General features: G+C 46.3%; 44 protein-coding genes (1 of these 44 running past the window's edge). 13 read left to right on the top strand and 31 right to left on the bottom strand.

Annotated elements, in window-relative coordinates; genetic code table 11:
* The 13 genes from JT717_RS18105 to JT717_RS18045 form a co-directional block, all read right to left on the bottom strand.
* Nucleotides 1-334, bottom strand: partial view of a glycosyltransferase family 4 protein gene (locus JT717_RS18105; RefSeq protein ID WP_205512158.1) — the beginning only. Its footprint begins 758 nt before the window's first position; the window shows 334 of its 1,092 coding nt (coding positions 1-334); its start codon is at nt 332-334; its stop codon lies off the left edge, out of view.
* Nucleotides 334-1,566: a glycosyltransferase family 4 protein gene (locus JT717_RS18100; protein WP_205512156.1), complete on the bottom strand. Its 1,233-nt coding sequence runs from the start codon at nt 1,564-1,566 to the stop codon at nt 334-336. Before JT717_RS18100 ends, JT717_RS18105 begins: the two co-directional genes overlap by 1 nt.
* A gap of 261 nt (nt 1,567-1,827) precedes the next feature.
* On the bottom strand, nt 1,828-2,352 hold the full coding sequence (locus JT717_RS18095) for a serine O-acetyltransferase (protein ID WP_205512154.1): 525 nt from the start codon (nt 2,350-2,352) through the stop codon (nt 1,828-1,830).
* A gap of 30 nt (nt 2,353-2,382) precedes the next feature.
* Complete coding sequence (locus JT717_RS18090) at nt 2,383-3,549, bottom strand: glycosyltransferase family 4 protein (protein WP_205512152.1); 1,167 nt, start codon at nt 3,547-3,549, stop codon at nt 2,383-2,385.
* A 6-nt stretch (nt 3,550-3,555) separates the two neighbouring features.
* Entirely contained in the window at nt 3,556-5,022 is a 1,467-nt protein-coding gene (locus JT717_RS18085) for a lipopolysaccharide biosynthesis protein (RefSeq protein ID WP_205512150.1), read from the bottom strand.
* Nucleotides 4,982-6,307 carry an O-antigen ligase family protein gene (locus JT717_RS18080; protein ID WP_205512148.1) on the bottom strand — a complete coding sequence of 442 codons (1,326 nt, stop codon included), beginning with the start codon at nt 6,305-6,307 and terminating at the stop codon, nt 4,982-4,984. The genes JT717_RS18085 and JT717_RS18080 overlap by 41 nt, the downstream gene beginning before the upstream one ends.
* A 61-nt stretch (nt 6,308-6,368) precedes the next feature.
* Nucleotides 6,369-7,466 carry a GDP-mannose 4,6-dehydratase gene (gene gmd / locus JT717_RS18075; protein WP_205512146.1) on the bottom strand — a complete coding sequence of 366 codons (1,098 nt, stop codon included), beginning with the start codon at nt 7,464-7,466 and terminating at the stop codon, nt 6,369-6,371.
* A 35-nt stretch (nt 7,467-7,501) separates the two neighbouring features.
* Nucleotides 7,502-8,458 carry a GDP-L-fucose synthase gene (gene fcl, locus JT717_RS18070; protein WP_205512144.1) on the bottom strand — a complete coding sequence of 319 codons (957 nt, stop codon included), beginning with the start codon at nt 8,456-8,458 and terminating at the stop codon, nt 7,502-7,504.
* Nucleotides 8,442-8,990, bottom strand: a complete 549-nt coding sequence (locus tag JT717_RS18065) for a UpxY family transcription antiterminator (RefSeq protein WP_205512142.1) — start codon at nt 8,988-8,990, stop codon at nt 8,442-8,444. Before JT717_RS18065 ends, fcl begins: the two co-directional genes overlap by 17 nt.
* 203 nt (nt 8,991-9,193) lie before the next feature.
* Nucleotides 9,194-11,620 carry a GumC family protein gene (locus JT717_RS18060; RefSeq protein ID WP_205512141.1) on the bottom strand — a complete coding sequence of 809 codons (2,427 nt, stop codon included), beginning with the start codon at nt 11,618-11,620 and terminating at the stop codon, nt 9,194-9,196.
* 10 nt (nt 11,621-11,630) lie between these two features.
* Entirely contained in the window at nt 11,631-12,449 is an 819-nt protein-coding gene (locus tag JT717_RS18055; RefSeq protein WP_205512139.1) for a polysaccharide biosynthesis/export family protein, read from the bottom strand.
* A gap of 250 nt (nt 12,450-12,699) precedes the next feature.
* Nucleotides 12,700-13,836: a mannose-1-phosphate guanylyltransferase gene (locus JT717_RS18050; protein WP_205512137.1), complete on the bottom strand. Its 1,137-nt coding sequence runs from the start codon at nt 13,834-13,836 to the stop codon at nt 12,700-12,702.
* 544 nt (nt 13,837-14,380) lie between these two features.
* A complete protein-coding gene (locus JT717_RS18045; RefSeq protein WP_205512135.1) occupies nt 14,381-15,109 on the bottom strand; it encodes a hypothetical protein in 729 nt (242 codons plus the stop codon).
* 127 nt (nt 15,110-15,236) lie between these two features.
* Here JT717_RS18045 and JT717_RS18040 point away from each other — a divergent pair, with 127 nt between their 5' ends.
* From JT717_RS18040 to JT717_RS18030, 3 genes are all read left to right on the top strand, one after another.
* Complete coding sequence (locus JT717_RS18040; protein ID WP_205512133.1) at nt 15,237-15,767, top strand: DinB family protein; 531 nt, start codon at nt 15,237-15,239, stop codon at nt 15,765-15,767.
* 245 nt (nt 15,768-16,012) lie between these two features.
* Nucleotides 16,013-16,660 (top strand): (4Fe-4S)-binding protein, encoded by a 648-nt coding sequence (locus tag JT717_RS18035; protein WP_205512131.1) that lies wholly within the window; start codon nt 16,013-16,015, stop codon nt 16,658-16,660.
* A 479-nt stretch (nt 16,661-17,139) separates the two neighbouring features.
* A complete protein-coding gene (locus JT717_RS18030; RefSeq protein WP_240348220.1) occupies nt 17,140-19,065 on the top strand; it encodes an FG-GAP-like repeat-containing protein in 1,926 nt (641 codons plus the stop codon).
* 231 nt (nt 19,066-19,296) lie between these two features.
* Here JT717_RS18030 and JT717_RS18025 read toward each other — a convergent pair whose 3' ends face one another.
* From JT717_RS18025 to JT717_RS17975, 11 genes are all read right to left on the bottom strand, one after another.
* Nucleotides 19,297-20,784, bottom strand: coding sequence for an FGGY family carbohydrate kinase (locus tag JT717_RS18025; protein WP_205512130.1), 1,488 nt, complete (start codon nt 20,782-20,784; stop codon nt 19,297-19,299).
* Between the two features lie 134 nt (nt 20,785-20,918).
* Complete coding sequence (locus tag JT717_RS18020; RefSeq protein WP_205512128.1) at nt 20,919-21,896, bottom strand: ABC transporter permease; 978 nt, start codon at nt 21,894-21,896, stop codon at nt 20,919-20,921.
* On the bottom strand, nt 21,896-23,410 hold the full coding sequence (locus tag JT717_RS18015; protein ID WP_205512126.1) for a sugar ABC transporter ATP-binding protein: 1,515 nt from the start codon (nt 23,408-23,410) through the stop codon (nt 21,896-21,898). The genes JT717_RS18020 and JT717_RS18015 overlap by 1 nt, the downstream gene beginning before the upstream one ends.
* Nucleotides 23,411-24,046, bottom strand: coding sequence for a DUF2291 domain-containing protein (locus tag JT717_RS18010; RefSeq protein ID WP_205512124.1), 636 nt, complete (start codon nt 24,044-24,046; stop codon nt 23,411-23,413).
* 3 nt (nt 24,047-24,049) lie between these two features.
* Nucleotides 24,050-25,003: a D-ribose ABC transporter substrate-binding protein gene (locus JT717_RS18005; protein WP_205512122.1), complete on the bottom strand. Its 954-nt coding sequence runs from the start codon at nt 25,001-25,003 to the stop codon at nt 24,050-24,052.
* Nucleotides 25,004-25,177: 174 nt separating this feature from the next.
* A complete protein-coding gene (locus JT717_RS18000) occupies nt 25,178-26,140 on the bottom strand; it encodes a transketolase family protein (RefSeq protein ID WP_205512120.1) in 963 nt (320 codons plus the stop codon).
* 151 nt (nt 26,141-26,291) lie between these two features.
* Nucleotides 26,292-27,122 (bottom strand): transketolase, encoded by an 831-nt coding sequence (locus tag JT717_RS17995; protein WP_205512118.1) that lies wholly within the window; start codon nt 27,120-27,122, stop codon nt 26,292-26,294.
* Between the two features lie 102 nt (nt 27,123-27,224).
* The gene (locus tag JT717_RS17990) at nt 27,225-28,637 is read right to left on the bottom strand and encodes an L-fucose/L-arabinose isomerase family protein (protein ID WP_205512116.1); all 1,413 of its coding nucleotides are present in this window, start codon (nt 28,635-28,637) and stop codon (nt 27,225-27,227) included.
* A 78-nt stretch (nt 28,638-28,715) separates the two neighbouring features.
* Nucleotides 28,716-29,483: a DeoR/GlpR family DNA-binding transcription regulator gene (locus JT717_RS17985; RefSeq protein WP_205512114.1), complete on the bottom strand. Its 768-nt coding sequence runs from the start codon at nt 29,481-29,483 to the stop codon at nt 28,716-28,718.
* A 680-nt stretch (nt 29,484-30,163) separates the two neighbouring features.
* Entirely contained in the window at nt 30,164-32,548 is a 2,385-nt protein-coding gene (locus JT717_RS17980) for a glycoside hydrolase family 3 C-terminal domain-containing protein (protein WP_205512112.1), read from the bottom strand.
* Between the two features lie 108 nt (nt 32,549-32,656).
* Nucleotides 32,657-33,235 (bottom strand): Crp/Fnr family transcriptional regulator, encoded by a 579-nt coding sequence (locus JT717_RS17975; RefSeq protein ID WP_205512110.1) that lies wholly within the window; start codon nt 33,233-33,235, stop codon nt 32,657-32,659.
* Nucleotides 33,236-33,322: 87 nt separating this feature from the next.
* Here JT717_RS17975 and JT717_RS17970 point away from each other — a divergent pair, with 87 nt between their 5' ends.
* On the top strand, nt 33,323-34,015 hold the full coding sequence (locus JT717_RS17970) for an HAD family hydrolase (protein WP_205512108.1): 693 nt from the start codon (nt 33,323-33,325) through the stop codon (nt 34,013-34,015).
* 2 nt (nt 34,016-34,017) lie between these two features.
* Nucleotides 34,018-34,647 carry a chloramphenicol acetyltransferase gene (locus JT717_RS17965; RefSeq protein ID WP_205512106.1) on the top strand — a complete coding sequence of 210 codons (630 nt, stop codon included), beginning with the start codon at nt 34,018-34,020 and terminating at the stop codon, nt 34,645-34,647.
* Between the two features lie 6 nt (nt 34,648-34,653).
* On the opposite strand, the gene JT717_RS17960 is transcribed toward JT717_RS17965, so the two are convergent.
* The gene (locus JT717_RS17960) at nt 34,654-35,325 is read right to left on the bottom strand and encodes a TetR/AcrR family transcriptional regulator (RefSeq protein WP_205512104.1); all 672 of its coding nucleotides are present in this window, start codon (nt 35,323-35,325) and stop codon (nt 34,654-34,656) included.
* A gap of 164 nt (nt 35,326-35,489) precedes the next feature.
* On the opposite strand from JT717_RS17960, the gene JT717_RS17955 reads away from it, so the two are divergent.
* Nucleotides 35,490-36,113, top strand: coding sequence for a carbonic anhydrase family protein (locus JT717_RS17955; RefSeq protein ID WP_205512102.1), 624 nt, complete (start codon nt 35,490-35,492; stop codon nt 36,111-36,113).
* Nucleotides 36,114-36,314: 201 nt separating this feature from the next.
* Nucleotides 36,315-36,779 carry a YbhB/YbcL family Raf kinase inhibitor-like protein gene (locus tag JT717_RS17950; RefSeq protein ID WP_205512100.1) on the top strand — a complete coding sequence of 155 codons (465 nt, stop codon included), beginning with the start codon at nt 36,315-36,317 and terminating at the stop codon, nt 36,777-36,779.
* A 159-nt stretch (nt 36,780-36,938) separates the two neighbouring features.
* On the opposite strand, the gene JT717_RS17945 is transcribed toward JT717_RS17950, so the two are convergent.
* The 5 genes from JT717_RS17945 to JT717_RS17925 form a co-directional block, all read right to left on the bottom strand.
* Complete coding sequence (locus JT717_RS17945; RefSeq protein ID WP_240348217.1) at nt 36,939-38,900, bottom strand: RagB/SusD family nutrient uptake outer membrane protein; 1,962 nt, start codon at nt 38,898-38,900, stop codon at nt 36,939-36,941.
* A 66-nt stretch (nt 38,901-38,966) separates the two neighbouring features.
* Entirely contained in the window at nt 38,967-42,251 is a 3,285-nt protein-coding gene (locus tag JT717_RS17940) for a SusC/RagA family TonB-linked outer membrane protein (protein WP_205512095.1), read from the bottom strand.
* 113 nt (nt 42,252-42,364) lie between these two features.
* Nucleotides 42,365-44,335 carry a glycoside hydrolase family 43 protein gene (locus JT717_RS17935; RefSeq protein ID WP_205512093.1) on the bottom strand — a complete coding sequence of 657 codons (1,971 nt, stop codon included), beginning with the start codon at nt 44,333-44,335 and terminating at the stop codon, nt 42,365-42,367.
* A gap of 32 nt (nt 44,336-44,367) precedes the next feature.
* The gene (locus tag JT717_RS17930) at nt 44,368-45,873 is read right to left on the bottom strand and encodes a family 43 glycosylhydrolase (RefSeq protein WP_205512091.1); all 1,506 of its coding nucleotides are present in this window, start codon (nt 45,871-45,873) and stop codon (nt 44,368-44,370) included.
* Nucleotides 45,874-45,902: 29 nt separating this feature from the next.
* A complete protein-coding gene (locus tag JT717_RS17925) occupies nt 45,903-47,384 on the bottom strand; it encodes a family 43 glycosylhydrolase (RefSeq protein WP_240348215.1) in 1,482 nt (493 codons plus the stop codon).
* Between the two features lie 139 nt (nt 47,385-47,523).
* Here JT717_RS17925 and JT717_RS17920 point away from each other — a divergent pair, with 139 nt between their 5' ends.
* Together JT717_RS17920 and JT717_RS17915 are read left to right on the top strand one after the other, a co-directional pair.
* Entirely contained in the window at nt 47,524-50,703 is a 3,180-nt protein-coding gene (locus JT717_RS17920; protein ID WP_205512086.1) for a sensor histidine kinase, read from the top strand.
* Nucleotide 50,704: 1 nt separating this feature from the next.
* On the top strand, nt 50,705-51,469 hold the full coding sequence (locus JT717_RS17915; RefSeq protein ID WP_205512085.1) for a response regulator transcription factor: 765 nt from the start codon (nt 50,705-50,707) through the stop codon (nt 51,467-51,469).
* A 15-nt stretch (nt 51,470-51,484) separates the two neighbouring features.
* Here the strand turns inward: JT717_RS17915 and JT717_RS28850 are convergent, their stop codons facing one another.
* Complete coding sequence (locus JT717_RS28850) at nt 51,485-53,281, bottom strand: TlpA family protein disulfide reductase (protein ID WP_205512083.1); 1,797 nt, start codon at nt 53,279-53,281, stop codon at nt 51,485-51,487.
* A 227-nt stretch (nt 53,282-53,508) separates the two neighbouring features.
* Here JT717_RS28850 and JT717_RS17905 point away from each other — a divergent pair, with 227 nt between their 5' ends.
* The 4 genes from JT717_RS17905 to JT717_RS17890 all read left to right on the top strand — a co-directional run bounded on the left by JT717_RS17905 (nt 53,509) and on the right by JT717_RS17890 (nt 57,118).
* Nucleotides 53,509-54,639 carry a sensor histidine kinase gene (locus tag JT717_RS17905; protein WP_205512081.1) on the top strand — a complete coding sequence of 377 codons (1,131 nt, stop codon included), beginning with the start codon at nt 53,509-53,511 and terminating at the stop codon, nt 54,637-54,639.
* Nucleotides 54,636-55,322, top strand: coding sequence for a LytR/AlgR family response regulator transcription factor (locus JT717_RS17900; RefSeq protein WP_205512079.1), 687 nt, complete (start codon nt 54,636-54,638; stop codon nt 55,320-55,322). The genes JT717_RS17905 and JT717_RS17900 overlap by 4 nt, the downstream gene beginning before the upstream one ends.
* Nucleotides 55,323-55,739: 417 nt before the next feature.
* Nucleotides 55,740-56,105 carry a nuclear transport factor 2 family protein gene (locus JT717_RS17895; RefSeq protein WP_205512078.1) on the top strand — a complete coding sequence of 122 codons (366 nt, stop codon included), beginning with the start codon at nt 55,740-55,742 and terminating at the stop codon, nt 56,103-56,105.
* A gap of 608 nt (nt 56,106-56,713) precedes the next feature.
* Entirely contained in the window at nt 56,714-57,118 is a 405-nt protein-coding gene (locus JT717_RS17890) for a VOC family protein (protein WP_205512076.1), read from the top strand.
* The last annotated feature ends 553 nt before the right edge of the window (nt 57,119-57,671 follow it).

Here is a 57,671-nt window from a genome sequence, read left to right as displayed (position 1 = left end):
TATCCGATCCATGCGTTTTGATCACGATCTTTACCTTGCGGAAATAGAATAATTTAATGATCAGTACTGTAATGAAATCCCGGGTGGTACCCACCGGTTCGAAGCGGGAATTCAGGTATAAGATATCCGGGGAAAAGGCATACAGCTCTTTTACGATATTGAATGCCTTTACAACAACGCCCCATAATTTATTCAGTTTGCCGGCGGATGAATCATTGCGGCCATACGAAACCGGTTTACAGGTATACCCCAGATCGGTAAACCCGTCGATCTCGTCACGCGATAAAAGAACATGGTGTTTAGGTGGCACGCCCACCAAAATCCGATGAGCCATTAATTGTAGAATTGAGAGGTTATTAAATTCACTTTACGTTCCCAGGTATTTCCCTTCGCATAGTTGTATGCATTCCGGGAAAATTGTTTTCTTAGTTCAGGATTCTTGTACATGGTGGTGACTGCCTCGGCAATATCAAGCGCTGTTTTCTCTTTTGTGGTGGGCTTGATCTTAATGCCACACTCATTGCTAACCGCCAACGCAGAACCATGGATATCGAGCGTGATCACCGGCAGGCCAAAGGCCATCGCTTCATTTAACTGGGCCGGACAGGAATCACGCAGTGAACAGAAAATAAACACATCAGCCTGTTCATAGTGATGCACCACTTCATGAAAGGGTATTTGCCCGAGGATGCGCAGGCGTTTCGGATCAAGACCGTATTGATCTATCCAGCTTTGCAAAAAAGGATAGAGTTCGCCACCACCAACAATGGTGAAGGTGTAATCAACTTCTTCAGGCACCAGGGATAACGCATGCAGAATGAGGTTCAGGCCCTTTCTTGGTAACATGCGGCCAACCCATAATAAATTCAGGGTTTTGCCGGGTGCACGTTCAATGTATTGGATATTCTGCATCGATAAAGGGATGGCGTTATCGAGCACGAGGTGCACATTGTTGCGGGGCGTTTTTCTGAGCTTCTGAACAATGTCGGCCGTATCCTGGTTGGTTACCAGAATATGGTCAGAACGCGACACCGTATTTTTCAGGTTTGCACTGAACCTGATGCTCAGGTTCGAGATCAGGCTGCGGATCCTTTCGATCTTCCAGGCCGGTCCGAAATATTCTTTAAAGGCAGGCAGTGCTTCCTGTCCGCCGCCTACCGGCCCAAAAATGATGCGGGTATCTTTTAACTTCCATAAAAATGTGCCCTGCTGAAAGCTGCCGAAGGTTACGTGATGCGCTACATCGAAATGTTTTTCCTTATGCATTTGCATGGCAATGCGGGCTGCTTTCTTACGCCACAAATAATAATGCAGGTAAATGGTCTTGGAAGAAGTGTTCAACAACATTTTGTCGAGATTGTAGGCCAGCTCCACACAAACAATGTGCAGGTTGGGTAAAGCGAGGCGGCGAAGTTCTTTCTCCGTTGCCTCCTTGTCTTCTACATTTGTCAGGCACCATACTTCATATCCCTGCAGGGCGAGGTTAAGCGCCCAGCTCCATCCGTTACCAGGCTCACTTCCTTTAATAGGTGAGCAGGCATACGCACTTAATAAAACTTTCTTCATGAGATTTAGCTGTTTGTTGGCCAGAAAGAATCGGTTGGCAATTGGCAAGGAGTTCGAGCTTTGATGATTCCGATTGTTAGCTGCTGATCTTTTTACCTGTTGTTTCCTGTCTGTTGCTTCTTGCTTATTGTCTACTATTTATTGCCTATTGTCCATTGCCTATTGCCTATTGGTTATTGTTGCCTATTGCCAATTGCTTATTGCCTATTGCCAATTGCTTATTGTTTATTGCCTATTGTCTATTGCTTATTCCCAATTGGTTCAAGCCACTTCCACCGCCTGGAGGCGGGTTTTAATGGGTGCAGCGGGATTGCCCACCACTACTGCATTGGCAGGCATGCTTTTGGTCACTACCGAACCGCAACCAATGGTCACATGATCGCCAATGGTGATATCGCCAATGATACAGGTATTACTTCCTACTTCCACATAATCACCGATCACCGGTGAGCCGGTCAGCACCCCGTTTGGCCTTTGTTTATTACCGATAGTGGTACAGTGGCGAAGCGTGCAGTTATTACCGATCACTACCTGGCTGTTCAGCACCAGGCCCTGGCCATGATAAATGCGCAGGCCGCGGCCAATGCGGGCATTCCAGGGAATTTCAATACAAAAGATCCATTCAACCAGGATCTTGTAAAAAACCCGGTAGGGAAAACCGAGATAATAATAAATTTTACGGGTAGTGCAGAAGTTGGCGATCCTGAACAAGAGCATGATCACGCGCCCTTTTGCACTGTCGTTATTGGCAGCCCAGTCCTGGGTAATAAATGAAAAGAAATTCATAACAGTGTATGGTTATTGTGAGTGGGAAGATCAGGAAGCATACGCACGAAGCAATATTTCGGTATTCCTGTTCCACAGATCTTCCACCTTATTGCTATTGATATTTTCCGCCAGGGTTTTATAATGATCATTTCGCAATGCAAAACGTATACCTTCCGCAAGCTTCACCGGATCATTGGGCGGAACCAGCAATCCGTTCACATTGTGATCTATAAACTCGGGGAAAGAGCCCACATTGGTGGCGATCACCGGCGTATTCAACCCAAAGGCCGTCATCAATACCCCGCTTTGTGTGGCGTCTTTGTACGGGCATACGATGAACTTGGCCTCCTGGATCAAATGCGCCAGCTCATCATTGGGAATATGTTTCTCCATCAGCGTAATATTATGCGTATACGCATTGATGGTGCTTTCGTCGAGGTCAAAACCGGGGTGCCGTTTGCCGGCTATGATGAGTTTTTCATTGGGAAATTCCCTGAACACATCCGGCATGGCAGCTAACAGATCATCGATGCCTTTGTAAGAGGACAAACGGCCAAAGAATAAAATATGCTTTTTTGCTGCCTCCTCCTTTTTCACCACCTTCTTCAGATAGCCGTAGGGGCTCATCTGCAACACTTCCGTTTGTTTATTATGTTTTTTATAATGCTCTTCAAACTGCTTTCTTGCAAAGCGCGAATAGAACAGGTATTTCTTTTTTACCGGCATATTGAAGAAAAAAGTTCGGGGCAGGCTCACCTTCCAGCTGTCTTCGCCGGTATGTGGTACGGGGTCATGAATGGTGATGCAAACATTTTTAAAAGCTTTCAGGAAGAACAACATCCCGATCGCCCGTAAACTGAAGGTCTCAAAATGAATGATATCCGGTTTGAACTGCCGCACGAATTTCCATACATTGAAAGATACCTGTAAGGTGCTATAGGAAAATCCGGTGCGGTGCGGGTGGATCACGAAATGCACACTCGCCGTTCCATCAAAATAAGTTTTCAGGTTCTCATAACTTTGTTTGGTCAGGATCTCTTCCGGTTTCACCATGGTTTTCCCTTCGGGAAAGCGATCGATCTCCAGGATCGTCATATTCTTGCCATGCGGCGTCAGCTCGATCAACACATGTAACTGCACATGCTTTTTCAATACATTGACCAATTCAATAGACACGTCCAAAAAGGCAACCTGCATGTAATACACAACTGTCATGGTAAACTATTTTCTGGTTTGGGATTGACTGAGCGCCGGGAACTGGAAACTGGCGATCGGCAGCTTTATAAAGGCCAGCGCCAGCAATAGCCAGTAGCTGGTGAATAAGGCTACGGGCGGAACTTTGTACGATAACAAAATATATGTACCCACCAGTAATGCGGTCAGCAAATAAAACTTCAATACATGCCCGATAGTTACCATTCCCTTCCGGATCAACAGGGCATCCTGGCAAATATGAAATATCAGGAAAGAGAAAAATATAGCAAGGTTAACCGTAGTAAGGTTTTTAACGAACATAAAACCAACCAGGCAAAAGACCACGTTCAGGATCAGGCTCACCACATTGAACCACATATCGGCTCTTTCCATATTCATTGCCACCAGCACATTGGCCTGCAGCAGGGCGGTAGGAAAGATCAAAATGGTCAGGAACATTTCCTTGGTGTATGTGCCGGTTTCCATATAGGTGCTTCCAAAAGCCCAGGGAATTAACGTATCGGCGAAAGAGTAAATAAATGTATAAGTGAACAGCCCGAACAGTAAATAATAGTTGAACACTTTGCCGAAGTAATTCCTGAAATCAGCAACAGACCCTGTTTTAAATTGTTGCACCAGCGCCGGGAATACCGACATGGATACGATCAACGGCAGGATCTGCGCAATGGCAAATACCCGGAAGGAGATCTCAAAATGGGCTACATCTGTCAAAGGCAGTGTTTTGGAAATAATAATGTTGGAAATGCGCCAGTAGGCGATGGATACACTGCCAATGATGATAAATGGCCAGTTGGCAAAGACGATCTTTTTCACTTCGCTCCAGGCCAGCGGATAGTTCCACAAGGTTCGCATGTTCATGGTGCGCGAGGAACCAAAGGCCAGGAAGAAATTTAAGGTAATGAACCGTACGCCGATCAGCAGTATGGCCATGGTCATGATCGAAAACGGAAAAATAAACAGCAAGCAACCGATCGCGAATTTGAGTATGGAATCGATGATCAAAATGATGAATGTCTTATTCTGGTTGAACTCTGCCACGTTCAGGGCCTTGATGGCGTAAATGATATTATCGAAAATGATGTTCACCCCCAGCAATACGATCAGGTATTGCAAAGTGGCTTCCTGGTACAGGAGAAATGCAACCCCGATACTGCAGAGATAAAAGAAAACACCGCTGTATAATTGGATCTTGATGAAGCGGCTTACCAGCTGTTGTTTATCGGTGATATCAACCAGTTCACGCGTAAACCACTGCCCCAGCCCCAGGGTTGAAAAAGCAGCCAGGAACTGGTAAATGGTATTCGCAATTAAGAAGAAGGCAAATTCACCTGTGGTGTATTTACGCGCTATGATCACAAAAAATAAACTGAGCAAAACGCTTTGCAGGCCATTGGCTGCAATGCCCCAGAAACTGTTCTTTATTAACCGCGACTTAAACAGGCTCACCGTATGCTGCATCAGGTTGTTCTTCATCAACAATTTTTGAGCGATTTGATAAATAGATCAGGAGTGTACAAAGGCTTACCAGCACGATTAGGTTCCTTCTATCGGTAATGGAATACAGCGATACAAAGGATACCAGCCAGCTGATGATCGGTGCTATAAATAACAATACAATCCCATTGGCCTGTTTTTTCACCCAGGCCCGCACAGCACCTACTGCTGCACCCAGGATCAGGGCAAACACCACCAGGAAACCCGGGGCGCCAAATTCAGTGAGGATCTTTAAATAACCATTTTCAGGCTGATCCAAAAAAACGATCTCATCTTCCAGGATCAGGTATTGGTCCTGAGAGAATTTAGACACATAATCTTTGTAATTGCCAATACCGATGCCCAGGAAAGGATGGGCTTTGTAAATGTCGTAGGCTTCCTGCCAGATGCTGGCCCTGAAGTCAAAGGAATTATTGAAATCATCTTTCCGGTTGAACATGATCAGGGACTGTGAAAAGAAGGCGATCACCAGACCACCGGCCAGGCAACCCGCAATAATATATTTTTTGTATTGTACACCGGCAAATAACAGGAGGAACAAAACGCCGGCGCTCAATCCCAGGAAGGCCGACCGCCCCCCGGTCAAGAACATGGCTACCGCCACTGACAGGAACAGCAACAGGTTCTTGATATTCGGCCGCTGGATGTTCCGGTAATTTATCAGGAACAAAAAGCTCAGCATGGCCAGGAACTGTGCATACTTCTGTGAATCGTGGAAATAACTCGGATAACGAATCCCGTTGCTGTCGAGCGTATTCTGATTCAACTCGGCATAAAAGCGGAATTCAAGCCCCACCACCAGCTGTACGGCCAGGAAAGCCATCGATACCAAACACGCTATCTGTAAACCCTTCACCATTTTGGCGAGGAACCGGTTGTTCTGCATACATTCCACCATCAGGAGGCGGGCATAGATGAACACCGGAAACACCGATAAGATGGTGAGTAGTGAATTGGTAATGAACGATGAGGTAAGGCTGCCCAGCAATAACAGGAAGATCAGGGTACAGAAACCACCGAAATAATATTGGTTCGGTTTATAAACGCTCAGGAAATCCTTGTAGCGCCAGAAAAGCATCACATAAGAGCAGGCATCGAACAAGGATAAACTACCAAATTGCCAGGGCGTAACCTTCAGATCAATAACAGGCATGGCGTACAACATGAATAACAGGTATGTACGCCGGGGATGCCTGCTTGACAGTAATAATACAATGAATATTACAAGAGCTGCGGCGGTTAAAACCACCATCAGTGATTTCATATGTTATATTTTGACTGGTCAACCATGCCACGGTCGTGAACCGTGGCACGGTTTGCCCTTATCAGCTGATCAAATGTTCAAATTGTACTTTACCGGCCTTTTCAAATTCTTTTACATCGCTTTCTACCATTTCCTTCACCAGCATCGGCAGATCGTATTTCGGTTCCCATGCCAGTTTTGTTTTTGCTTTCGTAGCATCGCCAATCAGTAATTCAACTTCCGTAGGCCGGAAATATTCCGGGTCAACAGATACCACCTGCTTCCCGATCTCTACCTGGTAATTTTCGTTGTTGCAGGCGGCCACATACCCTTTCTCATTCACGCCTTCGCCGCGGAATTCGATCACCATGCCCACTTCGGCAAATGCCATTCTCACAAACTCGCGCACTTCGGTAGTAATGCCGGTGGCAATTACAAAATCCTCCGGTGTATCCTGTTGCAGGATCTTCCACATGGCTTCCACATAATCCTTGGCATGGCCCCAGTCGCGCCGTGCATTGAGGTTACCCAGGTATAAACAATCCTGTAAGCCGAGGGCAATAGCCGCTACTGCACGGGTGATCTTGCGGGTCACGAAGGTTTCACCACGCAACGGGCTTTCATGGTTGAATAAAATGCCATTGCAGGCGTACATGCCATAGGCTTCGCGGTAGTTGACCGTGATCCAGTAGGCGTATAATTTGGCTACTGCATAGGGACTGCGTGGATAGAATGGCGTGGTTTCTTTCTGCGGTACTTCCTGCACCAGGCCATAGAGTTCAGAAGTAGAGGCCTGGTAGATGCGGGTCTTTTTCTCCAGACCCAGGATGCGGATCGCTTCCAGCAGGCGCAGGGTTCCAATGCCATCGGCATTGGCTGTATATTCAGGCGTGTCAAAGCTCACTTTAACATGGCTCATGGCCGCCAGGTTATAAATTTCATCGGGTTGTGTTTCCTGGATGATGCGAATAAGATTGGTGCTGTCGGTCATATCGCCATAGTGAAGACGAAAACGTACGTCTTTTTCATGTGGATCCTGGTACAGGTGGTCGATCCGATCGGTATTGATAAGCGATGAACGCCTTTTGATACCATGTACCATGTATCCTTTCTCTAATAATAATTCTGCCAGGTAAGCGCCGTCCTGGCCGTTAACGCCTGTTATAAGTGCTGTTTTCATGTTTTGTTTTTTTGAGAGTGGTGAATCGTGATCGATCAGTTGTGGATGCTTTCTTCGAACTGCTGTTTTTGTGTAGATACATAATCTTCATACACCTGCTGCAAGCCTTCCTGTAATGATATCTTATGCCGCCAGCCTAACGCATGCAGTTTGCTTACGTCGAGGATCTTGCGGGGGGTACCATCGGGCCGGGTTGCATCCAGTACGATGCGGCCTTCGAAGCCCACCATTTTTTTGATCATTTCAGCCAGCTGTATAATGCTGATATCTTCACCCACTCCCACGTTTATCGTGCTTCTGTCGTTATAATTTTTCATGAGGAATACACAGGCATCGGCCAGGTCATCGGCATGCATAAACTCCCGTAATGGCGCGCCGGTGCCCCAGATCACTACCTGTGCTTCGTTCCGTTCTTTGGCTTCATGGAATTTCCTGATCAGGGCGGGCAGCACATGACTGCTCTGCAGATCGTAATTGTCGTTGAACCCATACAGGTTGGTCGGCATGGCGGAAATGAAATTGCAGCCATGCTGGTCGCGGTAAGCTTCACATAATTTGATCCCGGCGATCTTTGCGATCGCATAGGGCTCATTGGTCTTTTCGAGATGCCCCGACAATAAGTATTCTTCCTTCAATGGCTGGGGGGCCATTTTTGGATAAATGCAGGAAGAACCGAGGAACAGCAATTTCTTCACATTGGCTGCATACGCCTGGTGAATGATATTGCACTCGATCATCAGGTTATCGTAAAGAAAATCGGCCCGCCAGGTATTATTGGCAACAATGCCGCCTACTTTGGCAGCCGCCAGGAATACATAATCCGGCTGTTCTGTTTCGAAGAACTCAGCCACAGCTTCCTGGCTGCGCAGATCGAGCTCTGCCGAACTGCGGGTAATGATGTTGGTGTAACCGGCTGCAGTCAACTTTCTGACAATGGCGCTGCCCACCATTCCACGGTGGCCCGCTACATAGATCTTATCTGAAAAGTGCATTATAGATATAGTTATTGGTGTAAGAACTGGTGATAGGTATTATCTCGACATTTGTTTTTTCTACTTCGGCTACCATCGCGTAACCGAGGGAAGGGAGCTGCACTTTCACGGTTTTACTTCTCACTTCTATCACATCACCTTCCTGCGCCATTAATGGACCGCTTGAAATTTTAACCCGGTCGTTCATATTAACATGGATCTTTTCTAGTTGAATATTATGGTATTCGTCGAGGAATTGTCTTACCGCTTCGATCTCTTCATCGCGGATAACAGCAGGTTGCCCCAGCCAATACACAAAATTCAAAATACCATCGGTTTGCTTTATGGCCAGATGCTCCTGAGGCGTCGCATGCACAAAAACATAGGATGTAAATAAAGGCTCTAAAACAAGTTTCTTCCTGTCGGCCCACTGACGAACCACTTTGTTCAAGGGACAATAATTCTCAATGTGCTTTCTCGTCAGCAGATCGGCTACCTTCTTTTCCCAGCGCGGCCGCGTGTACACGGCATACCATTTCTTATTCGTATCCATATGCTTCATTTAAGTTTGTATTAAAAACAGGCTCCGCCCAACTCAGTTACAGACCCTGTAACTGGCAATTGATCTTCAATATGTACTTGGTTTTGGGAGGTGGTCGTCCGCTTTCCAGTCACTACCGGGAGCGGCCGGCCACCTAACTTCAGGAGCGGTTTCAGCGTAAGCCCTCCGCAAGGCGGGGGACTTGTTTATCCGATCTATACCGGTTTAAAAGATGTCTTTTTCTTTCTCTTCTCTTTATAGGCATACCCATCGCCATACCCGTATCCGTAGCCGTAATGGTGTTTACCAAATCCGCGCGGACGGATACCATTAAATACAATGCCCATATTCTTCAGGATATTCACTTTGCTGTTCTTATCGATCTGCTCTACCAGCACTTTCGGTGTATGCCGGTGCCTGATCACATATAATGTGGCATCGCAGAAAGGCGATATAATGTAGCCATCGGTTACCGGACCAACCGGCGCCGTATCGATGATGATATAATCAAAGATGCCATCCAGGTAATTCAGCAGCTCTGGCAGGCGGCTGCTCATTAAGAGTTCTGTGGGACTGCCAGACAATGGGCCTGCAGGCACAAAGAACAAGTTCTCGTTTATTTCAGTGCGTTTGATGATCTCTTCGGGTTCGCGCGTTCCCAGCAAATAACTGGAGATGCCGACCTCTGATTTTATATTCAGGTATTCGCTGATCGCCGGGCTGTGCAGGTCCATTTCCAGCAACACGACTTTCTTACCGGTCATGGCCATGCTCAACGCAAGGTTGGTAGCAATGAAACTTTTGCCTTCTCCCGAGATCCCGGAGGTAACCATCACCTTTTTATGCGTGGTATTGATACCCAGGTAATTCAGCGCCACGCGCAGTTTGCGGAACTGCTCTGCTACGAAGGTGCGGCTGTTGGCGCCACCGATCACGATCGGATTCTTGGTCTTATCCTGTGAAATTTCTGCGATCACCGGATGTGCGGTCAGCCGCTCGATATCCTGGCGATACATTATTTTCTTATTGAACAATTCCCGCAGCGTTATCCAAACAATACCCAAAGCCAGGGCTACGATCACCGCTATGGCATACACGATCGGCTTTTTCGGACTAACCGGCGCTACGGTCGTAGAGGCTTTGTCAACCACGCGGCTGTCAGATACATTGGCCGCATAGGAAAGCGCCGTCTCTTCTTTCTTTTGCAACAGGAAAGCATAAATGCTTTGCATGGTGCTTTGCTGACGGCTTATCTCTATAAGGTCGCGTTCCTTTTTGGGAATGGTTTGTAATACGGATGTATAAGAGCTATTGGTGTTGGCCAGGTTTGCTTTGCTGGCTTCCAGGCTCTGCCGCTGGTTCTGGATGTTTTCCAGGATACCCGGTTTTATCCGGTTGATCTGGTCGCCCACAGAGGCCAGCAAAGGGTTGTTCTCGGCCGTAGTGGCTTTCTTCTTTTCATATTCCAGTTCCAGCTCATATAATTTATCGAGCAGGTTCGATAATACGGGGTCAGTTACGCCCAGTGTTGAAGGCGCGATGCTGCTCTTATTATCTTTTTGCTTTACATAATTCTCTACCTGGTTCAGCACAGCGATCTTCATCTCGATCTCGCTCAGCTTCTGGTCATTGGCGCTTACATTCTCCAGGAACAATTTGCCTTGCTCGCTCACGTTCACTGCTTCCTGCTGCGATTTGTATCTTTCGATCCTGTTCTCTATACTGCTCAGGTCGCGGGCTACGTGGTTCAGCCTGTCTTCCACGAAACGCAGGGTATTGGCTGCCAGGGTATTTTTATCCTTCAGCATGGCAATATTGTAAGCCGACAGCAAAGTATTCAGGATATCTTCTCCACGTTCGGGCACTTCGTCACGAATGGAGAGATTCAGGATAGAAGACAATTTACTGGCCGATGCGATCACCAGTCGGTTTTGGATATCAGCAATTGCCTTTTTCGGTTTTTCTAGGGAAAAATAAAACTGTCCGCCAGGCACATACGCTGTATCCTGTAAGCGCGTATTCGGCTCGAACTGCAGTGTACCATAGGGCGTAGCTACCCATTCGTTAATGGGGAAGCTATCCACGCCAATGATCACTTTCTTTTCATTTTTGACATAGGTAAAAGGTACTTTCTTTACTTCCCGCAAGCTGTCAGGACTTTGTGCTTTCACCGTGATGGGCGAAGTAGTATAAGCCGGCAGCCCGCCGGGGGAAATACCTTTTTTGGTGAACCAGTTCGAGATGGCGTTAGCGGATAACCATTTGTTGCTTTCCATCCAGGTATTGATCTTCCGTTCTTCATACACCGGAGCATACAACTGAAGGTTGTTTACCACTTCCTTGATCAGGGTACGGGATTGCAACACCTCCATTTCATTCTCCAATATCTTTTTTGTAGATATCAGGTTCAGGGATTCAAGGCCTTTGGAATCTTCTACGCCTTTTTTCTCGTCTTTGATCAATAACCGTGCTGTGGATTCGTATTTGGGAATGGCATACCGCATATACACGGTGGCCGCCCCTACTGCGAGCAACAACAGCAATACAAACCACGGCCAATTCGAAGCATAACGGTTCCATAATTGGCTAAAACTGGTTTCCTTACTCTCCACTTCCAGTCCGTTTTTGTGTGTTACCTGCATAAAATATATTTTATCTAGTTAAACGATCGACTACTATTACACCCAGTGATAAAGCGCTAAACACAATTGGTAACCATAGCTGGGCCCGCCCTGTGCTGGCTACTTTTGATTTATTTGGTTCCACATACACTACGTCATTTGACTTTAAATAGAAGTATGGGGAATTAAAGAGCTCAGTTGAATTAAGATTTAAGCGGTGAGTAACCTTCTGGCCATCTTCATCACGGATCACCAGCACATTATCGCGTTTGGCGTAAATAGTGAGGTCGCCCGCCAGTCCAATGGCTTCCAGTAACGAGATCCTTTCGCTGGGAACTGTTACTACGGTGGGATGAGCCACTTCACCTAATACGGTCACTTTAAAGTTTAGAAAACGAACTGTTACGATGGGATCTACCAACAGTTTTTTATCCAGCAATGTTTTGGTGAGATGATCTTTCAATTCATCTTTTGTTAGTCCGGCCGCTTTTACCTGTCCTAAAAAAGGGAATTGAATATTGCCGTTGCCATCGACCAGGAAACCGGTGGCAGTAGTAGTTGTTGACGTTGATGTAGCCGCACCACCCGGCGCATTATTGTTATTGGCCTGATTGAATACAGCCGATGCTTCGGGATTCAAACTGCTCACTGAAATACTTAACAGGTCATTATTTTGTATAACCAGTTTTGGAACAGTTGGCGCTGCAAAAGAGCCGTTTTTCTGATCGGAAAAATAAACTGCCTTTTTAGTATTCACACAGGATACGCTTGCCAGCAGTATTAACACAACACAAAAGTATCGCAGGGCCTGCCATAAACGTGGCAGTGCCGTAATCATCCTATAACCCATATTTGAATTTTAAATGTGCTTGATAAGCTATTATTTGTTTACGCTTCGCTACGGGATCACAGATCCTGTCAAATCAGGTACAACCAGGGTAAGGTGGTGTTTTTAATAAGCAAGCAATAGGACATTCAGGATTTTGGGGGTCTTATATCAAAAAGCTTGCACATTTATCTTATTCGTATTATTTATTTTATGTGCCGGCTCTTTTATATTTTTCTTTAGGAATGATTTTCAGCTTACAAGCAAAGTCTATTTAATAAACACGTTCAACACCTGTAGGGGTCGGTTTTAATTTGTTATTAACAGAATACAGATACCGTTCACCCTTTGTCTTTTTTACTTCACTTACATAATTTTTGATGTCCTGTTCTTTTTCTTTCTGACAGATCAACAGTACATCTGAAGTGTCTACCACAATGTAATTCTGCAGCCCCTGTAATACCACCAGCTTCTCATCGGAAGCATGTACCACGCATTGTGTTGTATCAATTACCATTACACTGCTTCCGGCCACTGCGTTATCGCGTACATCTTTTCCCATATTCTCCCAGGCGCTGTTCCATGTTCCAAGATCGCTCCACCTGAAACTGGCGGGAATTATATAAACGTTCGTGGCTTTTTCCATGATCCCCACATCAACTGACACATTTTCGCATACAGCGTATATATCGGTGATCATTAATCTCTCAAAACTTGTTCCAAGCCAGCTTTCTTTTTCTTTAAACAATTGATACAGATCGGTAAGATATTTTTCAATTGAACTAACGATTGATCTGGCCTTCCACACAAAAATTCCCGAGTTCCACAGGTATTCCCCACTGCTAAGAAACTGGGCAGCGCGCTCTGCATCTGGTTTCTCGGTGAATGTGATCACTTTATGAACGCCGTCGCTATTTGCGCTTTTGTCGAACTGGATATAGCCATACCCCGTATTGGGATAAGAAGGTGTGATGCCCAAAGTAAGCAATGCATCGTGTTTGTCCACGAACCGGAGGGCCCGGGTACAAACCTGCTCAAACTCCTGCTGATCGAGGATAAGATGATCAGCCGGTGCAACGATTATGGATGCATTGGAATCTTTTTGCAGGATCTTGAAAGAAGCATATGCTATGCAGGGCCCTGTATTCTTTCGCTCAGGCTCCGTTAAAATGTTCTCTTTCGGCAGCAATGGCAATTGCTTTTCTACAATGCCTGCATAATCTGTAGAAGTAACTACATAAATATTTTCAACGGGCGCCAGTTTATCGAAACGCTTGAAGGTTTGCTGGATCAGCGTTTCCCCGGTTCCCAAGATATCCAGGAATTGCTTCGGATAATCCGTTCTGCTTACCGGCCAAAATCGTGAACCAATACCGCCAGCCATAATTACCACATAAGTTGATCGTTGCATACGTTTTATTTTGTTTCAGCAAAAAGATGCACTAACAAACAGATACTGCTTGTGCTGTTAGTAGCAATCGTTGATTAATTAAATTGGAAATAGACTAAATACTCTCTGAAGCAACTCATGTCTCGCACCCACGTGTATTAGATTTAGTACTCAATCCCCAGTATGGCTATTATAATTGTAAAAGGGACATTATCATTTAAAAGGAACCCGATTGCCTTATGCAAAAGCAGGGCCTTAAATAAAAAAGACGAGATGGAATTCCACAATTCCACATGCCTCAAAAAATGTTATCGGTTCATACATACAGGGATGAATGCAGAACCAGATTGAATTTGACGCGAATTACCGGTGGATAAAAAGAAGTTATCAACATTTTTGCTAATACGCATTTAGCAAAAATTCATGCAGTTTACTGACTAAAATCAGGAATATTGGGTAATAAAATACTCAAATCAGCAGTTTATTTTCGATCAGCCGATCAAAAACAAGGTGGGGTTTTGGAAATAACCGATATTATTAACTAATGTTATGTTACGGTTAATCCTTACTCAAACATGCCGATGGCGATGGCATTCTGCATCATTTTTCCATTCACGAACTTCATCAGCATGAACATAATGATCGTCTTGCCGGTTTGCAGGCGGCCGATATCAAAGGTGATGGTGGTTGCGGTTAAATTCCGGGCATCATCATTCAGCACATCGCCATAATCTTCAAAAGTGTAGTGATAACCTTTCCAGGGCGTTTTAAATGGATTGTTACTATCCTCAGCACCGGATTTATTGCTGAAATCAAGTTCCTTTCCATTATATAGGGGTTCATTCAATACCAGGTTGTAGGTAAGCGAATCCAATGCACTCAGGCGGCCGGTGCCCTTGAAAGTGAGGGAGTTCCTTTTACGTTTGATCACCAGGGTCTCATCACCGGTTTTTACCAGCTCAGGCGTTGGCTTGGCTTCCCCGCCCAGCATATATTCATCAAACTCTTGTTTGGTCAATCCAAATTTCTCATAAAGGATCGTGGAGTCGGTAACGAAGGCCAGTGAATCGCGTACCCAGGCTGCGTTTTTTTGCATGGCCTGTCTTACTTTATTCGAGAGTTCGGTCTGCCGCGGCGTTATGGTGTTTTTAATGCTCATAACGTCTACTTTGTGTTCACCCGTTTTGAGCCAGGATTTGATATCTTCTCCGAATTCGGCTGCTTCGGCAGACTGGCAAAAGCTTTTACCGGCGAATGCCGCCAGGGCCAAAAGAAGGAATGCAATGGTTTTCATAGATAACAGATTAATGTATCAGCCTCCAAGATAATCCAGATTTTTTGAATATAAAAGCCCGCCGCCCTGCTGACATACTGTTGTCACTACCCCTGCTTTTCTTTGTAATACAATTAAAAACAAACTTATGGCTACCAACAACATCGCTACAGCATCAACAACCCCTGTCGCTTATTTAATGAAGAACTATGCGAATTATAACCTCTGGGCAAACAGCGCACTGATCAGCTGGTTAAAAACAAAACCGGCGGCAAGCCTGGAGCAGGAAGTGCCTTCCAGTTTTCCCAGCATCCGGCTTACGCTGCAACACATCTGGCAAACGGAACATTACTGGCTTTCCATTATTAGAAAAGAACCGCAGGAGAGCTTTGATGCGTTTACAGGTACGGTGCAGGATGTATTTAATGCCCTGCTGAAAACATCGGGCGAACTGGCTGCTTATATCAACACCATGACCGATACAATGATCCAGGACCGCACCCTGATCGTGAGCCCCTGGTTTCAGAGCGACTTCCCGAATTTTGAATACATCATGCATGCTGCCAATCACAGCACCTATCACCGCGGACAGGTAATTACCATTGGCCGTAACCTCGGCTTTACCGATGCACCGATGACTGACTATAATTTGTATAATGTGGATGGGAAGGATTTTTAAGGGTTGCCGGTTGCCAGTTGCCGGTTGCCGGTCTACCAGTTACCAATTTCCGGTCTCCGGTTTCCAGTCACCAGTTGCCGCGTAACTGTTCCAGATTTCAGGTTCCAGATTTCAGGGGTTGCATTTTTGTATTTCATGCACTGGCAGCCTGCAGCTCCGTAGCAGCCTTGGTGAGTCTATTTGCCTATTGTTTAAAACAATTGCCTATTGATTACATTTGTTGCTGAAACACGAAAAGCAACCAAATGGAATACAAATTACAAAAGCCGGTGCACGGTACTATTGGCACAGAAAAGTACACTTGTGTTATTGAATGGCGAAATGGACAATTCATAGCTGATGAGCCGGTAAAACAGGGCGGAAAAGACGCTGGTCCCGATCCGTTTACATTATTATTATCTTCCCTGGCCAGCTGTACCCTCATCACGCTGCGCATGTATATCGACAGAAAAGGCTGGAATATTCCCAAGATCAAAGTGAACGCCAACCTGTTCCAGACAAAAGATGGAGACAACCTCACTACCTATATCGACCGCGATATTTCATTTCCTGCGGGGGTAACGCCGGAACAGAAAGACAGGCTGCTGGAAATCGCGCAGCAATGCCCCGTATCAAAACTGCTCGAAGGCAATATCAAAGTGAGAAGTTATGTCTATCATGAAGAAGATGTTGACAAGAAATTGAAATATACCAATGACGAGATAACCGTCGTGTGGAAACCGGAGCTCTGCAAACATTCCGGCCGCTGCGTTACGCAATTACCAAAAGTGTTCAACTTAAAAACAAAACCCTGGGTAACCATGACAGGCGCCGATACCGAAACCATTAAAGCGCAGGTTGATAAATGTCCAACGGGGGCGCTAAGCTGGTACGCACAACCGCCGGTCTCTTAGTTATTCAGTTATTCAGTTATTCAGTTATTCAGTTATTCAGTTATTCAGTTATTCAGTTATTCAGTTATTCAGTTATTCAGTTATTCAGTTATTCAGTTATTCGGCCTCGCGACTGTATTTAACTTAATAACTTAGGAACTAAAGAACTCAGCAACTCAATAACTGAATAACTGATCTCCGCTACGACAAAAAACCTCCCCACCACCAGCCCCCGCAGATTAAATAATGTTTAATTGATTGTTTCCGGAACTTTATTTATCTTAAATAACTAAAGCATTTAGGTTTATTAAACTTAAATTACACGTACTTTGATACAGTAACCCGTGCATGATCCTATTTGCATATAGCCGGCAAACACCAGGTTCGAACCGCCTTTTTAATTCCACCCATCTTATAATTATTGTCAACCAATAATGGTTTATCCTTTTCACTAAACTGAACAATCAAACCAAAAAACGACCAACTAAAACACTGTCAACATGAAAAAAGGAGTTTCAATCTGCCAGCCGGCGGCTTATATCCGCCTGCCCCGGAGAAATGGCGTATCAATTACAGCAAAAACCTGGTTACTATTGTTTGCTTTATGTTTTGCCGCCTGTAAAAAGCATTTCAAAGAAGAGCAGAAAGCCGCACCCGGGGACCAGGCAGGCGCAAGAACCGCCAGTACCGAGACCTATATTTCAGACATGAACCCCATCAAAGTAATGTCGTTCAACGTCAGGAACGACGCTGCAGGCGATCCTTTCTCGCAGGATGTTCGCAAAGATTACTGCCTGCAGATCATCCTCGAGAATAATGTAGATATCGTAGGCCTGCAGGAAATTGCCGTCACCGAAATAGAAGAATGGTTCAATACCCAACTGGCGGCAGCGGGCTATGGATATTATAAAAGCGGCTATTCTAACGGTTCGCCTAAAACGATCTACTACAAAAATGCCCGTTTTACCCGTACCAACGCAGGCTGGTTCACCATGATGACCCCCGATATCCGCACCGGCAAATGGGTGATCCTGCAAGACAAGCTGAATACCGCCAACAGCTATTTTGTGGTGAACAGTCACTGGACCACCCTAAGCTCTGCGGAGCGCCAGCTCGATGCTGATACGGTATTACTGAATATTCAAAATCACAACACGGCCAACCTGCCGGTCATTTGCCTGGGCGACTTTAATGCCAGGCCGGGCACGGCAGAAATGTCGATCATTAAAGATGCCAGTGGTTATAATATGGTAGACGCACTTTTTGAAGCCGATGGCGATCCCACTTTCCATGGCTGGGATGCAGTGGGCGATTCCAAGATCGATTATATCCTGAGCCCCCGCAGCCTCGCCTTCACCACGTCGAGTGTGATCACCAAAAGTTTTACCGTAAACGGACAAACGCTGTGGCCTTCCGATCACTATCCCATCATGGCATCTTTTATTCCTTATATTTTCGGGAGCGGGCATAATGATGTCAATGGCATCAGCGCCAGTGCTGCTACCAAATATAATTTTGCCGATGTTGACGGGGATGGAGATGCTGATAAAATATACTGGAACTATACATTCGACAGCGGCAAACCGCGGGTCTTCCTTTCGAATGGTAATGGAAGCTTTGCGGCCACCGCTGTTACCCATGCAGCCGGCGCATCCACCTCGTCGGCCACCCGCTACTATTATGCCGATATCAATGGTGATGGCAAAGCCGACCAGGTGCGCTGGAACCCTTCCCTGAACGCCGGACATACCCTGGTTTACCTGGCCACATCGGGCGGTAATTTCAGCGCTACAGCTATTGATAATCCTGAAGGTACCAGCGCCGGCGCCACGACCGTTTACCATTTTGCCGACGTGAACGGAGATGGCAAGGCGGATAAGATCTATTGGAATGCCACTTTTGACAATGGCCGCACCCGGGTATACCTGGCCAGTTCCGGCGGCAGCTTCAGCGGTACCGTTGTAAATGGATCCGAAGGCGCCAGCACTACGGTGGGAACGCAGTTCTGGTATGCCGATGTGAACGGCGATGGCAAAGCCGATAAGATCTTATGGCATCCTGATCTTAACTCGGGCAAAACCATGGTGTATCTGTCCGATGGTGATGGCAGCTTTACCGCCAACAGTTCCTTCAGCAATTCTGCCACCAGTGGTTTGAGCAATACCCGTTTCTATTTTGCCGACCTCAACGGGGATGGCCGGGCCGACAAAATATACTGGAACCCCGATAACTATGTTGGTTATTTGAAAGTATACTATTCAGAAGGGGGCGCCTTTAACGGACCAGTGCATACGTTGCGGGGAACATCCCAAAGCGAGAACACATTCTTCTATTTTTCCGATATCAGTGGCGATGGAAAAGCAGATCAGATCCGCTGGAATTATGGAGAGAACTCGGGGCAGTTAAGAAATTATTTCCATAGATAGTGTATTGAAGGAGGAGGCACGAAGTACCAGCAGAGGTGTCAAGCAGGAAATAGGAAGTAAGAGGTTCGAAGTAAGAGGTACGAAGTAAGAGCAAGTTATGTTTTCGTGTAACGATGAACCTTTCTTACTTCTTACCTCTCACTTCATTGATATCGAATAAACAATGTTAATAACCCATAAACTCAGTAGCGAAGGAACCATAAACCACAAACCATAAACCACAAACACCAACTAGCTTCCGATAGCCTTCTTCCAACCCGCATACCACATCTTATGATTGTCAACATCTACAGGTATGAGCGTGTCTTTGACCAGCTTCAGTTCCTGCAATTGATCGAGGCCGGGATATACACCCGCTTTCAATCCGGCCATAAAGGCCGCACCGAGGGCTGATATTTCGGGAAAACCACTGATGGCTACTTTCCGGTTCAACTGATTGGCCAGGAACTGTACCACAAAACGATTACCGGTAATGCCGCCATCTACCATCAATTGATCCAGTAACAGACCGGCATCGGCTTCCATGGCGCCAATCACGTCTTTTATCTGGTAAGGAATAGATTCCAGGGCCGCCCGCACCAGGTGGTTTTTGCTGGTGGCAAAGGTTAAGCCATGAATACTGGCCTTGCGGTTCATTTGCCAGTAAGGAGCGCCCAGGCCGCTAAAGGCAGGGATCAGGTATACGCCCTGGTTATCTGCTACTGCTGTAGCCATGGCTTCGGTTTCCCGGCTGTCATGAAATAATTGCCATTCCTGTTTCAACCATTCAACGGTAGCGCCACAGGTAACGATCACGCCTTCCAGGGCATAACAAACCTGTTGTTCGGTGCTCCAGCAAATGGTGGTCACCATACCCGTAGATGATAATATGGGTTTATCGCCAATATTCATCATCACGGAACAACCGGTTCCCAGGGTTGCTTTGGCAGAACCGGGCGCAAAACAGGTTTGGCCGAAAGCCGCTGCATGTGAATCACCGATCATGCCGGTAATGGCAATCGGCGCTTCCAGCAAACCAAAGAGATCAGTCTCCCCGAAATGATAGGAAGAAGGCACGCAACGTGGCAGCCTAAGCGGGCGCAGTTGAAAGGCCTCCAGGAGTTCCGCATCCCAGTTCAGGGTAGTAATATTGAAAAACAAGGTGCGGGAAGCGTTGGTATAGTCGGTATAATAACTTTGACCATTCGTGAATCTATACAGTAACCAGCTATCGATGGTGCCAAAATAAGCCTCGCCTGTATCAATGGCCCGGCGCACCGCCGGTACCTGCTCATATAACCAGAGCAGTTTGGTGCCGGAGAAATATGGATCGACCAGCAGACCGGTTTTTGTTTTGATAGCCGCCGCAACCGGATCAGCAGCCAGGCGTTCACAAATATCCACCGAACGTTTACATTGCCATACCACCGCATTGTATAATGGCTTACCGCTTTTATCCCACACCACAAATGTTTCGCGCTGGTTCGAAATCCCAATGGCTTTGATAGCCCGTAGATCTCTTTCCTGTCTTTTGAATTCATCGAGGCAATGTCCTACGGAAGCAAGCACATTCTGTACTATGCCTTCGGGATCCTGCTCTACAAATCCATTGGCCCCGTAATTCGTTTGCAAAGGCTCATGACCACGCGCTACCACTTTACCATGTTCATTGAAAATAATTGTTTTGGTACTGCTGGTGCCCTGGTCTATTGCTAATATATATTGTTGCTTATTATTCATGCTGACTCCGTATAAAAAAATTTCGCGATTTCGGGATTTAGAGATTTAGAGATTTTGAGATTTTTAGATTTGTAATAAGGCTTGCACCTAAGTAAATCTAAAAATCTCTAAATCTAAAATCAGCAATTAAATGGCTATTTCTTTTTACCCCCTTTATCAATGATCACGGCTACCAATATCACCGCGCCCTTTACTACCTGTTGCCAGAAGGGAGAAACGTTCAGCAATACCAGGCCGTTGTTCAATACGCCGATGATCACGGCGCCCATCACGGTTCCACCGATACTGCCTTTGCCTCCCGATAAAGAAGTACCGCCGATCACCACGGCGGCAATGGCATCCAGTTCGTAGCCTGTACCGGCATTCGGTTGCGCCGAATCGAGGCGGGAAGTGACCATGATACCCCCTACCGCCGCCAATGCACCGGCTATGCTGTATACAATCAGTTTTACTTTATTGATGCTGATGCCTGATAGTATGGCCGCATTCTCATTGCCGCCGATGGCGTAAATATAGCGGCCGAGGCGGGTTTGTCGCGTAATAAAGATGGCCAGCAATACAACCACTCCGGCGATCCAGACAGGTACCGGAATGCCGAGGAACCAACCCGTACCGATCACCGAAAAGGCCGGACCGAGATTACTGATGGGGTGGCCCTGCGTCCATAACATGGTCAAGCCGCGGGCAATAGTAAGCATGGCCAGGGTGGCTACAAAGGGCGGTACTTTGAATTTCGTGATCACAAATCCATTAAACCAGCCAAGCAGTGCACCGGCAATGATCCCTGCCAGTAAAGCACCCAAAATTGTAAAGCCTATGAACAGATCGGCAGCCGGCACTTTAACGCCGTTCTTTAACAAGCCGGCCGTAATAGCGCCACAGAGCGCCAGCACCGATCCTACCGACAGATCGATACCTGCCGTGAGCACGATCAATGTCATACCCACAGAAATGCATACGTTCACAGCGATCTGCCGCAATACATTCCAGCCATTATCCATGGTAAGGAATTTGTCGCTCAGGATCGCAATGATGGCACAAAGGAAGAGCAGCGCGATCAGCGATTGCAGCCGGGCCAGGTTGATAGTATTATTTTTTTGAATCGCAATCATCAGGCAGTAATATTATGTTGTATGGCATATTTAAGCACATTGCTTTCGGTCGCTTCCCTCACCGGCATATCGGCCGTTAAGCGGCCTTCCGCCATCACCAGCACCCGGTCAGAGGCGGTAAGGATCTCCGGCAATTCGGAGGATACCAGCAGAATGGCCATCCCGGCTTCCGCCAGCTTTTTCATCAGGTTGTAGATCTCGAAGCGTGCGTTGATGTCGATGCCCCTGGTTGGTTCATCGAGCAGCAGGATGCTAGGATTGGTGGCAAGCCACTTGGCCAGCACGATCTTTTGCTGATTGCCACCGCTGAGGTTACCCGCTATATTGTTCTCCGAATGGGTTTTGATGCCCAGCCGTTGAATATAATCTTTCGACAACCGGGTCTCTTTTTTATTATGTAGCACGATGCCCCATTTTTCCAGTTGGTTCAATACGGTGATGCTGATATTGGTCTTAATTTTCTGATCGAGCATGAGGCCATGGGCTTTGCGGTCTTCGGGCACCAGGGCTATGCCCTGTCGAATGGCCTGGATGGGTGATTGTAGCTGCACCGCCTTTTCATTAATGAAGATTTTACCCGTCGCTCTTTTCGGATGAAGGCCGAACAGGGTTTCCATCAATTCCGTTCTGCCGGCGCCCATCAGTCCGTAAAGACCTACGATCTCGCCTTTATGTAAGGTGAAAGAAATATCAGTCAGCACATGGGCGCCGTGGCGCGAAGCACTTTTCAGATGGATGTTTTCTACCCGCAGCACCGGTTCAGTAAATGTTTGCACGGTAGTGCTTGTTGGTCCATTCACCGCACGACCGGTCATTTTACGGATCAACGCATCCTGCGTCATTTCCGCCATTAAGCCGCTTTCCACCGAACAACCATCACGCATGACCACAAAGCGGTCGGCAATGGTGAACAGCTCTTTTAACTTATGGGAAATATAAACGATGGTCTTGCCTTCATTCCTGAGCTCGTTAATGATCATAAAGAGGTTATCTACTTCTTTATCACTGATCGCCGAAGTAGGTTCATCCATAATGATCACACTGGCATTCGTGTACAATGCTTTCGCAATTTCCACCAGTTGCTGCTGCCCTACTTTCAGGTCAGCTACCAGGGTACCGGGGTCTGCGTTGAGTTTTACTTTTTCGAGCAGCTTTTTGCTTTGCCGCGCCATTTCCTTTTTATCGAGCATGCCGAAGGATGTGCACAGTTCGCGGCCCAGGAAAATATTCTCGGCGATGCTTAACCCGGGCACCAGGTTCAACTCCTGGTGAATGATCACAATGCCTTTGGCCTCTGCATCTTTTGTACCCGTAAGCCGCAAGGTTTCATTGTTATAAATGATCTCCCCTTCGTAATCAATATACACACCTGACAACACTTTCATAAGCGTTGATTTACCGGCGCCGTTCTCCCCGATAATGGCATTCACCTTACCGGGATGCAGTTCCAGGTTCACATTGTTCAGGGCCACCACCCCGGCAAATTTTTTCGTTATGTTACGGGCAAGCAACATCTATTGTTGAATGATTTTACATTGAACAGGTATAATTTCCAGTTCGTTCAGCGAATAATGCGCCTGGTTCAGCTCTATGGCGCCGGTGCAGCTGATGCTATCGGCTTTTTTCACCTGCGCTTTAAAGGCGGGCAACACCCTTTTTCTAACCAGCTTGTTCACTTCTTCAGATACATTGTTCAGATCTGTGGTGTTCACAAAATCGTTGATATCTACCAGGCGGGCTGCATCCCTGATGGCATTGCCGTATACATATTCAGTTGTGATCGTAAGCGTCAGGGGATCGGTTGCATTGCCGGCCAGTATGGTAACATCGTCTTCATTTACCGACAGCACTTTACCGTTTACTTTCACCAGGCCATAGCGGATATTGCCAATGCTGATGGAATTGAACCAGTTCTGAAAGGCAAAGGCGGGGTTTGTTTTTATCGTTGATTGCAACACGTCAAGGGCGACAGCACTGTCGAGGCGGGCCGGTAATTGGGTAACCCAGCGTTTTTCCGCAAAAGAAGCGGCATCGAAAGCGGCAGCTTCTTTTGTTTGTACTTCGCTCAGTTTTTTTATGTAGACTGAATTATAGGCAAGCAATCCCACAATCAGCACCAGCAATAGATATTTTACTATTTTCCTGGCCATAGTTTATTTTTTTCCGTAGGCGATGTAATCGTTAATATTTTTTTGGGTCACCAGTTCTACTGCCACCGGGATCTTCTGCGGGAAATTCCTTCTGCCTTTAATATATTCATCGGCAAACTTTGCAGCGGTCTCCGCCATTACTTTGGGAAACTGCATACCGGTTCCGGCCACCTTATTCTCCTTAATGGCGGTGATCACATCTTCGGCGCCATCGAAACCAAAAACTTTTACTTTCGATGCTTTTCCTGCTGCTACCAGCGCCTGGTAAGCGCCCATGGCCATACCGTCATTGCCGCAAAAAACGGCATCGATATCCGGATGCGCCTGCAGGATACTTTCCATCACTTCCATGGCCTTATTGCGATCAAAATCGGCGCTTTGCTGGGCCACCATTTTCAAACCGGGATAATTATCAGTAACGCTATGAAATCCTTTAGAACGGGCCCAGGTATTGTTATCGCCGACCAGTCCGAGCAATTCAACATAATTGCCCTGCTTTTTCAAGGTCCGGGTAAAGTGCATGCCAATGGCTACTGCTCCGGAATAACTGTCGGACAAAATTTGTGAAGTAGCGGCATTGGTGGCATTGATCTCGCGGTCCATACAAAAGACCGGGATGCCCGCCTGTTTGGCTTTAAGTACATTGGCAACAGAGCCATTGGCGTCGGTAGAGTTAAAGAGGATGGCGTCAAAACCGGCGACTATGATATTTTCAAAGTGATCGCCTTCGGTTGCCGTATTATTTTGCGAGTCGAAGATCTTGGCGTCGTAGCCCAAGGCCGTAGCACGGGCGGCAGCTGTTTCGGCCAGGAAAACGAACCAGGGGTTGTTAAGGGTTGATACCACCACAGCCATCTTCTTTTTTCCGGATGCTGCCTTTTTTTGCCTGCATCCGGTTATGACCACCAGCAGGCTTAACAATACTATTTTTACATATACTGGCAAGAGTCGTTTCATCGGCGTAAAAATTATTTTTTTCTGGCTTGGCCAACCGGTAAGGTTTGACCGGCAATCGGGCGGGCCGGCAGGCAAAGCAGCCCTGGCAGGTCCGCGCCCTTCGCATGACCTGCCAGGTTCGGTCGGACGTTCCGATTATGCACGATCCGATGTCGAACCTTACAGGTCATTGTGCTATATCAACAAACTCTTCACTACCTCCGCAATTCCATCTTTGGTAATATGATAATGATTGAAAATATCCTGTTGCGAACCGGTAACCGTATACTCATCGGGAATGCCCATAATGCGGAAGGGTTTATGCAAGCCATGCTGCATCAGGTAAGAAGCACAGGCTTCGCCCAGGCCGCCATATACGCTATGTTCTTCAACGGTTACAATGGCTTTGCAGGCAACCGCCAGTTTCGCCAGCAGTTCTGTATCCAGCGGTTTGATGGTATGCATGCTCACTACAGTAACATGTATGCCCTGCTCAGCCAGCAATTTTGCCGCCTGCAGCGCAGGATACACGGTTTCGCCACAGGCGATCAGCGCCGCATCATTGCCTTCGGTGATCACACGGCCTTTACCGAATACAAACGCATCATTGTTCTCTTCCTTCAGGTTATTCATTACCTTTTTGCCAAAACGCAGGTATACCGGACTGTTGGTCTTTGCCGCCAGCGCGGTTGCCTGGGCAGTTTCAAAATTATCGGCGGGTACTACTACTGTAATATTATTAATGGCCCTGAGTGCTGCAAAGTCGTGCAGGCTATGATGGGTAGAACCCAGGGCGCCATAACTTACGCCGGCGCTGATGCCGACTACGGTGACGGGATTGTCGCTATAGGCCACATCATTCTTGATCTGCTCCAGCGCCCTTGCCGTTAAAAAACAGGCGGGCGATACGGCAAATACTTTTTTACCGGCAGCAGCGAGCCCGGCCGCTACTCCTACCAGGTTTTGTTCGGCAATGCCCACTTCAACGATCTGCTCAGGAAATTTCTTACCAAAGGGAACCAGTTTGCCCGAGCCGCGGGAGTCACTGGTCACGGCAATGATATCCCGGTCGGTGGCTGCCAGTTGCTGCAACACTTCTGAAAAGATTTCCTGGTTGGGTTTATATCCGTTCGGATCTGTATTTTCTATATGCGCCATTCTTTCTGGTTACAGGTTACATGTTACAGGTTACACGGCCCGTTACAACGAGCTTTTGTTTTATTGAGAAGCTGTTACCGGTCACCGGGTTCCGGTTGCCGGGAACATACAGCTTTCAGGTTGCACGGTAAAAGTGACCGGCCTGCTTCTTTTACACAGCTGCTTTTTGCATACTATTATCCAGTTCACTTATCGCCAAAGCATATTCTTCCGTACTTGGCACGCCATGATGCCACTTGAGATTGTTCTCCATAAAGCTCACGCCTTTGCCTTTCACGGTATGGGCAATGATCAGGCTGGGTTTGCCTGGTTCAAAAGGCAGGCTGTCGAATGCTTCTTTCAGCGCCTGTATGTCGTGGCCGTCCACTTCTTTGACCGCCCAGCCAAAAGCTTTCCATTTTTCGTCGAGCGGATCGGTATTGCACACTTCCGCGGTAGGCGCCGTGATCTGCAGGCTGTTTTTATCAACGATCGCGCAAAGGTTATCGAGCTTGTAATGGGCGGCGGTCAATGCGGCTTCCCAGTTAGAGCCTTCGGGCAATTCACCATCACCCATGAGGGTATATACCTTGTAATCTTTTTTATCGAGCTTCGCCGCAATGGCATTGCCAACGGCAATGGGTAAGCCATGTCCCAATGCACCGGTGTTCTGCTCAACGCCTTTTACTTTCCGGGTGGGGTGGCCAATATAGTGCGACTTGTATTTACACAGTGTCTCCAGGTGTTCTTCAGGGAAAAACCCTTTATCGGCCAGCACTACGAACAGGGCCTCTACACAATGGCCCTTGCTTTGAATATACCTGTCGCGGTCGGGCGACGTGAAGTTTTGTGGTGATACGTTCAGCACCTGGTTGTACAAGACGTTCAGGATATCGATACAGGAGAGGCTGCCGCCGGTATGTCCGGCATTGGCACCCACGATATACTTCAGGATCTTTTTCCGATACCCGACCGATTTTTTCTCAAGCTCTTTAATATTCACAGCTTATAGTTTATTGTTTGTCGTTCTGCTTGCCCTGATCCGGGCAGTCTCATGAATGATAGCCATCGCGAATGCGGGGCCTGTTCACAATTGATCATTCACTTAAACGTGTTGATATACCTTCCAGCCTAGGTAATTATCAAAAGCTTCCATAAGAATACCGGCCGTTTTACTGGCGTTCATCACCACATGGTGCTCGAAGCCATTGCGGCATACATACTGCATCAGGCCCTGCAGGTTGTTGATCTGCGCAACGGCCCGGTTACCAAAGGTGTTCAGGGCATCGTTGGTCAGCTCACCTTCGCCTACATACGCTTTTATAATGCCGAGGCTGTCATCGGTGCTTATGCGGCCATAGGTAAGCGGAGAAGCGGGGGTACGGCCTTCCAACGCACCATAGGTATTTTCAACCCCTACGGTTGTTCCCAGTATCGGCGCGGTGCTGATCTGAATATCGGGTAAAAATGATTTGGCCCAGTTACCACAATGGAACAATACGCATTTGGTATCATCATTGGCATAGTTGTTATTCCAGTCAACCAGGGCGCTGGGTGTGCCCGATGCCAGTTGCATGGCATACATGCTCAGGGTTCCGGTTACGTCTACCTCGCAGGCGCTGGGCAGCATGTTCTCACTCATCATGCTCATATTGGTGCACACATTGCAACCGTAGTTCTGTTGCAGGGAGGTCCAGCATTGAATGGCCGTAGCGTCGAGCGCATTTTCCGCCATGAAATCGGCCAACACCACATCGAGTTTCGCGATCTGGATCAGCTTTTCATTAGGCGTTTTACCGGTAGCCGTATACGCTTTAATACCTTCCAGCTTTTCTTTTACACGGGCATGGTCGGCCGTAAGTTTGTTGGCATTGCCCAGGATCTCAGACAGATCGACCGTAGTCACGGAGATGCCATTGCGTTGCAGGATCTTTTCACTGTAACGAACGGTATTGAATGCGCCGGGACGCGCACCTACCGCACCGATGCGCACATTGCGCATGCCTTTAACCACGCGGCAAACGGCGATGAAATTTTTCAGATCGGTGATGAATGATTCATCGTTCGGACTTACCACATGTTTTGTCGTAAGCGAATATTTAATACCATATTGATACAGGTTGTTGCAAACAGAGATCTTACCGCACCAGGCATCCCTTCTGTTCACTACATCCATTTTATTCAGGTCATCGGGGTATCCCTGCACCAATACAGGCACATTCAGATTGGCCAGTTTGATGGTTTCGGCAACGCCTTTTTCGTCACCAAAATTGGGCAACACCACCAGGATCCCCTGTATCACATCAGCATGTTTTTTAAACAGGTCGGCACAACGCTGCGCTTCTTTAAAGGTTTCAACGCCCCCAAGTTTGGTATCGGCATCGGTGAGTAAGATGGGCGTGATATTCAGTTTCTCAAAGAGCGCAACAATTTCGGTGCGAGCTTCGGCCACTAATTTATCGGGGAAGAAATCCCTGTTCCCGATGATAACACCGAGCGTTGTTTTAGCATTTTTCATCTTAATAAAAACTTGTTTCCGTTATGTGGTTTGTTCAAAAGTGTGGCATAGCTTCGAGGTGTGCCATACTTACTTGTTTTATGTAGCAATGATGAGTTCAATTTCCTGCTCTTCGAATAATTTCCTGTCTTTATCGGTTATGCCGTCGTCGGTGATAATATAATTGATCAATGACAGGGCGCCCAGGCTGGCAAAAGCGTTCTTTCCTATTTTGGAAGAATCGGCTACCAGGTAAGTCGTTTCTGCCGCTTCTATCATGGCTTTCTTCACAACGATATCGCTCAGGCTGGGATAGGTCAATCCCGATTTTAAGGAAATACCGGCTGTAGCCAGAAAGAGCTTCGATACATTGATGCCTTTAAAGAAGTCGGCCGCTTTCTGACCGGTCAATGATAAGGTTGGCGGTTTAAATTCACCGCCGGTCATTACCACTTCAATGCCCGGTTCGGTGCCCAGCATCATGGCAATGTTCAACGCGTTAGTGATCACCGTGAGGTTCCTGAAACCTTTTAATTTTTTGGCGATCTCCGTTACGGTAGAACCCGAATCGAGAATGATGGTATCACCGCTTTCAATGAACTCGAGGCATTTGCTGGCGATCTTTTCTTTCTTCGCCGTATTATCTTCCTGGTGGGCCACATAAAAACCTTTCACCTGGTCCTCGATGTTTTTGAGGTAGGCGCCGCCATGTTCACGGATCACCATTTCTTCTTTTTCCAGTTTTTCCAGGTCCTGCCGGATGGTCACTTCCGTCACTTTAAAGATCCTCGCCAGGTCACCCACTTTTGCCGAACCATCCTCGCGGAGCAATTCCAGTATTTTTTCCCGCCTTTGATTAGGTAACATACAGTTTGTTTGTGGCGCGAATTTATAATTTTATGGTCCGCGCCTTGGCGAATCTAATAGCGAAGCGTGGATCCGAAAAGAAATATTTTCGAACAGCCCCTGCAAAACCGGGTATGACCAAAAATAAGCAAACAATCGAAAACAATAAAAAATAAACAAAAGTAAAAGAGAAAGAATTTTTGCGGTTCACAAACGATGCCTCTTGAAAATAATAAACATATCACATTGATTAACAGCCATATGCTATAAAGGGGTACTGTTTACCATTTACGTTTCTGCCCAAAAAAGAAAATGATCGTAAAAGCAAGAGAGGCAGTCCTCCATGAGACCTTGAGGAAACTCGTTTCCTCCTCTTTGCTTCCTCGGGCCCCGAGCAGCCAAAGGAGGCATTGTGGAGAACCCGAGGTAGCAATGAGGAGAAATGCATGTTTGGGTGCCAAAGATCCCCGGGCCGTCACATCTGAAATCTGATTTCCGAAGAAAACCAAAGGTCCCACCATTTTAAGGAGCCTGTAACATCCCTTTCCGAACAGCGTCACATTTTGAGCATGCAGGGCGATGGCAGTCGTAGATTTGTTAAGCATTGCTACAGATCTTTGACAGCCAGTCTCATAAAAAAAGCCACTCCGGCTGGCGGAATGGCCCTTTTAAATCAGACACTAACAATTGAAGGATGAGCACTATCTTATAAAAAAAGAGCCGCTTTGCCGGATATCTTCCGACGAAGCGCCGATCATCACGAGAAATTCGCCCGGCTCCAACACAAACTTCATATCACGATTATACAATTTCAACTCATCACGGGGAATGTTAAAAGAAAGGGTTTTGGTTTCACCGGCATTGAGATGCACGCGTTCAAAACCTTTCAGCAGCTTCTCATAGGTGGTCACAGAACTCAACACATCGCGGATATACAATTGCACCACTTCATCACCGGCCAGTTTGCCCGTATTCGTAAGATTTACAGTTACAGCAACAGGATCTTTCGCGGTTTTGCCGGCGTCTATTTTCAGGTTGCTGTAATGAAAGCTCGTATAACTTAAACCATAGCCAAAGGGATACAGCAGGCCCTTGATCTTTGCATCCTCGCCGTCATCACTTTGCGCATTGGGTTTGGAGGGAAAATTCAATGGTAATTGTCCTACCGACCGGGGAAAGGTCAGCGTCAGTTTACCACCCGGATTGTAATCGCCGAACAATACATCGGCAACGGCAATTCCGCCTTTTACGCCGGGGTAACCGGCATAGATGATGCCGTCGATATTTTTATCGATCCAGTTAATGGTCATGGGTTGGGCGCCGATCAATACCACTACCACCGGTTTGCCGGTTGCTTTAATAGCTTTGATCAGTTCTAATTGATGACCGGGCAGGTCGAGGCTGGTACGGCTTTTATTTTCCCCGGCCGTTTTGGTATTGCCGCCTAAAATAACGATCGCCACTTGCGCCTGTTTGGCTATTTGCACCGCTGAGTCGAGCTTTGCCTGCTCGCCGGCATCCATCGGTTCGGGCAGCACCTCGCTTTCGGGCCAGCGTTTATCCACCAGCTCAGCCCCTTTGGCATATAGCACTTTATCTGCGCCCAGCTTTGCCTGTATACCTTCCAGCAGGTTTACGCTTTTCGATTGCAGCGGCCCGTAATGCGTATGGGCATAATCGTCGTCAGTAGCATTGGGACCGATCACGGCCACTTTTTCGAATCCCTTCGACAAAGGCAGGATATTGTTCTTATTTTTCAGCAGCACGATGCTTTCACGGGATGCCTGTAATGCGATCTGCTGGCCGGCTTCACTATTCACGATCTTCCGGCTTGCTGCCGCACTTTCAATATAAGGGTGATCGAACAAGCCGAGGCGGAACTTCACACGTAATACATCAGCCACCCGGCGATTGATGGTATCCATGGGAATGCGCTTTTCTTTTACCAGCTCACGCAGGTAAATGATAATGCTATCGGGTGGCCGGAAAGTAGTGCGCACATTCATACCGGCCATGAATGCCTGGTAGACGGCTTCCTTTAAATTGGCGGCCACATGGTGTTTGCTGCTCAGGTATTCGAGGGCATCGCTGTCGCTGACCACATAACCCGTAAAACCCATTTCAATGCGCAGGCGCCGGATCAGCCAGTAATTGCTGCCGGAAACCGGAATGCCATCATAATCATTGTAAGAGCTCATTACGCCCATGATGCCCGCTTCTTTGATCACTTTTTTGAAAGGATACAGCAGGATGTTCTCCACTTCGCGCGGGGATACCTGCGGGTCAGTGCGGGCCTGTCCTTCCCGCGCCCCTTTATTGGCACTGTACACCGCAAAATGTTTCGCGGTAGCTGCTGCCTGGCCCTTATGCTGAATACCCTTTGCCAGCGCTACGCCCATGCAGGCTACCAGGTAGGGGTCTTCGCCAAAGGTCTCTTCGAGCCGGCCCCAGCGCTGGTCGCGCGCCACATCGAGAATGGGCGCATACACGTTCGTGTAACCCAGTGCCCGCGCTTCGCGGCCGGTAATGATACCTTCCTGGTATACCAGTTCCTTGTTCCAGGTCATGCCCATGTTCAGCGCCGTGGGAAAACCGGTAGCTTCGTAGGCTTCAACACCGCGGATACCTTCGTCGGTAAAATCAACCGGGATGCCGAGGCGGGTTTGTTCAATAAAGAAACGCTGCGTCTCGTTCATGCCCCACACATGCTTTTCCATATCCGCTACAAGATCCGTCGTCAATACGGGTTTGTTAAAGCCGGTAAAACCATTGAGGTGCTCGTCGATATTGGCGATACCATCTTTCCAGATAGCGTTTTTCCAGGCAGCGGTTGGCAATGAATCTTTCAATACCCGGCGCCAGCCATACAAGGTGGCCATCTGGCAGGTCTTTTCTTCCAGCGTCATTTGCGACAGGAGGTCGGCGGTGCGGGCATCTACCGGTTTGGTCGGATCTTCATAAATATCTTTCTTTCCATTCTTGTTCAGGTCGATCCATCCATCCTTGTAAATAGAAGTAAGCGGTTTGAAGGATACAATACTGATCAGGGCCATCCAGGCAAAAAGCCGGTAAACTTTTCTTTTCATAATAGCTGTGTAGCCAACAAATATAAACACAGCCGGCTTGCGGCTACAAAAGCGATTACGCTAACGTTTGCGTAATAGCCGAATCAGGCAGCAGCGACACGCTATTGCTCAATCTTCTTTTCCGACTTTTAACTTTTTCAATGCGCGGTTTAAACTTCTGATGGTGATGCCCAAATAAGCGGCCATATCTTCTTTGGAAATCTGCAGGCCCTGGGCTTTTTGCAGTTCTAACAATTTTTCCAAAGTATGTTCTACCGTATTCAATAACTGGAAGGAAGCCCGGCTGGAAGTGTTTACGATCCGCTCTGCAAAAGTTTCCAGTAATAATTTATTGAACGAAACTTCTTTTTCGAGCAGCGATTTGAAAAAGGGAATGGCAATGGCATAAACCTGCACGGTGGTCAACGCTTCTATATTGCATAAACAGGGAATACTTTTAATGACCTCGATCTCACCCAGGATCTCGCCTTTACCCAGGAACTCCACGATAAACCCTTTATCATTCGCTTCGTTGAAAAAACATTTGGTGATCCCTTCTTTTATTAAATACACTTTGGGCGCTGTTCCACCTTGCTGCAATAATAACTGCCCTTTAGCAAACTCCCTGATAAGGATCTCCTCCTTACGCTGCTGCGAATGATACAACTGTTCTATATAATGTAAAAAAGCATGATTGGTGCGCAGCATACGGGTGGCGGGACAAATGTCCTTTTTACAAAGGTTTAAACGACTGAATTTTACAACCTGAAAATTACAAAAACTCCCTGTGTAACCATGAGGAACAAAATTAAAACAATTGCTTTTGATGCAGATGATACGCTTTGGGTGAACGAAACTTATTTCCAGGAGGCGGAACGGCAATTTTGCGCCCTGTTGTCAGCGTACTTACCTGCCGAAGCTGCCGCCCGGGAGCTGTTCCATACGGAAATGAAAAACCTGGCGATCTACGGTTACGGCATAAAAGGCGTTATGCTGAGCATGATAGAAACGGCCAGCCGCGTTACGGAAGGCAAAGCCAGTATGCAGCTGATCAATAAAACAATTGAACTGGGCCATGAATTGTTGCAGCGGCCCGTTGAGCTATTGCATGGCGTAGCGGAAACCCTGGAACAATTACAGGGTAATTACCGCCTGGTAATGGCTACCAAAGGTGACCTGTTAGACCAGGAACGGAAAATCAAACAATCCGGTTTACAGGGCTTTTTTCATCATATCGAAATTATGAGCAATAAGAAGGTTGAAAACTATGCGCGGCTCTTAAAATACCTGAATTGCGCCCCCGAAAATTTTCTGATGCTGGGCAATTCCATTAAATCGGATGTTTTGCCGGTACTGGAGCTGGAAGCTTTTGCCGGTCATGTACCTTTTACCACAACCTGGCTGCATGAACAGCATGACGCCAAACCCGAACATCCCAATTTTATTGAATTAGCATCTATCGCTGACATCCTGCAACACCTCGATTAATTATGAGAACACCGGTTGATATAGCCACCTGGATCAGAAAGGATCACTATGAATTCTTCACTCAATTTGAAGAACCATTTTTTGGGATCACCGTTTCCATCGATTGCAGCCATGCTTACCTCTTTGCCAAAAATCACGGGCTGTCGTTCTTCCTGTATTATTTATACCAGGCTTTGAAAGCAGCCAATTCGATAGAGAATTTTCGCTACCGCATCATTGATAAAAAAGTGTACCTCTTCGATCAGGTCAATGCCTCCCCTACCGTTAACCGGCCGGATGGTACCTTTGGTTTCTCTTATATAGATTATAACGAAGATGAAGCGCTGTTCTATGCCGGGGCAAAAGAAGTTATTGAAAAAGTGAAACAGTCAAAAGGCCTGGTGCCGGCGGTATCAGGGGAGAATGTCATTCATTTCTCCGCGCTTCCCTGGATCAATTTCACCTCGGTTTCCCATGCCCGCAGCTTTACATTCCCCGATAGCTGTCCCAAGATCAGCTTCGGCAAAATGACCGAAGAGAACGGTAAAAAGCTAATGCCGGTGAGTGTGCATGTACACCATGCCCTGGCGGATGGGTATCACGCAGGGCTTTTTATTAATGCCTTCCAGGAACTGATGAACAGAAAAGACTGAACCCGCTTACCCCAATACCCTGAAGAGCATATCCTGGATGAACTGGCTGGTAAACTCAGCGTTGTTTTTACTTTTATTGTCTGTTAAGCGCGGCAAATTAATGCTGAAGAACTGCTGCTGATGCGATGCTTCGATCAGCGTAGTGCTTAAGGATTTGGGATATTTGTATTGGGGATTGTATTCTTTAATAACGTCTGAGATCTTGGCGCATAGGTCCTTGTACGGTTTAAACACTTCGTCTTTGTTGATCTCCGCCACTTCCTTGATCAGGTACACCTTACTGCTCTCGGTGATCACCACCTGGTTCAAAGACCGCTTATCATAATCATAGAGGCCTGAACTGGCCGGCAACTCATTGGTAAGTAATTCAACAATGATCTTTAATTTTTCCCTGGGCTGTTTTACGTTTTGCAGCTTGAATACCAACAGGAATTCCATATAACTCCAGTACCAGTTAAGGATATATAACAGGATGCGGTGTTTGCTTTCAAAATACCGGTAAATGGTGGCTTCCGTAGTATTTATTTCTGTCGCCAGCTTCTTGATGGTAAACTGCTCAAATCCTAGTTTATAGATGAGGTCTATAGACTTTTTTACGATCTCTTTGCCAATCGAACTGCTTTCCGGGTCTTTCAAATAGATTTTCCCGTTCACCTTAAAATTTACCAGGAAGTCCATTCATTAAAATTTGAGTAAAGATATTTATTATTTCAACTGCTAAAATTGTTCCTATATTTAACAATAGTATTACTATTATTCGGTAAAGTAATTATATTTTGCGCCCTGAAACGACCAAACGGAAACCGACAACTCCCATTTGTTATTTAAAAACCTAAAGAAGCATGCGAACACAAACCAAAGAAACTCAAATGAGTTTAACACCCGAAAAAGCTTTGACCATATTAAAGGAGGGCAATGAAAGATTTATTCATAATTTAAAAGCGAACAGGAATCTGTTGCAGCAGGTAAACGAAACCTCTGCCGGCCAATTTCCTTTTGCTACGATTTTAAGCTGTATCGATAGCCGCACTTCGGCCGAGCTTATTTTCGACCAGGGCCTGGGTGATATTTTCAGCATCCGTGTTGCAGGCAACATATTAAATGAAGATATACTGGGTAGTATGGAATTCGCTACCAAGCTGGCGGGCACCAAGATCATCGTAGTGCTTGGCCATACCAAATGCGGCGCCATCGTGGGAGCCTGCAACCATGTTGAACTGGGTAACCTCACGACCTTGTTAAGTAAAATTCAACCCGCTATTGACCAGGAAACCACCACCAAGGAAAACCGGTCAGGCTCCAATCCGGCATTTGTGAAAAATGTAACCACGTTGAACGTAAAACTCACCATAGAAAGGATCAGAAAAGAAAGCGCCGTAGTGGCTGAACTGGAAAAAGAAGGCAAGATAAAGATCGTTGGTGCTATGTATGATGTGGAAACAGGCAAAGTGACTTTTGAAGAATAAACAGTCGTTATAACGACACTGATCTGCAACAGAGGCTCCGCCTGGTTCAACCGGATGGAGCCTTTTGCATGCTGCACGGCCAGGCAATTGATGATATTTTGCCATAGAAGTGTGGAACGAAACTGACTAAATGAGCCATCCCTTACAAAGTTTCGATGGCAGGCGAATTGAGGACCTGTAAGCGTATTAAATATATAGATCATGAAAACAACGGCAATTGCGCAGCTTGACATTTCGAGCCCGGTATTTGGGGACGAGGGTGATATTCCGGCCAAATATACCTGCAACGGCGAGGGGATCAATCCACCATTGGAGATCCACAATATTCCGGAGGGCACGCAAACGCTTGCCATCATTGTTGAAGATCCCGATGCACCCAATGGTATCTACGATCACTGGGTTGTATGGAATATACCTCCGGTAACTGCCATTCATGAAAATTCCAACCCGGGTATTTCCGGCGACAACTCAGCCGGCAAAACCGGTTATCACCCGCCTTGTCCGCCAACCGGCACACATCGTTACTTTTTTCATGTATATGCCCTCGACAACCATCTCGATCTCACGCCCGGTGCGCCCAAGGAAGCTTTGCAACAGGCCATGGAAGCGCATATCATTGCCCAGGGCACCATTATGGGTACCTATAAACGGCAGTCAAGGCTGTAGAACTATATTCGATGACCACTTTCGCTAACAGCTGGTTTCTTAAATAAGATCATAGTAAACAACAAAGCCCCTGGCATGAGCCAAAGGCTTTGTTCGTTTCGTCAAGATAACAGGATCGCCTCCGGAAATCCTGCTATCTTTCGTGTACCCGGAGTTCGCTTAATTTGTATTTTCATCAGCAACGGCATCTTCCCAATTGTCCCATTTAGGGGTATTGGGATCATAGCCATCATAGCCAAAATTCTGGCTTAGCTGTCCTTTATTATTGGCGGTAATGGCGGCATAAGGGATCGGCCAGTACATATTCTTTTTATCCATCGTATAGTTAGGGTTACTGTTACCGGTAGCATTGATCTGGATCGGCCCTTTATTATACAGGCTATAATGCACTATGCGCTGATACCAATAGCTTCCCCCTGCAGGGCCGGTGCCGCTTTGTTTGTCGAAATTTTCCAGGGTATAGGTATTTCCCCATTCATCGGGCCTGCCGCTACGGGCAAGGCAAAGCGATACGCGCTTCAATTCTACATTACGCCATTCTTCCCAATAAAGCTCCCGCGCGCGTTCATTCATGATGTCACCGATGGTAACAGCGCCCTGGTAGAGCTGACTGCATCTGGCTCTTTGCCTTACGGCGTTCAGGTCGTCTTTAATCGACCCATCTGCCGGGTTCAGATAATACTTGGCTTCGGCCCGCAGCAGGTAGGCTTCTGCCAAACGGTAGAGATACCAATCTGCAATGCCTCCATTGGTAGCGCCCCGCAGGCCATCAGACCCTGTGATATTGGCTTCATTTACCGGATCATCCAAAAAGAATTTATAATGCGGCACATCGAACCAGCGGCGAATGGTATCACTGCATAATAACGCCCCGTTCGTATTGTATAATGTGAGCGGGTTGCCAAATTCAGAAGAAGCCTTGTTATTGACCCTATAGTCTTCCATGCGGATCCAGTTACCTGTTTGCGAACTGTGACGCAGATCGCCCGCATCCATAACGCCATTGACCGCCCACAGCGAATGCGTGGAAAAATGAGTAGGCCTGAAGGTAGCAATACCACGGCCGAATGCCCGCATATAGTCATACTTCGGGTTATAGTTTGCATTATCGCGTCTTATATTCAGCAAAGCCTGTTTACCATCTTTTGTCTGGATCCTGTTGTCGAAAACAAAAGGATACAAAATGCGCATGGTAAGCATTTGAATAAAGGACTCGGTATTGGCGCCTCTGTTTGGCATACCCATAATAACCTCGCGGTTGGCGGCAATGAGTTTATTCTCCGGACGGTGCAGGTCCCAGATCACATTACGCGTAATTGGCCAGGTTTGCGGTTCGCCACCATCGTTGAATGTTCCGAAACTGTTCTGCATAAGCGAGTAACCTGACTGATTGATGAGGATATCCGTTTGCTCCTTGGCTTTCGCATACTCGCCGATTGCCAGGTAACATTTGGCAAGCAACATGCGGCAGGCGCCCTTGTTTACCATGCCCGTAAGGCTCAGATCTTTTTGATCGGGTACCCATTGCACTGCGAGCTCCATATCCCGGGTGAGCATTTGCAGGATCGCATCGCGTTTGGTACTGCGGTAGTTCTGTTTGGGCACTTCCAGCATCCTGGTTACCAGCGGAACATCGCCAAATTCGAAAATCAGGGCCATATAACGAAAGGCGCGATGAAAATAGGCCCTGCCTTTATACATATTCTTAGTGGCTTCATTCAGGTTTTGCACGCCATCAACGAATTGTATAATGGTGTTGGCATACATGATCGCCTTATAGGTTTCCTCCCACAAATACCAGATGCTGTTCGTTCTTTCAATATTCTGATAACTGGTTTCGCTGGTAGGTGTAAGCATATTGGCTATATCGCAAAGCATGGTACGTTTATCGGTAGCACTGGCAACCATCAGTTCCGAAAAAATGTATTCGGTTCCAAGGGTAAGCATTTCGTTATGATCGGTAGCCCAGTAGGCCTTCAAATGACGGTCGCAGATAGCCAGGGTCGACATCAGCCCTGCTTCGGTGCTGAAGGTAGTGGTAGGCTCATAAAAGGAGAGCGGATCTGGTTTCAGAAAACTTTTGGAGCAGCTGTTTAATGCAATCGAAGCTCCAATAAACAAAGTGAAGCATTTAAATAGATGATGTACTCTTTTATTTCTCTGTTGCATATGTTTCTCGCTGATAGATTAGAAAATTAAATTCAGTCCCAGGTTATATACCCGCGATGCCCAGCTGCCCGTTTCGGGATCACCGTATTTCCAGTCTCTGTTATTCCATACAGAAATATTACGCACGGTGCCATACACTTTCACGCGGTTCAATGTCAGCTTCGAGGTCCATTGCCTGGGCAGGGTATACCCTACTGAAAAGTTGTCGAAGCGGATAAAAGAACGGTCGTATAACTTTTCTGCGCCACCGGCGCCGGTTGGCCCTTTGGCTTCAATACGTCCGTATTTATTGGTTGGATTATCGGGCGTCCAGTATTCTTTTGCAGGAACATTCTGTAAAGCGTAAGCCATGCGCCCGCCCAGATCATCGTTGTTTAAATATTCGTCAGTCAGACTTTTATGCCCCATGTACGAGTAAATGTTGAATGACACATTCAGGTCTTTCCATAATACAAACTCGTTGCGCATCGACCAATGCCAGGGGGCCAGGGTTTGCCCTAAAAATTCTTTGTCTTTGTCGTTGTAGACAGGTGTAACAGTACCATTGGCATTTTTCACATCATCGGCGGTGTAGTTGTTCGCTACTTTCGGATCGCCGGGCACCTGGCCATACAGTTTCGCTTCCTGCACCTCGTGCGCCTGCCAGATGCCGGTGACGCGGTAATTCCAGATAGCGCCGATGGGTTTTCCGATAAACCAGTTATTGGAGATATCGTCCCTTTCCTTTGAACCGATTATATTTCCGTTGGGATCCACAATATCTTCGCGTTCGTAGTAAAGATGTGTTATCGTGTTCTTATTGTAAGACAACCCGAATGTGGTATTCCATTGAAAGTTCGCCTTGCGGATATTGACTGTATTTAAGGTGAGTTCAATCCCTTTATTATCTACCTGCCCCAGGTTGGTGGTAATGGTTGCAAATCCGGTAAAACTGGGCAAACGCTGCTCCATGATCATATCGTGGGTCTGCATCGTGTAATATTCAATTGAGCCCGATATACGATCGTTGAGAAAACCAAAATCAAGTCCAAAATTATAGGAAGTGGTTTTTTCCCATTGCAGGTTGGGATTGGCTAAACGGTCGGCATATAAATACCGGAATAACTGCAACTGACCGGCCGCGTTCAAATAGCCCTGCATTCTGCCGGCCCCTTCTGATAGATTTGAAAGCCCCACATAGGGATCCCTGAGCGAGCGGTTCCCGTTTTTACCATAGGAAACCCGCAGTTTACCGGTGCTCATGATATCGGTCCATGGGAAGAACTTTTCATTGGTGAAGGTCCAGGCCAATGCCAGCGAGGGAAAAGTCGCGTAGGGATTGGATGTACCAAAAGCTGAGTAACCATCCCTGCGGATGGAAGTGGTGATCATATACCGGTTGTCGTAAGAATAGAACAGGCGCGCCAGCAGGGCGTCTGCCGATTGGTGGGCATCGCTGCTTGAATAGGTGCTGTTCTCTTTACTGCCGTTCTTGGTATTATGCAGCCCTAAAGCATCGGAAGGCAAAATATTGCGGGCTTCGATGCGATCGGTCCATGATCTGCGGTCCTCTGCTTCCTGCACAAGGGTAAGCACTACGTGATGATCTTTATGGAAGCGCTGATCCCAGGTAATGGTATTATTCAGCGACCAGTCGAATCGTTTCTCCTGCTCGCGGTTAACACCCCGGGTTTTAGGATCGGAACCGGGCAGTTCTGCCGACATAAAATACCGGTCGTGGAAGAACTGGTAGCGGGGCGAAATATTGAAGGAATAGGTAATATTGAAAGGCAGTTTTACTTTGGCGTTTAAAATGGTATTTAATACAGTAAATCCTTTCTCGAGCTGGAGGTATTTCTTCTGAAAATCGTAATTGTAACCGCGCTGGCTGTATTCAGAGCTCAGCGGGAACTGTACAGGATTACCAGCAGCATCATCATGATCTGCATAGGGACTATTCCGCAATGTCTGGTCCATATCCAGATCAAGGTTGCCGTCGGAGCGGTCCTGAAAATTTATGTTGGCGCCCAGTTCAAACCATTTGGTGACCTTTGCATCCATTTTTAAATTAGAGCGTATGGCGCGGTAGTTATCGCTTTTTACTGCACCCTCATTCTTCAAATAGCCCATGGAGAAATAATAGTTGACCTTATCACCTGCCCCGCTTACACTAACATTAAAATCGGAATTGATACCGGTCCTGAAGGTGTGATCGGCCCAGTCGACGGTTCTTCCATCCAGAAAATTTTGCAATGCATTACCGGTAAAACCCAATCGTTTGGCCCAAATGCTTTCATCGGATTCGTTTGCATTATTCGTGGTATAAGCGCGCCATGCATCCAAAGAAATATGCTCCGGCAGCTGATCGGGGCGCATAAAATAACCGGGCGTATTGGCAAATGTGCCTGTCTGATAGGCTTCATAATTTCCGGTTTGCGGATTAACACCGTATGTATTTTTTGTAAACCAGTCCTGCCGGTGCTGCAAATACGCTTCGGGGCTGAACCTTTCCCGGTATTTACTTACTTCGGTAGCACCCACATTCATCGTTGCCGTAATAACAGGTTTGCCCTGTTTGCCTTTTTTGGTGGCAATAAGGATCACGCCGCTAGCAGCTTTTGATCCATACACAGCCGCAGCCGAAGCATCCTTCAGCACGTCGATCTGTTCGATATCATCCGGATTGATCTCTGACAGTTCGCCATAAAAAAGCATCCCGTCCAATACGATCAAGGGATTGTTGTGCCCGCCTTCGTTGTAAACAGAACGGCGGCCACGGATCTCCATATTTCCGCCGCCCTTGGCAGAAGCGTCAAAACCTACGCGCAAACCGGGTGTACCGCGCAGGATGTCCTGCACCGTTTTGGGATTTTCATTAGCGATCCTGTCGGGACGTACCTGAACAATAGACCCGGTAAGATCTTTCTTCCGCATTGTGCCATACCCTACCACCACCACATCGTCATAACTGGTAGCGGTTGGTTGTAAGATAATGGATACAGGTGCGTCGCCCGTTACCAGATGCTCCAGGCTCATATAGCTCACATGCGATATTCTTAACGTGGCGCCTTTGGCGGCCAATACGCTAAAAGCGCCTGCTGCATCGGTTTTCACACTGATGGCTGTTCCTTTAACGGCAACGGTAACATCGGGTACGCCGTTGCCCAGCGAGTCAGTGATCTTCCCTGATATGGTCTTCTGCTGCGCCTGGGCGGACAGTGAGAAGATCAATAAGAAGATTGGGGTAAAAAGATTAAGTGAGAGCAGTTTCAGGCAGCATAAAAAGGCATTGCTTGGCCTGATCATTTTGAAGTTCTTCTTCATAATGGACAATCGTTTTGGAATTAAAAAAGGCTTGTTGCAACCTGCTGTAAATAAAAAGAACATCCATTGGATGTTCCGTTCATTCTCTTGTCGAATCGTACCAAAATGCAGCATCACTCGCTCAACAGCCGGAAAGTTTGCGGCAGTGCAACCAATTCATCTGCTTTACCTTTGTTTTTTCTGAACTGAAGTTCTACCATGGCAGTTCTTCGGGGGGAAACGGTGCTATCGTCCGCATGCACATGGAAGACATAAAGGATCTTTCCATTGCGATCCGTCAGCACATCGCCATGCCCTGTGCCATTGATGCCAATATTCTTCCGGGAGATAATGGGATAGGTGTTGCTTTTCGTCCAGGGACCGGCCGCACTGCGGGCCGTTGCATAGCCTATGGCATAATCGGGGTTGCGGAAATCATTGGCGGAATAGATCATATAGTACCAGCCTTTTCGGCGAATAATGGTAGGGCCTTCGGCGACTTTCCAGGTCGCATGTTGCGTATCCTCCCAGGGTAATGAGGCATTGATACATTCCTGCACCGTGGCTGTATCGATAGTGGAAAGCGTTTTATCAAGCGCTGCTACAAAAATGCGATTCCCCTGATGCAGCCTTACATGATATAGATAAATTTTCCCTGACGGATCGATGTATAGATACGGATCGATCATTTTTACCGGTGCATCCAATGGCTTTTTTTCCTGCTGGGTAAATGGCCCCAGCGGACCATCGGCGCTGGCTATGGCAATATGCTCATTGGCTGTATAGGCCATGTAAAATTTTCCCTGGTGTTTAAAGACCTGCGGCGCCCAGAATCCTTTGGTGCCATAACTTTCGCCTTTGCGCAATACATACCCTTCCTCTTTCCAGGCGATCTTGTCAACAGAACTATAGGCCTTGAAACCGCTATCGGTATTCCTGGCAACGGTTCCATATAAATAATATTTACCATTATTGAAAAATATAGTAGGATCTGCCAATAACGGATTGGCTGTATTTGCCAGTTGTTGCTTGCCGGTGGTAGGCCCTTCAACAGTTAATACGCCGTTCTTTACTGTCATTTTATCAATGAACACTACCCGCTCATCACCAGTTTTACTGGTACGGCCATGATATACACATAACATGGTTTTTCCATCCGGTGCACAGGTAACGCTGTTATGCCCTGTACCTGTAACAATGCCGCCGCTTGCTGTATTCTTTTGTAAGACGGGGTTATTCGCCGCTTTTGTGAAAGGGCCGAGCGGGCTTTTGGATGTAGCATAGCCTACGGCATAGTTTTGTCCGCCAAAATAGTTGGCTGAATACATCATATAGTAGGTATCGTCTTTTTTGAAGATGTAAGAACCTTCCGTCCAGCGGCGGTTCACTTCTTTTGATGTAACAGAGCGGCTTTCCCAGTCAGCCTGCGGATCGGTCATTTTTACAGGTGGTCGGAGTAATAAGACCGGTTCGCCGATGACACCGCTGAAATCAGGTTTCATTTCCACGCCATAGACCCAGCTTTCTTCAATTTCTTTGAACCAGCCCTTATTGCGGGCCCATGTTGCCACTTCGCTTTCTACCGGATGTTTGTAGCAACATCTTGAATAATATAAATAGGTTCTGCCATCCTCAGCAAAGAGTACATTGGCATCGATGATGGGGTAATCAGGATTGAAGATTGGTTTATTCTGCAGATCAATAAATGGCCCGGTGGGCTGGTCGGCCACCGCTACACCGATCTTAAAATGCTCCAGTTCCCTGTTGGGATTCTCTTTCCATTGGGCGCTGTAGAAGAGGTAATACCTGCCGTTTCTTTCATATGCTTCGGGCGCCCAGTATGAATGTTCCCCCCAGCCGTTCTTGTTATTGCCGTAATACACCTGGCCTTCGCGTTTCCAGTTTACCAGATCGTCCGATGAATACGCAACAAAGCCGTTGTGGGCGCCGGCACCGGTACCGTACATATAATATTTACCGGCGCTTGTGCGCAAAATATAGGGATCGCCAAACTGAACATCCAGTGGATTACTCCAGGCAATCTGCCGGGCATGCAGAGCGCCCAGCAGGAAACTAAAGAAAAAGAATAATAGGATCTTGTGCATGGACCGGCATTTCTTATAAGTATTCAAAATAATCAATTTTTAAACCGGAAGGCCGATACTTCTGCGAGACCTGGCTGTTTTTGGGCATCATGCCCTGAAACGGGAACCAGTTTGAAATATCTGAATTGCCGTTGTACCGGCAGCGTGACATACTGTTTCAAGAGGTCGATATTATTGAGCGGAAACAGGCCCAGGTTCTCCCAACTGGTATTATCATTACTGATCTGTATTTCCAGTTCCTTTATTTTACGGTCGCCTGCTTTTTGTGAGACTATAAATCCATTCACTGTAGCTGCTGCGCCCATGTCTACTGTGATCCAATGATTGGGATAGTCGGTGGGATTGGATGAATACCGGGTGATCCAGTAAGTTGTAAGGGTATCATCGATCAGGCGAATGGCCAGGCGGCTGTTGTTGGTTTCCTCTGAACTGAAGCCGGCTATGGACCATTGGGTTTTTGGATAGATCAGGCGATGTGGTTCCCCGGACGGACGTTTCAACGCCTGGTTGATCGCTACCGGTTCGCCGAAATTGGGTGAACCATCTGCATTCCAGGTAAAGCGCTGGATGCGTGGATTGCGCGCATTCCCATCTCCCCCATTGGGTAAACTGCGTGCATGATAAATGATCCAGTCTTCGTGGCCATCGGGCGATTTAAAGAACCCGTTATGGCCGGGCCCGTAAGCACTGCTTGCTGCCTTCATGGAAAAAACAGGCACCGGTTTTTTCATCCAGTCGGCAGGCTTCATGAGATCGCCGTTTTCTTTTAGCGTAAGCAAACCCAAACAATAACCATCTACCCAATAGCCGCTGCCCGAATAAACAATGAAGACACGGCCCTGCGGATTGACGAGTACCTGGGGGCCTTCATTGATGGCATTTCCTTTCTTCTCCCAATCATAGGTGGGTGTGGCGATCATGACCTTTTCGCTGGAGATGGTCCAGGGATTGCTCATTTTGGCAATGTAAATATTTTGCGGCGGCGCTCCGGCATTGCCTCCTGACCATAACATGTATAACTGACCGTTATGATTGAATACGGTACCGTCGATGGCCCACTGGTTGGTGGCGTCGGCCACTTTTCCTTTGAACTCCCAGTTGCCCTGTACCGGTGTAGGCGAGGAATTTTCTACAACATACATCCGGTGGTTGGCATTTTGCCCATCATCGGCCGCGAAATAAAAGTACCATTTACCATTGATCTGATGCAGTTCGGGCGCCCACACATTTTTTGAATAAGCAGTACCGGCCGGTGGCGTATATACCTCGTACCGGCGCGAAGAAGCGAGCTCAGACAGGTTCTTTGTTTCCAAAATAACCAGTTTGCTGCCCTGCGTATAGGTGTAATAGTAGGTGCCGTTCTTATGCAATACCCAGGGATCGGGACCATTTGTTAAAACGGGGTTGGTAAATGTGCTGTCGGCGATCAGTGCAGACAGGTCTTCTGCGGGTTCATTGGAGGCAGGCAGGCCTGATCTATGGCAGGCGTTTAGCAGCAAGGTGCAAGCCAGCGCATAAGCGATCGTTAGTCGTTTCATATATAAGGTTCCATTTTTTCGCAAGGTGGTCATTGGTTCACCAGTACAAAATTCCTGAAGTACGCGGCCGTACCTTCAGGCCCTTTGGAAACCAGTCCTACCCGCACAGCCCTGTCCCACGGTGGCAAATAAGAGATATCAACAGCCTCGTCATTCAGCACATTAAAGTGTACGCCATCTTCACTGTACGAAAAAGTCAACTGCGTATTGTTCTTTACCTGTGCTTTTAGTGCAATATTTGAAGAACGTTTAATTTCTTGTTGAGCAATAAGCGCTGTCTCCTCTTTTTTAACCTGGATCAACCGGATGCTGTTGCTGTCAACGACCGCATAGACGATATTCTTATCATCTCCTATCAAAGCAAGCCCGGCCTGGGAGCTTGACTGCCTTTGTACATTGATGGCGGCTGAATAATTAGCGGCTAAAACAGACTGGCCAATGTAAGCGCCGGCTGCGGCAGGAAGTGCATTTAATTTCAATGTTCTGTTCGCGACCTTGTATTGTACATTCTTAAAGATGCTCCAATGCCATTTGCCGGAAAGTTGTTGACCGGAAAATTTATCGACGATCTTTCCCGTTTGTACACGTTTACCATAATTGGTACCATTTAGAAACCGCAGCCAACCATCCGGGGTAAATTCGAACTCATTCAACAAGCCCTGTCTTCCGCCGTAGGCACCGGTATTGGTGCTGTAAGCATGGTAAAGAAAATAAAACCTGCCATCCTTTTTTACGGGTGTTCCATGCCCCGGGCATTTCCATTCGGTATTGCCTGCCAGCACCGGGTTGCCGGGGTATTTCTCCCAGGGCCCCAGCAGGTTTTTCGCTCTTGCAATACCGGTTCCATAATTACAGGTTTTTCCGCAGCAGGCAGCCGCCGCATAAAACGCATAGAAGTAATCCTTCTCCTTTATGATTGAAACGCCTTCAACCAGTCCTTTTTCCCAGGGCAGATCTGCCCGGAAAAGTTCCTTCTTCTCTCCTGTCAGAGCTGTTCTGTCTTCCTTCATGGGCGCCGCCCAGATCGGTGTAGGTTTGCCAACACTGTTACCATCTTCCTTCCAGATCATATAGAGTTTTCCATGCTCATCCCGCATGGGGAAAGCATCTATGGAACCCGCTTCCTCGCACATCAGCGGGCCGAGGTCGCTATAAGGCCCTTCGGGTTTGTCTGCTACAGCTGCGGCAATACAAAGGTTCCCTCCCCTTTTATGCGCTGCATAATAAAGGTATACCTTACCATTATCGTAGGTGATCTCGGGCGCCCAGAGGTAATAGTCGGCCCAGGCAGGCATTTTCGTAAACACATGGCCGGCAGCTTTCCAGTTCACAAGGTCAGTGGAGCGGTATAGGGGGAAAGCGGGAAACCAGTTAGACGTAGTGCCTGCCGCCCAGTATTCCCGGCCGATTTTAACGATCGAAGGATCCGGATGGTCACCAGGCAATACCAACTGCTGGGAATGACTGCTGAAAACCAGCAGGGCAAATAGCAATGACAAAAACAATCGCATGATCAAAATAAATAAAACCTGTTTAAATGAATTGTTCAAAATTTTGACGAATCGTACCAAACCGGTGAAAGATACCCACAATTCGTTTTCCGAAGCAGAAATATTACAATACGATTTGTATATATTTGAATGAGGATCTATGCGCGTGTTGTACCACATCATTGTTTCGGTATTATCATTGCTTGCCGTGTCCTCATCCCGGGGTCAGTATTACTTTAAACAATACCAGGTGGATGATGGACTGGTTCACAATGCGGTAACCTCCATAATACAAGACAGCAAGGGGCTGATCTGGATAGGCACCCGCAACGGCCTGAACCGCTTCGACGGCTATACTTTCAAGACCTGCACCTATAAAAAGAACAAATTCGGAAGTATAGGCAATAATATAATAAATACGATTGCGGAAGATAAAAATGGGATGATCTGGGTGGGAACCGGTAAAGGCCTCTTTAAATATGATCCCTATAAAGAACTGTTTTTTGAAATAGAAAGCGCGCCTAAAGAATATACCAACAATCTTATTATAGATAAAAATAACAACCTCTGGTTCCTTGTTAATTTTTCCCTCTGTAGATACCGGCCCGCTGAAAACAAATTCGACCACCTTAAAATACCTGCATCCTGTATTGCTTTGGACGCTGCCATGAACCTTTGGGTGGGCGACAATGATGGAAACATCCGCATGTATGATCTGCAAAATGCCCATGGCGCAAAGGTCAGGATCGTTCCTGAAAGCTTTCCTGCAAACGCCCGCTCTATCAGTAAAATCTATCCAATCAATAGTAAGGAGCTTCTGATAGGCTGTTTTAAACAGGGATTAAAGAGCTACAATACCTCAACCGGTAAGCTCAGCACACTGGCCCTGCGCAGCGACAAAAGCGATATCTACGTGCGCGACATAACGGTAGACAGTGAAGGGCAATACTGGATTGCGACAGAATCGGGCATCTATATTTACGATGCCGTTCGCAAGCGAAGCAGGAACCTGAAAAAACAGGCCGGAGACCCTTATGCGATCGCAGACAATGCCGTGTACACCATTTGCCGCGATAACCGCGGAGGCATGTGGGCCGGTACTTTTTTTGGCGGAATAAACTACTGCTCGAAAGAGAACTCCAGGTTTGAAAAGTATTACCCGAAACCAGGGACCAATTCCATATCCGGGGAGGCGGTGCGCGAAATATGCGCCGATAGCGACAATAATCTATGGATTGGCACCGAAGATGCCGGTATCAATAAACTGGACCTGAGAACCGGTGAGTTTACCAACTATGGGGCCACGGGGAAAAAAGGTTCAATCTCTTACCCTAATATCCATGGCTTGCTGGCATGGAATGACCAGTTATTTATTGGCCCCTTCCTGCAAGGTTTGGAAATAATGGATCTGCGCAGCGGCACCATTACCGACCGGTTCAAACTCATTGGAAATAAGAATGACCTGGAAAGCGATTTTGTAATTACCATCTATCGCACTAAAGACAATCGTTTGTTGGTGGGTACCGCTTATCATGGTTCCGGACTATTTATCTACGACGAAAAAGAGAAAACATTTAAACGCATTCCGGAAATACCTTATAACTCTTATGTGTTTGACATTTTTGAAGATTCAAAAGGGAATATCTGGACAGGCAGTGTGAGCCGCGGCGCTTTTTATTATAATCCCAGAACAGGCCGCCATGGTAATTTCCGGTTTGGTGATACGGTAAACGGACAACACATAAATGATTTTGCCGTATATAATATTTTCGAGGACAGCAATCACTCCTTATGGTTTGCCACTACCGGCGGCGGATTGATACAATTAAGCGCTGACTGGAAAAGCACCCGGCGGTACACGACAGAAAACGGGCTGCCCACCAATGTACTGTATGGGATCCTGGAAGATGATTCCGGGCATTTATGGATCAGCTCACTCAAAGGCCTTATCCGTTTTCATATCGCAAGCTCAGCAATAAAAGTATATACGCAGGCAAACGGACTGATCACCGATCAGTTCAATTACAGTTCTGCCTACAAACACCCTGATGGAAAAATGTTTTTCGGTTCGGTAAAAGGCATGATCGCGTTCGACCCTGCCTCCTTTGATCAGCAGGAACCGAGTGCGCCCACCTATATTACCGGGTTCCAGCTCAATAACAAAGAAGTATTGCCCGACACAGCCAACAGTCCGCTTACAAGATCTATTCTGTATACCGATACGGTCCTGCTCGATCACAACCAGAATAATTTCAGTATTGAGTTTGCTGCGCTAAACTTTTCTTCGCCCGCAGTGACCCGGTATCAATATGTAATGAAGGGGCTCGACAAGTCCTGGACCTATCTCAGCACGAACCGCAAAGCCTATTTTACTGATCTTAGCCATGGCCGTTATGAATTCATTGTTCAGGCCGAAAGCAATATTGGAAGCTGGGTGGGAAAACAACGCAAGCTGGTCATCATCATTAAGCCTCCCTTCTGGAAAAGTACCACGGCCTATATTGTTTACGTTCTGCTATTGCTTACTGCCATCTATGTTACAACGCGTTTTTACCGCTTATACCTCGAAAGAAAAAATCTTCGCAAACTGCAATTATTCGAGCACGAAAAGGAAAAGGAGATCTACCAGGCAAAGATCGAGTTCTTCACCAATATCACCCACGAGATACAAACACCGCTGACGCTTATCGCCGGGCCCATAGAATGGCTGAAGAAAAAATTTTATAAAGAGCCTGAGATCGTTAAAACCCTGACCATAGCCGAAAAGAATACGAAGCGCCTGGTGGCATTGACCAGCCAGCTGCTGGATTTCAGAAAGACCGAAGCAAGCCAGTTCAGCCTGAACTTTGTAAAAACAGATATCGTTGCCCTTATAACGGATATTGTCAACAGCTTTAAAGAACAGGCGGTTTCCCATAATATTAAACTGAATATGGAATTGCCGGTGAACCAATTCATGGCTTTTGTAGACCGGGAAGCATTTATTAAAATAAATACGAACCTGGTATCGAATGCTGTTAAATATGCAGCCAGCAGTGCCATCGTACGTATGGTGACAGCTGACCCTGCAGCGAATGAGTTTACCATCCAATTTATTAACGATGGAAAAGCCATTCCAGAAGAATATAGAAAAACGCTATTTGAACCCTTTGTAAGAGTACGTGGAAACAGTAAACCGGGAACCGGTATTGGCCTCTCGATCGCAAAATCGCTTGCCGAACTGCATAATGGGTCGTTGCAATTTATCTCCGGTGAACATGATTTAATTATTTTTGAGTTGCGGGTGCCTGTACACCAAAAATTTGAATTTCAATTAAGCAGTTGGAAAAAGATCGAGTAATATGGCAGACAGTATCCTGATCATTGATGATAATGAAGACATGCTGGAATTCTTATCCGTTGTTTTAGGCGACACCTATAAACTGCATCTGGCATTGAACGGAGAAATTGCGCAGACCATTTTGGATAATGAAGTGATCAACCTGATCATTTCTGACATCATGATGCCGGGAATTGACGGGTTCGAGTTATGCCGGCTGATTAAATCGAATGTAGAATACTGCCATATTCCCATCATCCTGTTAACTTCAAAAAATACCTATGCCGCACATATAGAAGGGTTGGAAGTGGGTGCAGATGCATACATTCAAAAACCTTTCTCTTCTGAATTATTGCAGGTGCAGATCACCAACCTGCTCAAGAACCGCCGTAAGATAAAAGAACATTTTGCCAGTTCGCCCTTTGATGATGTGGGTGTAATGGCGCATTCAAAAACGGATGAGGCCTTTCTGAAAAAGCTTGATGAGTATATAAGGGCGAACATGAAGGACCCCAATATAGATATCGACATGCTGGCCGAACATATGTATATGAGCCGCACCACATTTTACCGGAAAATCAAATCGCTTTCTTCCTTATCACCGAAAGAATTGATCGATGTAACGAGGCTGAAAAAAGCGGCCAGTTTAATTGCGGAAAATGAATTTTCCCTGTACGAGATCTCTAAAATGGTGGGCTACAGTTCGCAAAGTTTGTTCAGCCGCAATTTTCAGAAGTATTTTAAAATGTCACCGGTTGAATATTTTCAGTCGTTGCCCAGGAAGTAGCATATACACAACCTACTATTGCAGGCCCAGCTCAATTTGTTGTTCCAGGTACTGACCGATATCTTCTCTGGCGCCTGATGATCTATTGATGATCCGGCCGCTTTTATCAATTACGATATGTACTGGTAAAACATCAATATTATAATGTTCGTAGGCACCTGCCGCATTGTTGACGATCGTATAATCGAATTGCCTGTTCCTGAAAAAGGAACGCAGCTTTTCTGTTTTATCTGCAGTAATGGCCAGAAAAACTACCTTGTCATTTGTTCTGAACTTTTCTACCAGCTTATTGAGTCGAGGCATTTCTTTAATGCAGGGGCCGCAGCTTGTTCTCCAAAAGTTCAGTACCACCACTTTGCCCTTCAGGGCTGAAAGCTGCACCTTATTGCCCGCCAGATCGGAGCCGCTGAAACCAGGCGCCAGCGCTTGGTCAACCGTGTCGGGCTTGCTCCTGAGCTTATTTGCAAACTCATTCCAGTTTTTACTTCTTGTGCTGCAATAGGGATAGATAGCCTGCATGCTATCCAGCCATTCCGCTTTTCCGGTTCTATACAATGCGGTATAGTCATCCAGTGCAGCATTCCAGTTGCCCAGCGCCCGGTAGGCTTTGGCCCTTAACTGCAACAGCTGACTGGTGAAATCACTTTCCTGGTTAGTTCCCTTGACCTGGTATAGGCCAGCCGAAGCACATATGATCGATTGCTGGTACTTTTGCTGCAGCAGGTATAACTTTGACAACATTGGTATCAATTGCTGCATATGTGAGTTAGTAGCAGTTAGGCGGAACTCATGATTGATGCTGCCGTCCTGCCATTGATGAAGGGCCCGCAACAGCATCGCTTCAGCTGAGTCCAGGCGCTCGTGGCGATCCATGTAAATAGCGGGCAGAAGACTGAGGCCCAGGTAAGACATCTTTCCCTGCCGGTAAAGCGGTAGTAAGGCGCGCTCAAAATCAGCTACGGTCAGCGTGCGGTCATCGTACAGATACCAGTTTACAACGAGATTTGAAGCTAACGGTGAACCGGGCCATTTTTTATAGATAGCAATCAATTGCCGCTTAACCGTATCTGATATGGGCTTGCTCGAAGCTTTATAGTACGCATAGTCGTAAAGGGAGAATGCAAAGTCCGTTTCTCCGGCTGCCGGATAGCGAAGAAACAGTTCAGAGAGATAAGTTCCTGCCTCGTTCAATTTATTTGTTTTTGCATAACCGATACAGATGGCTGCCAGCAAACCCGCCTCAGATGATCGCTGGCGTTTATGGACTGCTACCAAAGCGGGTAGTAAACTATCGATTATGCGTTGGCATTGCTCCTGTGACAACGCATTAAAATATTTTCCATAAGCCAGGTAATTACCTGGATGATAGCCGATCTCCTTTTCAAATGCTGCTTTTGTTTTCCCAGTATAAAAGCTTTCAAAAAAAGCGCCTGCCACCGGCGTTTTCCGGTCGGGTTCATACACATACCCCCGCTGCATAGCCTTCTCGTCATCTTTGTTAAGCGAATAGAACCGGATAGTAAACGAAGCTGCATCGGCAGGTACCTGGAATGAAGCATGCAATACAGAATCGCCCGACAATCTGCGGGTATACCATTGATTGCCGCCATGCCGGTTGAAAACGGTGATCTTTACATAAAGTGGTACAGACCCACTTAATGCAGCTTTGGGATCATTGAGCCGGTAAGTGATCATCAGGCTGTCTCCGGCACAGGGATATTGGGGTTGTATGGATGCAGGCTGGGCAGGTGCGTTCCAGCTGAAGAGCAGTAAAAGCAGTGTGCTTATAGCAAAAGGCAATTGTATTTTCACAAGTACTAATTTCGATCAAAATAAAAACGGTTACGGGAAGAAGAAAAAAAAGCATGACGAATTAACAATTGCTTGTGTTGAACTGGCTGATCCGGAAACCCGGAATAGTAAAGTCATCCTGTATTTGCTGGTAGTTACCCGGAATCGCAGATTCGTCATCGTTTTGATGGAGTTGGTCATGGGAAAAAGCAGTTTATTGGAAAAAATTAGAACTTTAGGTACTTTTTATGAATACAATAGCCGCAAAAAGACAAGGTACCGGTCGCCATTTTTCCCAATGGCTCGGCCGCAGCTGGGAACTTTCGTTTACTGATAAATGGTACCGCATTGCGCTGCATACAGGTTTCTGGCTATTTCTATTGTTCTTTTGGCTAAGGGAAAGTGTAATTGTGCAAATTACGCTCAATGATCCCTTTACAGTCACCTTCTCAGGCATTGTTCTTTCGCTTTACCTCTTTTATCCGTTGGTGTACGTGCTTGTGCCATTGCTTCAAAAAAGAAAATGGATAACCGTGGTATGCCTGTTCATAGTATACTATATAGCAGCTGTTACTCTCCGTTCCTATCACATTGTTCGTAATGTAAGCGGACCAAATTTATGGGTGGAAGGGCAGGATTTCTGGACATTTATGTACAAGCACCATCTGCGCCCGATTAAGCTGTTACAAGGCTTTTTCAGCAGTATTACAGGGCTTATAACAATCATTTATATCCCGTTAACCGTGAAATTTCTCCGCTATGCTTATCAAAAGAACGCCCGGCAAAACCAGCTTGAAAGAGAAAAAACCCAACTTGAGCTGAATTTCTTAAAAGCACAGATCAATCCCCATCTCCTGTTCAATACGCTCAACAACCTGCAATCGTTCATAATACATGAGGAGAAAGAAAGATCGGTTGGTCTATTGACCGGCCTGGCGAACCTGCTTCGTTTGTCGCTCTATGAATATAGAGATGAGTATGTTACCCTTTTGCAGGAGATCAAACTATTGCGCAGTTATATTGCCGTGGAAGCTGTGCGGCATGACGAATATTCACAGATTGAATTGGATATAGCGGAAACCGGCTTATCTTACCCGCTGCCAGCCTTATTATTCATGCCACTGGTTGAGAATGCGTTTAAATACAGCTATACGCTGGAAAGATCTTCTGTACGCATCCGCCTGTGGACTGTTAACGACCAATTGCAACTCGAAATATTCAATACCTGTTCAACCCAGAGAAATACATCCGGAGGAATTGGCCTGGCGAATGTCAAAAAACGCCTGGATTATTATTTCCCAGGCCGCTATAATTTTATCTGTACCGACAGGGGCGATAATTATACTGTGAACCTAATCATTTATCCCGCTAAAAAATGAAATGTATCATTGTTGATGATGAACCGCAGGCCAGAAAATTGTTGAATACGTACCTGGACGCGATCCCCGGCTGCACGGTGGTGAAAGTATGCAGAAATGCGGTGGAGGCTTATGAAGTTTTACAAACAGCATCCATCGACGTCCTTTTCCTGGATATCAAAATGCCCATTGTAATAGGCACCGATTTTTTACGTTCGCTAAAGGATCCACCGCTCGTCGTATTTACAACAGCGTATGATAAATATGCGCTGGAGGGATATGAATTAAATGTGATTGATTACCTGCTTAAACCAATTGCCCTTCCAAGGCTGTTGCAGGCCGTTGAAAAGATCAAAAGCAGGTTGAGCGAACAAAAAGCCGCTGCCCCTCTCGACGATCATATTTTTATCAGACAGGATCAAAAACTGCTGAAATTATCATTTAAAGAGATGCTGTATGTAGAAGGGCTGCAAAACTATGTTCGGCTACACCTGTTACAACAAAGCATCATTGCCGGATATACGATGAAGGTGTTTGAGGAAATGTTGCCAGAACAACTATTCATGCGAATTCACCGGTCTTATATCGTGTACCTGCCTGCCATCAAAGCCATCAAGGGCAATAGGGTAGAATTAGCGGTGATCGATCTTCCCATTGGTCTTAGTTATAAAGAGCGGTTGCTGAATGCGATCAGGAAGATTTAGTATTGGGCGCGTGGAGACAACAGTGGTGTCTCACTCAAACTGAGTGAGACACAAGAAAGAGAAATGAGGTCAAAGCAAAATGAAATCAAAGACTTTGTTTCTAAATACATAGGGGATGATACAACAATCTTTAGCTATCCTTTTATGGAGCGCATCCCTGGCTATCCGGTTTTCTGAGAGTGTTCTAAATAATAATACTGGTACTTGTGTCTTCTTCTACGGTTCATCGTCTGATTAACCCAATGCCTCTCGCAGTCGTTCGTCCAGATGGCAGACAAAACTTATCAAAATTTATAAAATTGTTGTCACGTTTTTATTCGCTCGTTGGTTTTTCTCTCATAACAACCGGCTAAGAGCTAAATTGATAAGAAAGCAAAAGCCAATTACACATTCATCTAATCAACAAAAACGAACATTATGACAAGCAAAGTGGAAAAAGCCATCACAGACTTTGTAAAAGGTGGCGATAACAGTGATGTAGCATTATTAGAGAAAGTGCTGCATAAGGACTTCAGGGTAACAAACAATGGCTTTATGGGAAGGCCTGGTGTCACCATCATTGATAAGGAAAAATACATACAAAATATACGGGACGGAATTTTCGGCGGTCTGCCAAGAAAAATGGTGATTGAACATATAGATGAAAGTGGTACTGTTGCTTTGGTCAAACTGCGCCTCGAAAGTTCAGAGAACTACTTTGTTTCCTACAATTCGCTCGTACTCGATACGGATAACGAATGGCGGCTCATTAATAACCTGGCAGTGGTAGAAAGCAAAAAATAATGGAGGGTCAGATGGTATAAGTACCAGTCATTTTAGCGCTTTATTAAAGAACGGTAATCAATTAGTACTTTGAGGAACTGAATGTTTTTCGTTATCCTTAATGTTTTTTGCCTAAAAGAAAGACTTGAAGTAACTTGTCACCTATGGTAGCATTTTTCCAAAAAATAGCTGATATACTAACGAATCGAATATCGTAGATGCTTTCAGGCAGCGTAGCAATGAGTATATACATCCTGCCAAGAGCGACACGGGATTTTGATTTTATAATTCATCTTGAACCATCTTACTGCTATTGAACAGTGGGAACGGGCTTATATCACAAAATGGATCAATAACCCAAATTTGAAAACATTTGATTTAATAAAATCATGAACGATACACCACAACATATAAAGGAGTTACAATTGAAAATATGGCTTTCAAAGTCCCCGGCGGAAAGGCTCAAACAATTTATGGAAGATAATTCCTCCTTATTCCAGTTTTGGAAGGTCGCTCAAAAGCCCTATCAAAAAACAACCGATTCAAATGCCGACAAAAAGTCAACTGATTCATCACTACCGGCAGCTTAACGAAAAAATCGCTTCGTTGAATTAACATTATCAATAATTATGAAACTCGAACACGTTGCTATTTGGACAGATAATTTAGAAACACTGAAAACATTCTATCAGCACTATTTTGGAGGAATACCTAACGGGAAATATACGAATGAGAAAAAAGGGTTTGAGAGCTATTTTCTTACATTTCAATCAGGAGCAAGGCTGGAATTAATGTCGATGAAAGGAGTTCCTGCGAATCAGAATGACACGGTACAGGCACAGCATAAAGGAATTATCCATCTGGCATTTGGTGTTGAGTCGATGCAAGAAGTGAATCAAAAGGCTGAAGAATTACGGGCTGATGGATATACAATCCTAAGTGGTCCAAGAAAAACCGGTGATGGATATTATGAGTTTGAAACGCTTGATCCTGATAAGAACCGGTTAGAAGTTACAGCCGTCTATTCTGATTAAGCGGCGTATAACGGGCTGTTTTCAGCATCCGTTAGTGCACTCTACCGAGGGAACGATTGTGATCCATTCGGATTGTTCGTTGCTCAATAATACAGGACATTGGTTTGTTACCGACGGTACAGGTACTTATTGGAATTTGGAAGGAGAAGGAAGCCTTATCATGGAGTTTCCGAAAAATTCCCCGGGAATTGAGGCCATGTCGGGATATACTTGGCGCAGGTAATTTAAAATACAATACATTTTGCACTGACACAAAAATGTATGTTACCTAATTGTCTGTCTTGTATCCAGGATGCTTATAAACCATAATCTTCCGGTTTCGTCGGTTGGCTAAGCACATTTGGCCGTACAGCATAAAAGAAATAAAACAATGCCACTAAATAGAAGGATACTTGCCAAGCGTATGAATTGTAATAAGGTAACAACGGGTCAAGTCAAATTTTTGGGGGATGAGGTAGTTAAGCATAGATTTTCTGGAGTCTGAATAGGAAGAAATTAATGTCCCGAACTCCCCGTGCAGAAGATCTAAAGGCTTTAATTTTTGCATTGAAGG

The organism is Longitalea arenae (genome assembly GCF_016924755.1).
In the GTDB taxonomy this organism is placed as follows: Bacteria; Bacteroidota; Bacteroidia; order Chitinophagales; family Chitinophagaceae; genus Niastella; species Niastella arenae.
This window is presented reverse-complemented; position numbering and strand designations above follow the sequence as displayed.

Excerpts from the sequence above, each read along its gene's own strand:
- JT717_RS18100 (WP_205512156.1), bottom strand. The coding sequence starts at position 1,566 with ATGAAGAAAGTTTTATTAAGTGCGTATGCCTGCTCACCTATTAAAGGA.
- JT717_RS18095 (WP_205512154.1), bottom strand. The coding sequence starts at position 2,352 with ATGAATTTCTTTTCATTTATTACCCAGGACTGGGCTGCCAATAACGAC.
- JT717_RS18090 (WP_205512152.1), bottom strand. The coding sequence starts at position 3,549 with ATGACAGTTGTGTATTACATGCAGGTTGCCTTTTTGGACGTGTCTATT.
- JT717_RS18085 (WP_205512150.1), bottom strand. The coding sequence starts at position 5,022 with ATGAAGAACAACCTGATGCAGCATACGGTGAGCCTGTTTAAGTCGCGG.
- JT717_RS18080 (WP_205512148.1), bottom strand. The coding sequence starts at position 6,307 with ATGAAATCACTGATGGTGGTTTTAACCGCCGCAGCTCTTGTAATATTC.
- gmd (WP_205512146.1), bottom strand. The coding sequence starts at position 7,466 with ATGAAAACAGCACTTATAACAGGCGTTAACGGCCAGGACGGCGCTTAC.
- fcl (WP_205512144.1), bottom strand. The coding sequence starts at position 8,458 with ATGCACTTTTCAGATAAGATCTATGTAGCGGGCCACCGTGGAATGGTG.
- JT717_RS18065 (WP_205512142.1), bottom strand. The coding sequence starts at position 8,990 with ATGGATACGAATAAGAAATGGTATGCCGTGTACACGCGGCCGCGCTGG.
- JT717_RS18060 (WP_205512141.1), bottom strand. The coding sequence starts at position 11,620 with ATGCAGGTAACACACAAAAACGGACTGGAAGTGGAGAGTAAGGAAACC.
- JT717_RS18055 (WP_205512139.1), bottom strand. The coding sequence starts at position 12,449 with ATGGGTTATAGGATGATTACGGCACTGCCACGTTTATGGCAGGCCCTG.
- JT717_RS18050 (WP_205512137.1), bottom strand. The coding sequence starts at position 13,836 with ATGCAACGATCAACTTATGTGGTAATTATGGCTGGCGGTATTGGTTCA.
- JT717_RS18045 (WP_205512135.1), bottom strand. The coding sequence starts at position 15,109 with ATGAAAACCATTGCATTCCTTCTTTTGGCCCTGGCGGCATTCGCCGGT.
- JT717_RS18040 (WP_205512133.1), top strand. The coding sequence starts at position 15,237 with ATGGCTACCAACAACATCGCTACAGCATCAACAACCCCTGTCGCTTAT.
- JT717_RS18035 (WP_205512131.1), top strand. The coding sequence starts at position 16,013 with ATGGAATACAAATTACAAAAGCCGGTGCACGGTACTATTGGCACAGAA.
- JT717_RS18030 (WP_240348220.1), top strand. The coding sequence starts at position 17,140 with ATGAAAAAAGGAGTTTCAATCTGCCAGCCGGCGGCTTATATCCGCCTG.
- JT717_RS18025 (WP_205512130.1), bottom strand. The coding sequence starts at position 20,784 with ATGAATAATAAGCAACAATATATATTAGCAATAGACCAGGGCACCAGC.
- JT717_RS18020 (WP_205512128.1), bottom strand. The coding sequence starts at position 21,896 with ATGATTGCGATTCAAAAAAATAATACTATCAACCTGGCCCGGCTGCAA.
- JT717_RS18015 (WP_205512126.1), bottom strand. The coding sequence starts at position 23,410 with ATGTTGCTTGCCCGTAACATAACGAAAAAATTTGCCGGGGTGGTGGCC.
- JT717_RS18010 (WP_205512124.1), bottom strand. The coding sequence starts at position 24,046 with ATGGCCAGGAAAATAGTAAAATATCTATTGCTGGTGCTGATTGTGGGA.
- JT717_RS18005 (WP_205512122.1), bottom strand. The coding sequence starts at position 25,003 with ATGAAACGACTCTTGCCAGTATATGTAAAAATAGTATTGTTAAGCCTG.
- JT717_RS18000 (WP_205512120.1), bottom strand. The coding sequence starts at position 26,140 with ATGGCGCATATAGAAAATACAGATCCGAACGGATATAAACCCAACCAG.
- JT717_RS17990 (WP_205512116.1), bottom strand. The coding sequence starts at position 28,637 with ATGAAAAATGCTAAAACAACGCTCGGTGTTATCATCGGGAACAGGGAT.
- JT717_RS17985 (WP_205512114.1), bottom strand. The coding sequence starts at position 29,483 with ATGTTACCTAATCAAAGGCGGGAAAAAATACTGGAATTGCTCCGCGAG.
- JT717_RS17980 (WP_205512112.1), bottom strand. The coding sequence starts at position 32,548 with ATGAAAAGAAAAGTTTACCGGCTTTTTGCCTGGATGGCCCTGATCAGT.
- JT717_RS17975 (WP_205512110.1), bottom strand. The coding sequence starts at position 33,235 with ATGCTGCGCACCAATCATGCTTTTTTACATTATATAGAACAGTTGTAT.
- JT717_RS17970 (WP_205512108.1), top strand. The coding sequence starts at position 33,323 with ATGAGGAACAAAATTAAAACAATTGCTTTTGATGCAGATGATACGCTT.
- JT717_RS17965 (WP_205512106.1), top strand. The coding sequence starts at position 34,018 with ATGAGAACACCGGTTGATATAGCCACCTGGATCAGAAAGGATCACTAT.
- JT717_RS17960 (WP_205512104.1), bottom strand. The coding sequence starts at position 35,325 with ATGGACTTCCTGGTAAATTTTAAGGTGAACGGGAAAATCTATTTGAAA.
- JT717_RS17955 (WP_205512102.1), top strand. The coding sequence starts at position 35,490 with ATGCGAACACAAACCAAAGAAACTCAAATGAGTTTAACACCCGAAAAA.
- JT717_RS17950 (WP_205512100.1), top strand. The coding sequence starts at position 36,315 with ATGAAAACAACGGCAATTGCGCAGCTTGACATTTCGAGCCCGGTATTT.
- JT717_RS17940 (WP_205512095.1), bottom strand. The coding sequence starts at position 42,251 with ATGAAGAAGAACTTCAAAATGATCAGGCCAAGCAATGCCTTTTTATGC.
- JT717_RS17935 (WP_205512093.1), bottom strand. The coding sequence starts at position 44,335 with ATGCACAAGATCCTATTATTCTTTTTCTTTAGTTTCCTGCTGGGCGCT.
- JT717_RS17930 (WP_205512091.1), bottom strand. The coding sequence starts at position 45,873 with ATGAAACGACTAACGATCGCTTATGCGCTGGCTTGCACCTTGCTGCTA.
- JT717_RS17925 (WP_240348215.1), bottom strand. The coding sequence starts at position 47,384 with ATGCGATTGTTTTTGTCATTGCTATTTGCCCTGCTGGTTTTCAGCAGT.
- JT717_RS17920 (WP_205512086.1), top strand. The coding sequence starts at position 47,524 with ATGCGCGTGTTGTACCACATCATTGTTTCGGTATTATCATTGCTTGCC.
- JT717_RS17915 (WP_205512085.1), top strand. The coding sequence starts at position 50,705 with ATGGCAGACAGTATCCTGATCATTGATGATAATGAAGACATGCTGGAA.
- JT717_RS17905 (WP_205512081.1), top strand. The coding sequence starts at position 53,509 with ATGAATACAATAGCCGCAAAAAGACAAGGTACCGGTCGCCATTTTTCC.
- JT717_RS17900 (WP_205512079.1), top strand. The coding sequence starts at position 54,636 with ATGAAATGTATCATTGTTGATGATGAACCGCAGGCCAGAAAATTGTTG.
- JT717_RS17895 (WP_205512078.1), top strand. The coding sequence starts at position 55,740 with ATGACAAGCAAAGTGGAAAAAGCCATCACAGACTTTGTAAAAGGTGGC.
- JT717_RS17890 (WP_205512076.1), top strand. The coding sequence starts at position 56,714 with ATGAAACTCGAACACGTTGCTATTTGGACAGATAATTTAGAAACACTG.